This window comes from Arthrobacter sp. Soil736 (genome assembly GCF_001428005.1).
In the GTDB taxonomy this organism is placed as follows: domain Bacteria; phylum Actinomycetota; class Actinomycetes; order Actinomycetales; family Micrococcaceae; genus Arthrobacter.
Genome location: NZ_LMSB01000022.1, coordinates 1 through 50,979 on the forward strand (window position 1 = coordinate 1; position 50,979 = coordinate 50,979).

Consider the following 50,979-nt stretch of genomic DNA (forward strand, 5'->3'; position numbering starts at 1 on the left):
CTTGCGTCCACTATGTGGTTCCCAACCAACAAACCCGTTGCTTGAGAACCGACAACTGAATAACAACACCACAGTTGTAACACCAGATTTCCCACCCCCAGGGGTGCGGACACAGGGTTACGGCGGTCATAGCGTGGGGGAAACGCCCGGTCCCATTCCGAACCCGGAAGCTAAGACCCACAGCGCCGATGGTACTGCACCCGGGAGGGTGTGGGGAGAGTAGGTCACCGCCGGACAACCATTAAACGGTCGAGAGCCCCAACCACACGGTTGGGGCTCTCCCGCATTTAACCACCCACACACACGCTCTCTCACCACCCGCACCCTTTCCGCGGGACGCTCTCTCAGTTCCTGTCGCCCGGAACGGGACGCTCCACCACCTGTCGTGTAGGAAGGGACGCTCTCTCACTTCCTGTCGCGTGGGACGGGACGCTCTCTCACTTCCTGTCGCGTGGGACGGGACGCTCTCTCACTTCCCGCAGCTTTCCGGGCATCGCTCTTTCACCACACCCAATGCCGGCCGGGAACCCCAGGCCTACGACGCCGCCGTCATTCGCCCAGAAACTGAGAGAGCGTGCGTGATTGTCCGGCAGAAAGTGAGAGAGCGTGCGTGATTGTCCGGCAGAAAGTGAGAGAGCGTCGCCGTGGGAAGGGCAGGAAGTGAGAGAGCGTCGCCGTGGGAAGGGCAGGAAGTGAGAGAGCGTCCGTGACTTACCCACAGGAAGTGAGAGAGCGTCCGTTATAGTCGGTCGAGAGCACCAACCACAGGTCGGGGCTCTCCCGCATTTAAACGTTTATCCATTCTTGGCGGTTAAACGTTTATCCAAATGCAGCGTCCATTTCTTCCAGGGAAATCGGATATTCCGTGCGACGCATATGCCGTGATCAGGTGCCAGTTTGCAGTCATTTGATAACGAGCTTCCAAATCTTTTGCGACAAACTCTGGACTTTTTTTATCTGCATATTGCTAAGGTGTACAGACGCATCGATGACGCTGCGTGCATCGGCATTAGGAGTCCCCGATGAGCATCGAAACAGACTTCCCTGCGGCCAAGAAGATCCCCCGTAGGAAGCCGCTCAATATCGGGTTTCCGCGCGCCAAGTGGATCTCAGTGGCTACAACTTTCCTACTGATTTCCACAATTTCCATTATCGGAGGCCCCGCAGAGGCGGCTACCGTGACGATCTCCCCTTCTGCAGACGCAGTGGTGAAACGGGATACTCCGACCACCAACTACGGCACGGCCACCGGCTTGAAAGCCGACAATTCACCCGTGGAGATGGCGTTCCTGAAATTCACCGTAAGCGGCACCGGGAGCACTGTCACCGCGGCAAAACTCAGGTTGTTCGTTGCTGACCCGTCCAATCTCGGTGGCCAGTTCCGGCAGGTATTGGACAACTCTTGGACCGAAAGCACTGTGAACTTTAACAACGCGCCGGTGGCCGAAGCCACTGTGATCGCATCGGTGGGCGCCGCAACCCTGAATACTTTTGTGGAAGTGGATGTATTCAGCGTCGTCAAGGGTGACGGGACCTACTCGTTCCGGATCAGCAACACGTCCTCCGACGGAGTGATCTACAGCTCGAAGGAGACAGCAGACGCCACCCGCCGGCCGCAGCTGATACTGACAACGGGGGATGCGCCACCACCCCCTCCTCCGCCTCCACCGCCGCCTCCACCACCGCCGGCTCCGAACCCCTGTGGCAAGACCGCCACAAGACCCGCGACTTACGAGCATGTCATCTGGCTGATCTTTGAGAACAAGACCTACTCCCAGGTCATTGGGAGCACCAACGCTCCATATATGACCCAGACGGCCAAACAGTGTGCGTCAATTTCCACTTGGAGGGATGCGGGGCTCGGATTACCTTCGCTTCCCAGCTATCTGGCCTTGACCTCCGGCAGTACCCAAGGAGTCACCAGCGATTCGAGTCCCAGTAACCTGCCCCCCATCACCGCGGACAACATATTCCGACAGGTGAGGACCAGGGGCATGACCTACAGGAGCTACCAGGAGGACATGCCGTCCAACTGCCGGTTGAGCTCCTCTGGCCTTTACATGGTCCGGCACAACCCCGAGGTGTATTACCAGGGCCCGGGCGACCGGACCGCGTGTGCCACCAACAATATCCCGCTGGGCACGCCGACTACCGGAAACCTCGCCACCGACCTGGCCAACAACACCCTGCCCAATTTCTCTTTGATCACCCCGAATGTCTGCAACGACATGCATGACTGCAGCATCGCAACGGGTGACACGTGGCTATCCCAGTGGCTTCCGGTCATCCTGAACAGCCAGAGCTACCAGGCAGGACGAACGGCCGTAGTCGTTCTTTTCGATGAAGATACGCCCATTCCCAACTTTTTCGTGTCACCGTCGGTTGTCCCCGGCACTGTGGCGCAGGGTTCCTACAGTCACTACTCACTGCTGCGGACCACCGAAGAGATGCTCGGAATCAGCCCCTTCCTGCTCAACGCAGACAGCGCCTCTAGTATGCGTCAGGCCCTGAATCTTTAGTCATCTGGATCCAACTCAATAACGCACCAACGTCATCCGGCAGGGGAACATATCGCGGCCGGATGTCGTTGTCTGAGCGGAGCCAGTTCCGACGACACTCAAAGGACACTTCATGCCCCAGCGCACCATCGTCATCACCGGAGCCAGCGACGGCATCGGCGAAGCAGCCGCGCGGAGCCTGGCGCAGGCAGGCGAGCGGATCGTCGTCGTCGGACGTTCCCCCGAGAAAACTGAAGCGGTGGCCGCGGAACTGGGTGCCGACTACTTCGTCAGTGATTTCGCCGAGCTGGCGCAGGTGCGTGGCGTGGCCGCGGCGCTGAAGGAAAAGTATCCGCGGATTGACGTCCTGGTGAATAACGCCGGCGGCATCATGGGCCGGCACGAGCTCACCGCGGACGGCTACGAGAAGACTTTCCAGATCAACCACCTGGCACCGTTCCTGCTCACCACCGAGCTCATGGATGTCCTCACGGCCAGCCGCGCCACGATCATCAACACCGCCAGCGCGGCCAACGGGTTCTGGAGGCTGGAACTGGACGACCTCAATTCGGCCCGTAATTACTCGACCAACCGTGCCTACGGAACTGCCAAGTTGGCGAACATCCTGTTCACCTCGGAGCTGCAGAACCGCTTCGGCGGCGCGGGAATTGCGACGGCGGCCTTCCACCCTGGCGTTGTAGCCACGAACTTCGCAGCCGAGTCAACCAGCTGGATGCGGCATGCCTACAAGACGATCATCAACCGCTTCCTGCTGACCCCGGAGCAGGGCGCTGACACCCTTGTGTGGCTCGCGACGTCGACACCGGGACAGGACTGGGTGCCCGGGGCCTACTATGCGAAGCGGGCCCTGGCCAAGGCCAACAAGCAGGCCTACGACGCCGATCTCGCGCGGGAACTGTGGGACCGGAGCGTGGAGATGGTGACGGCCAGCGAGCCAGCGGAAAGGCCTGAACTGGACAACGCGTGACGCCGAGCGGGCCTGTCGAGATCCGAGGGTTTTGACAGGCTCAACCCGCGGCGCGTGTCACCGCTTCAGCCGCAGCCCCTCCAGCGCGTCCACTGCGTCTGCCGAACGCAGGATGGCCAGCTCCAGTCCGGACTCGGGTTCCGGATGGGAGAACAGGTAACCCTGCAGCGAATCGCACTCCAGATCCGTCAGATAGGCGGCTTGTTCGGCCGTCTCGACGCCCTCCGCCGTGACCCGCAGGCCCAGGCTGTGGGCCATATTGATCATGGAGCTGAGGATGGGCAGCTTCTCCGCCCCCGTGCGGACCATCGAGACAAAGGACTTGTCGATCTTCACCGCGTCCACGGGCAGGTCCTGAAGCCGGCCGAGCGAGGAATAGCCCGTGCCGAAATCGTCCAAGGCAACCCGCACCCCGGCATTGCGCAGGCTTCCGAGCTGCCGGATCACGTGCGCGTCCGGGTCGAGGAACACACTCTCGGTCACCTCGAGCACGAGCTGCCGGGGATCCATCCGGCAGGACTCCGCCAGGCACAGCACGGCGTCGGCGAAATCGGGCTCCCTCAACTGCACGCCGGACACGTTCACCGCGAGCGACCGCTCAAGGTCGCCGGCGAGCCACGGACGCAGCTGGATGAAACTCTCCCGCATCATATGCATGCCGATCGTCGAGATCAGTCCGCTGCGCTCCGCCGTCGGAATAAACTGCGACGGCGGGACCCGCTCGCCGCCGCGGTCCCACCGCGCCAGCGCCTCGAACTGCGTCACCTCACCCAGCCGCGGCGAAACGATCGGCTGGAAATTGACGGTGATCTCGCCGTCGTCCACGGCGAGCCTGAGGCCCGCTTCCATGTCCGTCCGCTGCACCAGGGCGGTCATCATTTCGGGCTGGAAACGCATGAAACGGTTCTTGCCGGCGGCCTTCGCCGCGTACATCGCCACGTCCGCCCGGCGGAGCAGTTCCGACGCCGCCACGGCATCCTCGTTCATGGAGGCGAGCCCCAGGCTCAGGCTGGGCCGCAGCATGGATCCCTCGATCCACACCGGCACGTTCAGGGATTCCACGATGCGTTCAGCCACGGTTTCCGCATCGTCGGACCCCGTCAGGAGCACCACGAACTCGTCTCCGCCGAGCCGGGCCACAGTATCGTTGGGCCGGACGCAGGCCCGGAGGCGGCGGGCCACCTCCACCAGCATCTGGTCCCCGGCATGGTGGCCCAGGATGTCGTTGACCTCCTTGAAATCGTCCAGGTCCAGGAGGAGGACGTCGACGGCGGCGCTGCGGTCGCCGCGCAGCGCTTCCGTCAGCTGGTCGTGGAACAGCTTGCGGTTGGCCAGCCCGGTGAGCGGGTCCTGGAACGCCATGGCCTTCAGTTGCGCGGCCTGCTCGGCAAGTTCAGCCAGCGCCTGTTTGGCCTGTTCCTGGGCGCGGCGCCGCGGCGTGACGTCGCGGAAGCTCCAGACCCTGCCGACCACTGTGTCGTCCACCTTCTGCGGCCTCGAGTAGCGCTCGAAGGTGCGGCCGTCGAGGAAATCCAGAACGTCATGGCTTTCCGCAGTTGGATCCGCGTAAAGTTCCTGGACCTTTTCCAGGAAGCTTTCCGGTTCCGCGAGCTGCCCCAGCACGTAGCCCATGAGGGCGGCGTCGTCGTGGGTCTCCAGGAGTTCTTGGGGGATACCCCACATGGTGGTGAACTGATCGTTGAGCCCGGCGATCTTTCCGTCGCTGCTGACCACCAGGATGCCGTCCGCCGTCGACTCCAGTGTGGCGCTGAGCAGCGACATTGCCTCGCGGAGCCCGGCGTCTGCCTCCTGCCGGTGGAACGTCGCGCGGACCGACGCGACCAGGGACGTGCCATGGTCAGTGTGCAGGAGAGAACAGGCCACCTCGCCCGGGAACTCGGTGCCGTCGCTGCGCAGGCCGTAGGATTCGAACGGAGTCGGGGCCGGGACGCCGGACTCCTGGCTGTGGCGAAGGCTGGCGAAGAGTTGCTCGAAGCCGCTGCGGTAACCCTCGGCGAGGATGATGCAGTGATCCTGACCCATCAGCTGTTGCCGGTCGTACCCGAACAGCAGTTCCGCGGCGGCGTTGACCTGAGTGATGACACCGGCGTCGCTGATCACCAGCACAGCGTCCGGCAGCGCGTCGAAGAGTGATCCGCACTCGATGCCCGATTCCAACTGCTGCCCGGAGCGTGAAGGAACGGCCATTATGCGACCACCAACTGAGACCAGTAAATATTCATTGCACGTCCCCCCTCTGGAAATCATAGAGGTTAGGTACCGCCGGATTCGACCCCTGGGTTACGACAGGCTGAATTAGGTGGAACGTGGTTTCGGCCGGCTCCGCCAGCGGGGCAGGCGCTACCGGCGGGCTGTCGTGGTTTCGACAGGCTCAACCAGCGGGGGCTCAACCCGCAGGGGCTCAGCCTGCGGATTCGTCCCGAGCCCGCGGATGGTCCAGCCTTCCGCCCGCCATGCCGAAGCGTCCAGCACGTTCCGCGCGTCCAGCACCGTCCGCCGTCGTACCAGCTGTCCGACGGCGGCCGGCGACAGATCGCGGTACTCGTCCCATTCGGTGAGCAGCAGGACCAGTTCGGCGCCTTCCAGGGCCCGCCGAGTAGAGGCCTCGAAGCGCAGCTGCGGGTAGCGCATCCACGCGTGGTTGATGGCCTTCGGATCCGTCACCGTCACGTGCGCGCCCGCAGCGGCGAGCTGCATGGCGACGTCCAGGGCGGGCGAGTCGCGGATGTCGTCCGTGTCCGGTTTGAAGGCGGCGCCCAGCACGGTCACGGTCCGGCCGGCCAGGTAACCGCCGCACAGCTCACGGGCTATCCCCACGGTGCGGGCCCGCTGGCCGAGGTTGATCCCGTCCACCACGCCCATCCAGTCCTCCACGGACCGGACGTCCAGCGCCTGCGCCTGCGTCCGGAAGCTGCGGATGTCCTTGGGCAGGCAGCCGCCGCCGAAGCCCAGCCCGGCATGCAGGTACCGGCTGCCGATGCGCGGATCCATGCCCATCGCCTCGCTCAGCACGGTGACGTCCGCGCCGGCGGCGTCGCACAGTTCCGACATCGCGTTGATGAAGCTGACCTTCGTGGCCAGGTACGCGTTCGACGCCGACTTGATCAGTTCCGCCGTGGCGAAATTGCACACCAGCCGCGGAATGCCTGCGCACAGCAGGGGCTCGTAGACCGCGTCGAGCACCGCCGTCACGCCCCGCGCCACGCCGCTCCCGCGCTCGAAGGCGGCGTCCCTGCCGCCCCGAACTCCGTACACCAGCCGGTCCGGCACCAGCGTGTCCTTCACCGCGGTGCCCTGCCGCAGGAACTCCGGGTTCCAGCCCAGCAGCACGTCCGGACGGGCGGCCAGGATCCCGCGGAGCATGTCCACCGTGCCTACCGGCACCGTTGATTTGCCGACGACGGCGGACCCCCGGCCCAGGTGCGGAAGGAGACTTTCGGTGGCGGAGACCAGATAGCTGAGGTCGGCGCAGTCGGACGTCTTGGACTGCGGCGTGCCCACGCACAGGAAATGGATCTGGGCGCCTGCGGCGTCGGCAAAGTCCGTGGAGAAGGTGAGGCGGCCGGTGGCCCGGCCATCCCGGAGGAGCTCGTCCAGGCCCGGTTCGAAGAACGGGGCGAACCCGCGGGCCAGGTGGTCAACCTTGGCGGGATCGACGTCGATCCCCGCCACCGTGTGGCCCATGGAGGCGAGCGTGGCCGCATGCACGGCGCCGAGGTAGCCGCAGCCGATCACGGAAATCTTTCATAGGGGGACTCCTTCAGGGGTTCGGGCTCGGATTGCGCGGGCGGCCTCGGTTTCGACAGGCTCAACCAGCGGGTTTGGGGTGGGGCCTTGATCTCGACAAGCACGATCAGCGGTGGTTTCGACAGGCTCAACCGGCGGGTTTGCGGTGGTTTCGACAGGCTCAACCGGCGGGTTTGCGGTGGTTCCCGCGATCACGGCCTTGTAGTGCCGGACCAGTTCCGCGCTCAGGGCCGGCCACGTCCGGCCCTGGACCGAAGCGTGGGCTGCCGCGCCGAACGCCCGGCGCTTGGCGTCGTCGCCCATCAGGTCCATGACGTGCCGGCGCAGGCCGGCCAGGTCACCGGGCTCGTACAGCCACCCGGTGCGGGAATTCTCCACGAGATCCAGCGGGCCACCGCGGCCCGTGGCCACCACCGGCACACCCGATGCCATGGCCTCCTGGATGGTTTGGCAGAAGGTCTCGAACTCGCCCGGATGCACGAAGAGGTCGAAGGTGGCCACGGCCCGGGCCAGCTCCTCGCCGCCGAGGAACCCGGCAAACACCGCATTGGGAAGGGCTTCCTCCAGCGCAGCCCGCTGCGGCCCGTCGCCCACGATCACCAGCCGCGTGCCGGGAACATCGGCGAGTACGGCCAGGTCCTCAACCTGCTTTTCGATCGCGAGCCGGCCCACATAGCCGATGATCCGCTCGCCGCCGGGCGCCACGGTAGCCCGCCAGCCGTCGTCGCGCTTTTCCGGCGCAAAACGCGCGGTGTCCACACCGCGCCGCCACATGTCCACCCGCAGAATCCCGCGGCCGCGCAACTGGTTCAGCGCGAAAGTGGACGGCACCAGCGTCCGGGAGGCCAGCAGATGGATGTTCTCCACCCGGTTCCAGGCCCAGTTCTCCAGGAACGGCACCCCGTACCGTGCCGCGTAGCTGGGAACCTCGGTCTGGTAGATGGCCACGGTGGGGATGCCCAGCTGATGCGCCGCCTGCGCCGCCCGCCAGCCGAGCACGAACGGCGACGCAAGGTGGACCACGTCCGGTGCGTAATCGGCAAGGATTCGCTTGACCCGGTACACACCGCCCAACGCCACCCGCACGTTCGTGTACCCGGCCAGCGGCACGGAGGGGAGCCGGTGCACAAAGGCCCCGTGCACGACGTCCAGAACATCGGTGTCCGACGTCGACGGCGCAATCACCAGCACCTCATCGCCCCGTTCCTGCAGATGCTCCAGCACCCGCAGGATGGAGTGCGTAACCCCGTTCATCAGCGGCAGGAATGATTCGGCAACGATTGCGATCCTCACACCTCCACGGTGTGCCCGGCGTCTGACCCTGCGGGGGAGCGGGCGTTACCGGGAGGGGAAGGTTGGGTTAACACGAAGACGGCCGGTTTCGACAGGCTCAACCGGCGGTGTCGGTTCGCGGGGTTTCGGCGGGCTCAACCGGCGATGTCGGTTCGCGGGTTCGACAGGCTCAACCAGCGGTATCGGTTCGCGGGTTCGGCGGGCTCAGTCGGCGTTGTCCGGCCGGAGGACGTCCGGCAGTTCATCCACGTAGACGGTCTGGGGCGGTTCGAAGTAGATCACCAGCACTTTCTCCCCGACCGGGAAGACGCTGACTTTGTCGAACGGGTGGGCATGGAAGGCGCTGGTTCCACCCCGGTACGGAAGCATAACCTCGCCGATGGTTCCCGGCCCGATCAATCCGGTGACCCTGCCGATTTTTCCGGTCAGGCTCCGGTCCACATTCCTATGCACCGGGAGTCTTCGGAGGCCGTTTGGCCGGATCCTGCCCGTTCTTGAGCGCGGACGATATGCGGGGCAGGAAGGTGCCGGCCTGGGAGAGGATTCCGCCGATCATGCCGTTGAGGCCCTCGGCGCCGTTCAGGACAGTTAGCTGGTCCACATGGCCGAACGGCTCCGCGGCTGCCGCCACGATGGCCGGCATGTTCTCCGCCAGCTGCTGGGCGATGACGGCATCCTGGTTGCTTTCAAGTGCTTCGCCGCGGGCCTTGATGCCATCGGCCTCCGCCAGTGCCTTGGCCTTGATCGCGGACGCGGCGGCATCACCGCGTGCCTTCGTCGCGGCTGCTTCGGCTTCACCGGTCACGCGGGTGGCGCCGGCGATGGCTGCCGCGGCAGTGGCGTTGGCCTGCGCCTCGACTTCCACCCGCCGGGCGTTGGCCTGGGCTTCGAGCTCGGTGCGCTTGGCCCTCGCCTCGGCGGCGCTGATGTCGGCGGCCTTCTGCGCCTCCGCCTCGGTCCGCTGCGCGTACGCCTTGGCGTCGGCCGGTTTGCGGATGGTGGTCTGGAGTTTTTGCTCCTCACGGTCGGCCTCCAGCTTGGCCACCTCAGTTTCCTGGACCACCACCTGCTGGCGCGCTGTTGCGTCTGCCAGGGGGCCGGCCTGTGCCGCGTTGGCCCGTGCCCGTTCGGCATTGGCCTGCGCCACGGATTGCTTGATGGCCGAGATGCTCTGCGCATCGGCAATCTGCGCCGCGGCCTCGGCTTCCTTCTCGGCCGCTTCGCGGTTCCTGGTGGCTTCGGCGATGCGGGCCTCCATCTTGACCTGCGCAATGTGCGGCTTGGCGATGTTTTGGATGTATCCGGTGGGATCCTGCAGGTCCTTGATTTGCAGTGAATCAACCACCAGGCCGAGCTTCTCCATTTCCACGCCGCTTGCGCCGCGGACCTGCGATGCCAGTTTGTCGCGCTCGCGGATAATTTCCTCAACCGTCATGCTGCCAATGATTGACCGCAGGTGGCCCTCGAAGACGTTATAGACCTGGCTTTCCATTTTTGGCTGCTGGCCGAGGAACCTTCTCGCTGCATTGGCGATAAAGGCGGGGGCATCGCCGATTTTGTAAATCACCACGCCGTCCACGATCACCTGGATCCCCTGGGACGTAACACAGGAGACTTTGAGTTCCGTTTCATTCAGTGTCAGGGAGAGGGCCCTGACCGTCTGCAGCCCGGGGACCACCAAGGCGCCCTTGCCCGTGACGATCTTGAAGTCCATCCCGTCGGTGTTCTCAAGCGTTCCCCGCGTCAGCCCCGAAATAATGAGTGCTTCGTTTGGTTCAGCCACCTTCCACATGAGCTTTACTGCCAGCCAGACAACTGCAATGCCCCCGAGCACCGCCGCAATAGTGGCAATCAGGGGGAGGAAGAGTGCCAGGTTCTCCATGGCCGTGTCCTTTCAAAGCAATCAAAAAGGCCTTACGGGAGACCCCCCAAAGACGGAAGCTGAATCCTGCTTTATAGGGTGCGGGAAGAGCTACGCTGGTGAACCTCAAGCTGCGGGGATTGCCAGCTGTAATAGACAGTTTGGGCAGGTCAGCGGGCAGAAGTCCAGCAATTCAGCCATCCTGAACCGGGGCATGTACCCGGCAGTAGCCAGCGGCCAAGCCGGCCCCAGCGGGACCACTTCCCTGTCATCGGCTGGAACCTGATACTGAGGGGGCGGCGCTGATGGCGCGGCGCAGAAGGGGCAAGCATGGCAACGGACCGGAGCGGCATAGTGGAGGACTATCTGCGCGCCTGCACCCAGCTGAGGGCCACCCTGGACCGGGCCCGGGACGAGGAACTCCGCCAAGTCAGCGCGGGGACCCGCTGGACCAACGAGGAGCTTCTCTTTCACATGGTGTTCGGCTACATGGTCGTCCTGGCGCTCTTGCCGCTGGTAAAAATCTTCGGACGCCTGCCGCCGGCGGTGGGACGAGGATTCGCCCGGTTCCTGAATGCAGGCACCCCGCCGTTCGACGTCGTGAACTACTGGGGTTCGCGCGCCGCTGCACGGTTCTTCAACCGGCGCCGCATGGCCGGCAAACTGGAACGGGTCACGGCGTCGCTCGCCCGGAGCCTCGCCCGGGAGACTGAGCAGTCCTTGGCGCGGAAGATGGCCTTCCCCACGCGCTGGGATCCGTTCTTTGCCCCGGTGATGACACTTGCGGACGTTTACGCCTATCCGACCCTGCACTTCGACTTTCACGCGAAGCAGCTCAGCCTGCCTCCCGGTGAGGACGCAAGCGCCGGGGATTGGTAGGCAGGCCCGTGGCGCGGGCGCGAAAACGGCCGCCCTGCCCGGAGGCGAGGCGGCCGTCGTCGTCAATGACTCAGGTGTTCTGGACGTGGTCCCTGGCGTCCGTGGCGCTGTCCTTGACGTCGGAGACGGCCGACTGGCCTTCTCCCTTGACGTGCTCGGCAGCGTCGGTGGCCGTGGCTTTGACGTTTTCCATGGCGTCCTGAGCAGGTTCCTTGAGGCCCTGGGCGACGTCCTTGGCGGCCTCGGTCAGTTGCGTGGTGACCGGTTCGGCCGCGGTCTTCAGGGCGTCGGCGGCCTCCCGCTCCTTCTGGCTCGGCGGAATCAGCGACGACACGAGAAGCCCGGCGCCGAAGGCGATCAGTCCGGCGGCGAGCGGGTTGCCCTGCGTTTTCACAGCTGCCTTGTGCGGCGCATCGCCGATCGCTGAGCCGGCGTCGCTAAAGGTTGATCCGGCAGAACCTGTGGCCGAGTGGACGTTGCCTGAAGCGTGGTCCGCTGCTCCCATGACTTTCTCCTTCACTCCGAAGACGGCGTCCTTAACCTTGTCAGTTTGCCGGTGGACGATGTTGGACGGCGTCACTTTGTCAGCGACGGCGTCCACATTGGTGCCAAGGCGTACACGGGTTGCTTCGATGTCGGCGCGGATGGCGTCCGGGTTTTCACTCATCGGTGGTCTCCATTGGGTTTCAGGGTGGGCGGGATTTCCTGGACGGTCTCAACGGTCTGGGGCATGCCCTTGATGGCCTTGAGTTCCTTGCGTCCGATCGATGCCAGTACCGCGGCAATGATGCCCCAGAGACCTGCCACAACGACGGCGGACCAGCCAAGGCCCATCAGCTCGCCCAGCGCGTACCAGAGTGCGACGGACAGGAACAGGAGCACGAAGTGCCCGGCCACGCCGGCGCCGGCGAGCATGCCGCCGCCCTTGCCGGCCTTGGTTGCGGACTCCTTCGCTTCGGCTTTGGCGAGTTCCACTTCCTGGCGCATCAGGGTGGAGATGTCCCGGGAAACCTCGGAGAGGAGATCACCCAAGGAAGTGGCGTCCGCCCTGGCGTGCGCGGGTGTGGAAGGAATTTCGCTGCTCACAGGTGGCGTCCTTCACCCTCGGCATAGGGGTCATCGTCTCGCAGCGGAACTCCGGAGGCGGAGCTCCCTGGCAGGGTCTGGCCTGAGGCCGGACCGGTGCTGCTGGTCCGCCGCGGCTCGCCGTAAGCCGGTTCGCCATAACCCGGCTTGCCCGGTGCGGGTTCGCCGAAGGGCGGCTCAGCGTAGGCTGGTTCCGCGCTGGCGGGCTCGCCGTAAGCGGGGACGGTGTAGGCAGGCTCTCCGAGTTCAGCGTGGTCATAGAACGGCTCTCCGGCGCCCGCGCCGAGAGTGCCTTCGGCGACCGGCGGCTGGATCGGCTGAGGCGGCACGGAAGTGCCCGTTGCCGAACTGGTGGCCGGGGCTCCGGCCTGCAGGCTCCTGCCCAACCGGCCGGCCAGGACGCCCGCGCCGGCAGCGATGAGCAGGAATGCACCGGGACGCTGGCGCGCAAAGGACTTAACCTCGTCCAGCAGTGATCCCGGGTCCCGGTTGTCCAGCCAGGATGCAATTGCCTGTGAGCGCTCGGCAGCCTGGCGAACCAGGTCCGATGCGACACCGGGCTGGTCCGAGGCGCTGGCCATGCTGCTCAGTTCGCCGGAGATGTTCCGGAGTCCCTCGGCGACTTTCTGCTGTTGCGTGCCTGCCTGGCTGGTGAGGTCCGATTTCGCCTGGTGCAGAAGATCCCGGGCGTTCGTCTTCACTTCGGAAGCAACGTTCGCTGCCTCCGCCTTGGCCGTCCCTGCCACGTTCTGAGCGGCCCCTGCAGCTTGTCCGGCCACGTTCGCGGCTTCTTCTTTGGCTGTGTCGGTCTTCGAGGCTGACGCCGGGCTCCCGGAGACGCCCGAACCGTAAGCCGTTGAGTTCTGCGTAGCCGGGGGAACCGTGAGGCTCCCGTCCTGCGGCCATTGGTTCTCTGTCATCTTCGCTCTCTTTCCGAAAAGGTCAGCTGCTGTTTCAGGAACCAGCGTTGCTGGCATGCAATAGTAAGCATGATTACTATTAAATAGTAAGCACCCTTTGCATTCTTAGCGAAAAACTGAATGAGGCTTGCCCGGAGGATGGTAAGCATGCTTATGGTGGAGTGAATCGATACCGACGGCGTTGACGGTACCTGTCGCTGACATCGCAGAACTCCGGCGGTCAGGCCGTTCCGGCTTCCGTTTCCTCTGGTGACCCGGGTGCTTCCCGGCGACCAGGGCCGGACTCCCGACCGACTCAGACCTGAGAAAGAAGGATGACACCGATGGTCCCGAACGCCGACACTGAGCCTTGGGGCCCCCATCAGTTGCTGTCCATGGCCGCCCGACTCATCCAGCGCCGCCAGGATCAGGCGCTCGCGGACCTCGGGCTCACCCACGCTGCCGTAATTGCCCTTCAGGGGCTCACCGCGGGGCCGCTCAATCAGGAGCATCTGGCCGCCGACATCAAAGTCCGGAGCCAATCGCTCGGCAGGGTGCTGGCGCGGCTTGAAGGAGCGGGTCTTGTTACCCGCACCTCGAGTTCCCGCGACAGGCGCAGCAATGATGTGGCCATCACGCACGCAGGGCTTGACGCCTTGGCCGCAGCCCGCGAGGTGGAAAAAGATGCCCTGCCCCCAAACCTGGCCGAAGGGGCAGTCCTGAGCCGCGAGTTAGCACGGGTGATTAGCTGTTTTCCCGGTCCGCACAAGGCCCGCGCGGCAGGCAGGGAGAGAGCGGAGACCGCGGCGCCAGCGGGCGCGGCAGAAGCGTCCGCTGACCGGATACCAGGCACGACGGACTTCGACGAGGCCTCAAACGACGGCCACTCAAACGACGAGGCCTCAAACAACGAGGTGGGGGCCGAGAGCCCAGGGCGCCCGGACGGCAGGCGGCCGGAGAGCGGCCGGGAAGTCTAGGTCGACGGATTTCTACGCTGGGCCCGCTCCGCCGCGAGGCAGTGCGGGCACAACGTCTTCGTGTTTCTGTTCTGAATATTCCTGTCTGGGTGTACTTGCGCCGTTGCCTGGTCGCCTAGGACCCGTCGGCCAGGCTGCGCCGGGCCATCGGGTCCGGCCAGTTGCCGATGATTCCTGACATAGGGTCCGGCCAGTTGCCGATGCGGCCGCGCATGGGATCCGGCCAGTTGCCGATGCCCGACCGGGCCGGGGCTGAGTGGCCGCGAACGGCTCCGGATGATTGCAAGGCAGGACGCGGGGCAGCGGGCAGTTGGGTGTGTGTAGACATGACATTTTCTCCTGACTGAACTTTTGAGCCGTACGCCGATGGCGCAGGTGGTCTTTTCTGCTGTGATGAGGGCAGAGTTGACCTGTTCAGTCGGGGGAAGACCCCGGATCGAAGGCGGGGCCGGCAGGAACGGATTGGTTGGCGTCGTGTGTCCGTGCACCGGCGCCGAGGTGCATGCCGCTCCAAGATCCCGCAACGTCGGCGGCCTGGACGCCGGAGCCTACCGAGCCTGAGGACCCCGATCCGGAGTGGCCCTCTGCAAGGGACGCGAGGGGTTCCTGATGCTGCGGGGCATCCGGCAGGCCCATGGGCGCCTGGACAGCCCCGGCAGACTCGGGGCGATGGGGTGTGGTCATGAGAAGCTGCGCCAGCGACCGTCCGGCCGCAACCAGTGGCTGCGCTGCCGTGGCTGGAGCGAGTGAGCTGCCTTCTGATTTGGTGCCTAGGGATGGCGCGGCTTGCGCCTTGTCCGCTGCGGCGGCTTCAGGGGCATTGCCCGGCGCGGTCCCGACGGTGCCCGGCACGCTCGGCACTGATATCACCGGGGGCACCGAGTGGACGGCGCCTTCTACGACGTCGATGACTTTGTCCACTTCGGTCAGCACCGGGGCTGCCGTCTTGGTCACGGTTGTTACGACGACGGCGGCCGCCTCGCCGATGACCGCGTCCGCGGTGTCGGCCTCCGTGCCCACGGCGGCATTGGCCGTGCCCGTCACGGAGTCCGCAGTGACAGGCACGGTCGAGACTGTGGTTGCGACGGGAGCCTTGAGGTTCGGGATGCCCGGGACGACCGGTGCGGCCCGCAGCGGCTTTGCGGCCGGCGACGTGATGAGATCTGAAGCGGCACCGGATGCAATCCCGGCCGGGCCGGCGTCCAACGTCGATGCCTCCGCGGCGGCTGCCCCCCAAATGAACCATGCCAAGGCAAGGATGGCCGGGACCAGAACGGAGCGCACGGCAGCGAGGCAAACGACACGCATGCTGCTGCCCATCCGATACACCCCCCAGAGGCAATGGGAGACCAGAATATGCCTGGCCGCCGGTTCCGTCTAGACAAAAAATGTTCGAACGGCGTTTCGCTTCCTGAATATTGGGCTGGCGACAGCGATCCGCGGGTTCCTCCGCCGTAAAATTAATGCAAGAGGTGTTGGAGGAATGTCCGGTTCGATCGTTGTCGTCCTGATGATTCTGGTAGTGATTGCCGTTGTGGCAATTGCCGCCACGGTGAGGGCAGTCCTGCGCGAGGGACGCGGCCACGTGCCTGCCGAACCGTCGCAGCGCCCATGGACGGCGGGCAATCTGCCAAGCCAGCCGTACTCCTTGATCCGCTTCTAGAACCCTGTTTAGGTGCCGCCTCCACATCCACGCAGGGCTGCGTGATCGCATACGTCACGGCCCTACACGCCGGTGTAGACGGTCTTGCCCCAGGTGAAGAAGTCCAGTGCGGACTTGCCCTGTTCGGTGAGCACGGCGGCCGGGAAGAACAGCGGACGGTCCGTGCCGCCGTCGTGCATTTCGTCCAGAATGGAGGCGCCAGCCAGCAGCGTGGCGCCGCGTTCGACGGCGCAAGGCACCGCTGCCTGGTTCTGCGCGAACTGCTGGCCGCTCACCACCGCCCCCATGCAGCTGCGGGCGTCGAGCCCGTCACCTGCGGAGTAAGCGGCGGCCTCGTCGGTCAGCGCGGCGAGGAATGCCTCGCGGACGCCGGGGGTGACATAGACGCGGGACGTGGCCGTGCAGGCCTGGCCCGTCAGGCGGAACGCTCCGGCGGCCACCACCTGGGCGGCCTTGCGGGGACCGGCGTCGTCGAGGACCAGGACGCCGTTCTTGCCGCCCATCTCCAGCTGGACGCGGGGTCAATGATTTTTCGACATTAAAGTGAAATTCTTTGGCGAATTGCGGATTGGGGTGGTGCCGGGTGGGGCAGTGCGTCCGTGCGTCCCCGGACACAGAGCTGGTGCAGCTGCCCACGAACTTGCGCGGGTCACCTGCACCAACCGGTAGTACGAATATTCAGATTAGATATCTACTCATTCGCGGCTCCTAGATCCCGGCGTTCGCGTTCCGGGTTTATTTCCTGTCCTCGGCCAGATGCCGCGAGAACATCCAGCCGGCGGCAATCATCAGTACACCCACCACCAACAGGGTCCAGCTGTCCGTCATGTTCAGCGACAGGAAATTGGCCGCCGAATCCACTCCGACACTGAGCCCGTAGATGCTGAGGATGATGTACAGCGCACCAGCGCCCATGAGGAACCTGCGCGCACCCATTTCATTGCGGGACATCGCCCAGCCGGTTCCGCCGATAACCAGCTGCACAATGTTGAGCAGGATGGATACCTGGAACAGGCCAAACAACATGGCGTGCGAATCAGGCCCAAGGAACATCAGTTCGCCATACCGTGCGGTGATGCCCGGGATAAACGCCAGTACACCAACCACCAACGCGACAATACCAACACCCATGCCAGCGTTCTGGACATCTGCCCGACCAAAGTGAACGCCGTGCGCATGTGGGGATGCGGTAGTCATTTTCTGCCTCCAACCACTGATTGCGGACAACCTAATTTTACGTCGGTACTCTCGAAAAAGCGCTGGGAGTGGCCGTGATGAGATGTCTTCCCGATTCCCTTACCGTGCCGTCTTTTCAGGGGATTGAGCCTGTCGAAAACGGCCGGGCGAGGCCGCCCATGGCACGATGGAGCACGATGAAACTGCGCGCTGATCAGACCGGAGACCGAGGCCTTCCCATGCCCCTGTGGCTGCAGGGCGGGCTGGAGTCAGCCCAGGCGGCAATCATTTCCGCTCTGGCGGTCATCGCGCCCATCGCGGCGGTGTGGGCAACGTCCGGTTTCCGGGACGCGCACTTCGACGTCTTGGCGCGCCTGGCCGGCCAGACGTGGCTGGTCATCCACGGTGTGCCCCTGTACCTGACCACCGTTGCCGAAGGCGCCGCGGTCCGGCCGGAAACGGGCACCCTCTCACTCATCCCGCTGGGCTTGACACTAATACCGTTCCTGCTGGCCTGGCGTGCCGGCCGGCGCCTCGCCCGTGCCTCTTATACGGACCAGCTGTGGCAGGCGCTGCTGGGTTCCTGGCTCGTCTATGCAGCCTTCGGCATCGCCACCGGCTTCGTCTGCAGGACTGACGAGGTGGATGTGTTCCTGTGGTGGGCAGCCCTGTTGCCCCTGGTCCCGTTTGCCCTGGGCATGGTGATCGGCGCACGGCGCGAGGCCGGATCCTGGAGCCGGCTGATCGGCGTCGACGCCGTGGACTGGATTGCCCGCACCAGCCAGCATTCCCGCTGGGCCGGATCCTACCTGGCCTCCGCCGCGAAGGCGGGGTTCGTGGCCGTCATGGCGGCGCTGGCGATTTCCTCGGCGCTGCTGGCGGTGGACCTCTTCATCCACTGGAACCTCGTGGTGGCGGTTTATGAAGGGCTCGACGCCGGAGCCATGGGAGGCGCCGTCCTCACCATTGCCCAGCTCGGCTTCATCCCCAACCTGGCCGTGTTCGCGCTCGCGTGGGTATCGGGCTCTGGCTTTGCGCTCGGTGCGGGCTCGCAGGTGGGTCCGCTCGGCACGGCCGTTGGGCCGCTGCCCTCCGTTCCGGTGTTTGCCGCCATCCCCGCCGGGCCGCTTGACTTCGGGTTCGTGGCCCTCGTGGTGCCCGTGCTCGCCGGTGTCCTGGCCGGCTGGTGGTTCCTGCGCGAAGGCGAAAACCACTTCGACGAATGGCTGTCCATCAAGGTCCGCACGCGCTGGTTCACGGCCGCCGTATCCACCCTGGTCCTCGGCATCATCATCGGCGCGGCCGCCGGCGTGCTGGCGGGCGTCCTGGCCTGGATCGCGCGGGGGTCGGCCGGAATCGGCCGCCTCACGGACATCGGCCCCGACCCGTTGTGGACGGCAGCCTGGCTGGCGGCGGAAGTGGGCGTCGGCGTCGTCGTCGGATACGCGGCGGGGCCGTGGCTGGAACGCCGGCAGCAGCAGCGGGAAGCTGACCTCGGGGCCGTTCAGGTCAAGTAGCCCGGCGGCCGGGTTGGAGTGCTACCCGGCAGATGGGGGCTTACGGGCGGAACTGGCCGGGCAGCGAGTTCTCCAACTGGACCCGGCAATCGGTGCTGGCCTTGCTGGTCAGGGCATGCCGGGCGCACTGCTGGTAGTCACGGACTTGGCTATAGAACAGTGCCGAGGTCAGCACGATGAGGACCATTATGGCGGACACCATCAGGCCGGAGATTGTGCCGAAGAGCACCAGCCTGGACTCCTTGAGCTTGATGGCGCGGACGAGCACGATGATCCCCAGCACGATCCCTGCCGTTGTCAGGATGGCCGTGAGCCACAAGTAGGCGATGTCGAGCTGGAAGACAAAGAACGAGCCAAGCACCGCCACGATGAACATGCGGAACAGTGAGTGCGTCTTCAGCAGCGACGATTTTACGGCCTCGCTGAGCGGATGCCTGGTCCGCTGGGACCCGTTCGGGCCCGGGGTGGGGTTCATGTTTTCCAGCCTACGCGAGCAGCCGCCTAAGCTGGACCAATGCGCATAGTAGTCCTCGTTTCCGGAACCGGCTCCAACCTCCAGGCGGTCATCGACGCCGTGCAAGCCGGGGAACTGGACGTGGAGATCGCCGCGGTGGGCGCGGACCGGCCGGGAACGTTCGGCGTGGACCGTTCCGCCGCCGCCGGAATCCCCACGTTCGTTGTGGACTTCAAGGCCTATGCAGACCGCGCGCAGTGGAACGCGGCGCTGACCGAAGCGGTGGAGGCGTACCAGCCGGACGTGGTGGTGTCCTCCGGTTTTATGCGGATCGTGAGCCCGGAATTCATTGACGCGTTCGACGGCAAATACCTCAACACCCACCCCGCACTCCTGCCCTCCTTCCCCGGAGCCCACGGCGTCCGCGATGCCATGGCCTACGGCGTGAAGGTCACCGGCTGCACCGTGCACTGGGCCGACGCCGGAGTGGACACCGGGCCCATCATCGCCCAGGAGGCGGTGGCCATCGAGGACGGCGATACCGAGGAGACGCTGCACGAACGGATCAAGGTGGTGGAGCGCCGGCTGCTGGTGTCCACGCTCGCGTCCCTGGCCGCCGCGCACTCTCCGAAGTAGCTCGCATTTAACGTCGTTTTGAGCCCTCAAAACGACCACAACTGCCAGCCAGTTGGGCTCGCTGCGGATTGCCCTGTGGATAACTGCTGAGTCGGGCTCCAGGTTTGCAACGATGGTGCGGTGAAGACCCCTCGACCGCTGCCGGAGCCGTTGGCGTTGGTGCCGTTTACTTGTCAGCAGGCTGTCGACGTCGGAGTCAGCCGACGGCGGCTGCGGCACCGGGCGCTGTACTCGCCCAGCCGGGGCATACGGGCGCCCGGAGCCCTCTCGCCGCGCCCATTCGGCACCAACCTTCCAGACGCGGTCCGGCCCTTCACCCTTGTCACAGAATTTTCAGCCGCTTCACACGCCACGGCCTTCACCTTCTGGTCCTTCCCGGGGTTCCTGCCCGGACAGGGCGATGCCCGGATTCACATATCGCGTCCGGACACTATGGCCATCCCGCGCCGTACCGGGGTGGTGGGCCATGTGGGGCAGTTCTTCGAAGACGAGATAGTCTGCGTCGACGGACTGCTGGTCACCAGCCGTACGCGGACGTGGCTGGAGCGGGCGGGCCTGCCGGAAGCGCAACTCAATGTGCGCACGCAACTGCGGGACGGCGTCGAACGCCAACCTGATCTGGCCTACCCCATATACCGCGTGGCCGTGGAATATGACGGCGAAGGCCACTCTGAGGCCGGGCAGATCGTCAGGGACATCGCCCGCGAAGAGGATTTCAGCCGCGCAGGCTGGCTGCTGGTCAGGATCTCGAAAAGACACATGGAGAACGACGCACGGTTGGCAGTGCCAAAGGTCCGTTCCGCGCTCCGCGACCGCGGCTGGACACCCAACTAGCTCGCAATAGGTGTCGTTTTGAGGCCTCAAAACGACATTAAATGCGAGCTAGTTGGGGAGGGCAGGGGTGGCGCTACTCGAGGCGGCGCTGACGGGTCTCGGGGGAGAAGAACATCATCCACAGCACGGCCAGCACCACCAGGCCGCCGGCCAGCGCAAAGGACGTTGCCAGGCCGAGCTGGGGCCAGAAGTAGTTCGCGAAGATCAGCGGGCCGAAGCCTGCCCCCAGCCGCGAGAACGTGGACGCCCAGCCGAAGCCCGATCCGCGCAGCTCGGTGGGGTAGAGCTCGGACACGTACGTGTACAGGACGGGAATGGCCACCTGCACCACGAACCCGAACACAAGCAGCCAGAACACGGCCGCCGTCGGAATGTCCACCACGAACGCCACGATCACCAGGATCAGGGCGGACAGCGGTCCGGTAATGGCCAGCAGCCACTTGCGGCCCACGCGCTCCACCAGCAGCGCCGCCGCCACCACGCCAAGAAGCCCGACGGCGGCCATTCCCGCCGTCGTCAGGAACGCCTTGTACTCGGCGAACCCGGCGCCGATCAGGATCCGGGGCATCCACGTGAGTGACAGGTAGTAGACCAGCAGGATGCTCAGGAACAGCGCCCAGGACGCCGCCGTGATTTTCCAGTTGAACTGCCAGACGCCGCGCAGCTGCTGCCACGCGCTGCCGGGCGAAAGGCGCGGGACGGCCTGCGGATCGGGCAGGCTGTAGGCGCGCGGCTCGGCACCGGTGGCCAGAACCAGATCGTCGATCACCTTGGCCGCGTCCTCGCGGCGGCCCTTGCGGATCAGGAACAGCGGGGACTCGGGCACGCTGCGGCGCACCCAGAACACGAGCAGGGCCGGCAGCACCATCACCAGCATGGTGAGGCGCCAGTCAGCGAAGGCCGCCACGAGCCCGGCGGACACGAAGCCGCACAGCGCGGCGCCCACCGGCCACCAGCCGTCCATCGCAGTGAGGACCTTGCCGCGCTGCTTCCGGGGCGTGAATTCACCCACCAGTGCGTAGTCCACCGGGATGCATCCGCCCAGGCCGAAGCCGGCCATGAACCGGAACACGCAGAACCAGATGAAATCGGGGGAGAAGGCGCCGAGCACCGTGAAGAGCGAGAAGATCAGCAGCGTGGCGGTGAAGGCCTTCTTCCGGCCGATCGTGTCCGCGATGGTGCCCCAGACGAACGCGCCGAGGGCCATGCCGATCAGGTTGGCCGTGCCGATCCAGCCGGCCTCACCGGGCGTGAGCTGCCAGTGGTTCGACAACAGGGGAATCAGGATGCCGTTGAGGGTCACGTCCCACGCATCGAACATGAACCCCAGGCCGCCGATCACGAAGATCTTGCCCTGTACCTTCCAGCGCCACGGCAATTCCTGGACCACCTGTTCGCCGCTGGGCACAGTGGTGTAAATGTTCATCTCGGCCTCCTGTTTAAACCTTACGTTGCGGTAGGCCCGGGGTGCGCCGCCTTCACACTCCGGCCCGCTGGGAGAGCACGTCCGGCGACGCGATAAACTGGCGGGTATCCCCACCAGCCGCGGCCCCAACCGTGTACAACGACGGAGACTTTTGTGAGCTTGACTCAGCTTGACCGTGTTCCCATCCGCCGAGCCCTGATCTCGGTCTACGACAAAACCGGTCTGGAGGAGCTCGCCAAGGGCCTGCACGCAGCAGGCGTCAGGATCGTTTCCACCGGCTCCACGGCCAAGAAGATCGCCGCCGCCGGCATCCCGGTCCAGGAAGTCGAGGAAGTCACCGGCTCCCCGGAAATGCTGGACGGCCGCGTCAAGACCCTCCACCCGCGGGTCCACGGCGGCATCCTCGCGGACCGCCGCGTGCCGGCCCACATGGAAACCCTCGCCAGCATGGACATCGAGCCGTTCGACCTCGTCGTGGTGAACCTGTACCCGTTCGTGGAGACCGTGAAATCCGGTGCCGCGCAGGATGACGTGGTGGAACAGATCGACATCGGAGGCCCCGCCATGGTGCGGTCCGCCGCGAAGAACCACGCCGCCGTCGCGATTGTGGTTGACCCGAACTTCTACGGCGAGGTTGTCCGCGCCGCCGCGGAAGGCGGCTTCGACCTGAAGACCCGCCGCCGTCTCGCCGCCCGTGCCTTCGCGCACACCGCCACCTACGACAACGCCGTGGCCACCTGGACCGCAAGCCAGTTCCTCGACGAAGACGGCGACGGCGTGATCGACTGGCCTGCCTACGCCGGCCTCGCCCTGGAACGCTCCGAGGTGCTCCGCTACGGCGAGAACCCGCACCAGCAGGCTGCCCTTTACGTGGACAAGGCCGCCCCCGCGGGCATCGCCCAGGCCGATCAGCTGCACGGCAAGGCCATGAGCTACAACAACTTCGTGGACGCCGACGCCGCCCTCCGCGCGGCCTATGACTTCGCCGAGCCGGCCGTCGCGATCATTAAGCACGCCAACCCGTGCGGCGTGGCCGTGGGATCCGCGGACGCGGCAGATCCGATCGCGGACGCCCATGCCAAGGCGCACGCCTGCGACCCCGTCTCCGCGTTCGGCGGCGTCATCGCAGCCAACCGCACGGTGACCGCCGGCATGGCACGCACCGTGGCCGGCATCTTCACCGAAGTGGTCATCGCCCCGGGCTTCGAACCGGAAGCCGTGGAAATCCTCTCCAAGAAGAAGAACATCCGCCTCCTGGCCCTGCCCGAGGGCTACGACCGCTACCCGGCTGAAATCCGCCAGGTCTCGGGCGGCGTGCTGGTCCAGATCACCGACAAGGTGGACGCCGACGGCGACTACCCTGCCAACTGGACCCTCGCCGCCGGGGAAGCCGCTGACGACGCCACGCTGGCCGACCTCGCCTTCGCCTGGACCGCCTGCCGCGCAGCCAAGTCCAACGCCATCCTGCTCGCCGAGAACGGCGCCGCCGTGGGCATCGGCATGGGCCAGGTCAACCGCCTTGACTCCTGCAAGCTGGCCGTCGAGCGGGCCAACACGCTTGGCGTCACCGTGACGTCCGACGTCGATGCCGCCGGCGGCGCGGCCGGCACCGACGCGAGCGGGGCACCGGAGCGCGCCCGCGGCGCTGTTGCGGCCTCCGACGCGTTCTTCCCGTTCGCCGACGGCCTGCAGATCCTGATCGACGCCGGCGTCCGCGCCGTGGTGCAGCCCGGCGGTTCCGTCCGGGACGAGGAAGTCATCGCCGCCGCCAACGCAGCAGGCATCACCATGTACTTCACCGGTGCCCGCCACTTCTTCCACTAGGGCGAACAGACGCCGACGGCGGTCGTCCCTCAAGGGGACGGCCGCCGTCGGGCGTTAACTTGGATTCAGTTGTCCTGGGGCTGGCCGTCCGCCTCGGGGTCAGCGTCTGCCTCGGGGAACCGGATCTCCCGGGGCTTTGCCTGGGCCATCCGCTCCGGCGTCCAGTACGCCAGAACCTCCTCCGGCGTCTGGCTGACGTCGGAGTGGCTCACTGTTTCATCCTGTTCGTCTGCTTCATCCCGGGGCAGCGATTCAGCCGGCCCCACGCCGTCATCGGGCGGACGAGGCATTCCTGTAAACCTTCTCTATGGTCTGTCCCCAGTACGGCCCGAACATCGTGGTGGACCGCGTGCCGTAGCCGTAGCTGTTGATGGAATTCTGGTAGCCGTTGGAGTCGCGCTCGGCGTCCGTGCCGCCCTGGATGAACCATGGACCGCCTGAGGAACCGCCGGTCATGTCGCACGGAATGCCCTGGGTTTTGAACTGGGGATTGATGGCGTCAGGACCGGCCTTGCCCGTGCAGCTGACCAGAGTCTGGCCCGTGAACGGGACCGCAGCCGGGTAGCCGTACGACGTATAGGTCATCTCGCGCGGCTGGCTGAACTGGACGCCGGATGCGCCCACTACGTCGGCCAGACTCTGGCCGTTGAGCTGGGAGACCACGGCGAATCCCGTGTCGTACTGAATGTTCCCCAACTTGCTCCACTGTGACGGGGCGTAGAGCTTCCTGGCAGGCCATTTTCCGTAGGGCGCCGTACCGTCGACGTAACCCGGAACGAAGACGAAGTTCTTGGCGAAGGCGCCAGGGCCCTCGTTAACGCAGTGGCCGGCGGTGGAGACGGTGCTCTTGTTCTCGGAGATCACCGAATTGCCGGAGCACACATAATTGGCGCCGGCCATGGTGAAGAAGACCTTGCCGATGTGGTTAATCGCGGCAACGTCGGTATGCAACGCCTGCTGCGTGACCGTCGGTGAGGTGCCCGCAATCTTGGTGCTGGGGCCTCTTTCCACGATGTCGGGAGTGACAGAAGGGCCTGTGTTGTTCTGCCGGGTAACTGCCTTGTCAGCCAGGACATCGCCGGGAACGGCGGCCCGCATGCGCTCGGGCGTCCAGTACTGGTCAGTCGGTGAATTGGAAACTGCGGTGCTGGTGACCTGCGGCTGGCTGGAATCCTGCGACGTTGCAGGAGCAGCCGTTGCGCCGCCGGCCGCGAACAGCGCCAGCATCAAACCAGTGGAAAGGCTCGCGAGGCTGGTCGCCAGAGTCTTCTTACTCGTCATTGCGGTCCTACCTATCGGGGTGGAGGGCGGGCGATGGTGGTGCCTGCCGAGTGTAGGGGTGTTGTCGATATTTCCCCGCCGCAAGGGGTTCACTGGTACGTTCAGCCGCCGAAGCGGTTTTCCTTCATGAGCTAAAGATAGGGCTCAGCCGGGTTTCGGACAATGGATTGCGGCCGCAGACGGCCCCGAAGGGTGGTCACGGAACCGCGTCCGGGCGACCCGGTAGGGTTCAAAACGGTCTCCTCGGGTAAGTTAAAGGTTGGTGAAATAGCCGGATTTCCATATACAAGCCGACCTTCAGGGAGACGCCCGAGCATGGCCAAAATTATCTATACCCACACCGACGAAGCGCCGATGCTGGCCACATATTCGTTCCTGCCGATCGTCGAGGCGTTCGCCTCGACCGCAGGTGTGCAGGTAGAAACCCGCGACATCTCCCTGGCCGGCCGCATCATCGCCGTCTTCGGCGACTACCTCACCGAAGAGCAGCGGATCAGCGACGCCCTGGCTGAACTCGGCGAACTGGCGAAGAAGCCGGAATCCAACATCATCAAGCTGCCGAACATCAGCGCCTCCGTGCCGCAGCTGAAGGCAGCCATTACCGAGCTTCAGGCCCAGGGATACAAGCTGCCGGACTACCCGGACAACCCGTCGTCGGACGAAGAAACCGTCATCCGCTCCCGCTACGACAAGATCAAGGGCTCCGCCGTGAACCCCGTCCTGCGCGAGGGCAACTCGGACCGGCGCGCGCCGCTGTCCGTGAAAAACTACGCCCGCCAGAACCCGCATTCCATGGGTGCATGGTCGTCAGACTCCAAGACCAACGTGGCGCACATGGACGCCGATGACTTCCGTTCCAACGAAAAGTCTGTGGTGGTCCCGACTGACGGCACCATCGAAATCCAGCTGGTCCGCGAAGACGGCACCGTCAAGGTCCTGAAGAAGGCCTTCCCGGTTCTTGCCGGCGAAGTGATCGACGGCACCGTGATGCGCGCTGCTGCGCTGGACGAGTTCCTCGCCGCCCAGGTTGCCCGGGCTAAGGACGAGGGCGTGCTCTTCTCCGCGCACCTGAAGGCCACCATGATGAAGGTCTCCGACCCCATCATCTTCGGCCACGTGGTCAAGGCGTACTTCTCCGAACTGTTCGACACCTACGGCAAGCAGCTTGCCGCTGCCGGCATCAGCCCCAACAACGGCCTCGCCGCTATCCTGAGCGGGCTGGACGACCTTCCGGAGGATGTCCGCGAAGGCGTCAAGGCCGCCATCAAGAAGGGCCTGGAAGAAGGCCCCGCGCTTGCCATGGTCGATTCGGACAAGGGCATCACCAGCCTGAACGTCCCCAGTGATATCATCGTGGACGCCTCCATGCCTGCCATGATCCGCACCTCCGGCCACATGTGGGGCCCGGACGGCAAGGAAGCCGACACCCTGGCGGTTCTTCCGGACAGGTCCTATGCCGGCATCTACCAGGTGGTCATCGATGACTGCCGCGCCAACGGCGCCTTCGATCCCACCACCATGGGCACCGTGCCGAACGTCGGCCTCATGGCTCAGGCCGCGGAGGAGTACGGCAGCCACGACAAGACCTTCGAAATCCAGGCTCCCGGCAAGGTGCAGATCGTGGACGGCTCCGGTGCTGTCCTGATCGAACACGAAGTGGCGCCCGGCGACATCTGGCGTGCCTGCCAGACCAAGGACCTGCCGATCCGCGACTGGGTCAAGCTGGCCGTCACCCGCGCCCGCGCCTCGAGGACACCCGCTGTGTTCTGGCTTGACGAGTCCCGCGCGCACGACGCCCAGCTGATCGAAAAGGTCCGCGAGTACCTCAAGGAACACGACACCGAGGGCCTGCAGATCGAAATCATGTCCCCGGAGAAGGCCACGGCATTCACCCTGGAGCGCATCCGCAAGGGCGAGGACACCATCTCCGTCACTGGCAACGTGCTCCGCGACTACCTGACGGACCTGTTCCCGATCCTGGAACTCGGCACCAGCGCCAAGATGCTGTCCATCGTTCCGCTGATCAACGGCGGCGGGCTCTTCGAGACCGGCGCCGGCGGATCCGCCCCCAAGCACGTCCAGCAGCTGCTGCAGGAAAACCACCTCCGCTGGGACAGCCTGGGCGAATTCCTGGCCCTCGCCGTCAGCTTCGAGCACCTCGCCAACACCACGGACAACGCCCGGGCCCAGGTCCTGGCCGACACCCTGGACCGCGCCACCGGCACCTTCCTGCTGGAAAACAAGTCCCCCAAGCGCAAGGTCGGCGAGCTCGACAACCGCGGCAGCCACTACTACCTGGCGCTCTACTGGGCCCAGGAGCTGGCCAAGCAGACCGAGGACGCCGAGCTGGCATCATCCTTCGCCGAGGTGGCCGAGGCTCTGGCATCCAACGAAGAGGCCATCGTTTCCGAGCTGCTCGAGGTCCAGGGCTCGCCCGTGGACGTCGGGGGCTACTACCGGCCCGACGCCGCGAAGGCCGCCGCTGTCATGCGGCCGTCGGCAACGCTCAACAAGGTTGTTTCCAGCCTGAACTGATCTCCAGGCAGTCTGCCCTGGGCTGACCACCGAAGCGCCCCGCCACTCGAACGAGTGGCGGGGCGCTTCGGTTTTTCGCCGTCGGCCCGGCCGGGAGGCTGGCTGCCCGGCCCGGACGCTGTTCCTAGCGGTCGGGGATCTCGTCGCGGCGGGTATCGGTATGCCTGCTGTCGGTCCGCGGGTCGCCTGTTTCCGTGTCCCCGTAGGGCGCGTCGACGGCGAGATCCGGGTCGGCGTCGACCGGCCGTTCGGTGGCGGCGGCGTCGTAGGCGTCGCCCGACTCGTAGGAGCGGCCGGGGACGGCATCCATGCCGGAGCCGTACGCGTAGCCGGTGCCGTCGTCGGCAGATCCGTAGCCGGCTTCCGTGCCGGCGGCACCCAGGCCCGCTCCCGCAGTGCCGGCGGACCCGGCTTGGCCCTCCACTTCGCCCTCGTGGATGCTTTCACGCCAGGCGCCGGTTTCGGAGCCGCGGCCCTCAATGAATTCCTTGAACTTCTTCAGGTCCGAGGCAACCTGGCGCGAGTCGAGGCCAACGGCGGCGCCGATTTTCTCCACCGCTGATTCCGGCTCCCACGTGAGCTCGACATTCACCTTGGTTTCGTCCGGCCCCAGGGACTCGAACCAAACGGTGCCGGCGTTGCGGGGCTCGTTCAGGCTTTCCCACGTCACGCGCTGGTCGGGTTCCTGAATGGTGATCTGGGCATCGTACTCACGCTTGACGCCGGCGATGCTGGTCTCGAAATGAACCGTGGTGTCATCGAGCTGGCGCACGGCGTCGACGCCGCTCATGAAACGTGGGAAGTCCTCGAACTGGGTCCATTGGTTGTAGGCCTGGCGAACCGGGACATTGACGTCGATGGATTCCTGAACAGTTGCCATGCGTAGTTCACTCCTTCAGCGTGCGGGCGGTTAGCCCGTGGTTCTGATAGCTGCGTGTTCGGGTGGAACACCTCCAACGTAGCGGGATCCAGGCAGCAATTGAAGAGAGAAAGTAAGGTTGCTGACTAAAAATCGGTGATGCCCGTGTAGCGAACTCCCTGCACCTCTGAAACTAGTCCTTGCCCTTGCCTGAACCCTTGCCGGAGCCGGCCCCGGACTCGTTCTCCCCGGAGCTACCCTGTCCTGATTTCCCGGGCGCCGGTGCGACAGCCTGCTGTGTGGTCGGAGGAGGCGTTGGTGTTGCCTGCTGCGCGGCGGCTGCCCTCTTGGCCGCGGCCGCGGCCGTGAGGTCGGCGCGCACGGCGGTGATGGCCACCGTGATGCTCTGGTGCCGCCGGAAGGAAACCTGGCCGGCGGCAGCGGCGGCGTCGAGCTCCGACGCCAGTCCGTCCAGCGACTTGAGGGCCAGGGCAGGGTCGCTGCCGGCGGCAGCACTCGTGACGGCGAGAACGCGCTGCTGGAGCTGGGCCGCAGCCTTGCCCTCCAGCTCCGGGGCTGGCCCCGCGCAGCCGGCGAGCCCCGCGGCGAGGAGGCAGCCCGCCAGCGCGGCCGACGCGCGGATCCCACGGGCGGGCCGCCGCCGTAGGCCGGCGCTCCGGCTCACGGCTCCACGCTCTTTTGCAGCTCCACGAGGTGGTCGCCCAGGGGTCCGGTCACGGTGGGGTAAGTGACGACGTCGGGCATTGTAGGTGATGTGACGGAGGCCGTCACCGCGGCCACTCCGCCAAGCAGCGCTGCTGCAACGAGGGCCGAAGCAAGCAGGATGCGCCGGCTGCGCCACTGCACGCCGGCCGGGCGCGGGCGGCTGGGCAGGTGAACCGCGGCGGGGTCATCGGCGGGCAGTTGCGCCGCGGCATAGCCGGCCGGAAGAAGGGACGACGGCGGCCGCGACGGCTGGGCGGGGAGGACCCTCGTATGTTCCTCGGCCAGTTCTGCCGGGGCTGATTCCGGTGAGACCAAAGCTTGGCGGAGGGCAATCTCCAGGTCGGCGGCTGTTGGCCTGTCCGCCGGATCGATGGCCGTCATGGCGGCAAGGAGATGCGCCCACTTCGCAGGGAGGTCCTCGGGAATTTCCGGCGCGCGGTGCAGGCGGGCCACTGCCGATTCCACAGCGCCGCCGGGATATTCGACCGTGCCCTTGATGCATTCCAGCAGCACGAGGCCCAGTGAGTAGATGTCCGTGGCCGGGGAGAGCGGCGAGCCCATGGCCTGTTCGGGGCTAAGGTACGCCGCGGTCCCCACCATGGTTCCGGTTGCGGTAAGCCGGGTGGCATCGACGATGCGGGCGATTCCGAAGTCGGTCAGCTTGGGGCGGAGGGGTTCCCCCGGCCGGACCTGAACGAGAAGGATGTTGGCCGGTTTGATGTCGCGGTGGATGATCCCCAGCCCGTGGACATAGGCGAGGGCGTCGGCGATTCCGGCGCCAATCACCGCCAGCTCTTCAAGGGGGACGCGGCTGTGCCGCAGGCGGCAGCGCAGGTCCTGCCCCTCCACGAGTTCCATGGTGAGGAACGGCCTCGGCTGGTCCGGGATGCGCGTGTCCACGCCGGCGTCGAACAGCGTCACCAGGCTTGGGTGGTTCAGCGTGGCCAGCAGCTGGATCTCGGCTTCCTGCCGCTTGAGTTCATCGGCCTCCGCCGCCTGGGGTGCGAACAGCTTCAGGGCCACATCCCTGCCGAGGTTCTCGTCCCGGGCCGTGTAGACCGAGGACATGCCTCCGCGGCCAATGACGTCTCCGAGCATGTAGCGCCCGCCCAGTACTTCAACTGTCACCCCGCCGGGCGAATCTTCCAACACTATGCCGTCCTTATCCGCAGTGGCTCCGGTTAAGGGTAATACGCGCATGCAAGTGCCCAGACCGCCGGACGATTCGCGGTGAACATGGCTGTGCCGGCGGCCCGGCTCCGGAGCGTCCAAAGACCAGTCGGAGCCGGACCGCCGATCACGGTCGGCGGGGATAGCCCGGACCTAAGGTCCGGGCTATCCCCGTGTGGCTAGGCCGTCTTCCTCCGGAGGACCATCAGCATGCCGACGGCGAGGAGGCCCAGTGCGAGAGGCAGCAGATCAGGGTTCGCACCGGTGTTGGCGAGCGACTGCTTGCCACCGGCCGTCTGGGCGGAGGTGGCAGCCTGTGCCGAGACGCCAGTTGTCACCGAACCTGCGAGCAGAATGGCGATTCCCGAGGCTGCCCCGGAAGCTGCGCCGGTGCCGGCATCCGTTCCGTCGGTGGTTTCGGTTCCATCAGTGCCGGTACCCGTTCCGTCCGTGGTTCCGGTTCCGTCGGTGGTTCCGTCACCGTCGGTCGTGCCGGTTCCGTCGGTGGTTCCGTCACCGTCGGTCGTGCCGGTTCCGTCGGTGGTTCCGTCACCGTCGGTCGTGCCGGTTCCGCCGGTGGTTCCGTCACCGTCGGTCGTGCCGGTTCCGCCGGTGGTTCCGTCACCGTCGGTCGTGCCGGTTCCGTCACCGGGGTCGGTGGCAGGAGGGGTGACTACGGACCCTACGCCGAGGCCGCCAACAAGATCGATACCGAGATTGACGGAAGAATCCGTACCGGTGCCGAGCCCCAGGTCGATTACACCTTCAGCAGCCGCACCCGCATCATCCGAGAGGCCCGAGCTCCCGAGGCTGACGTCCACAACGGCGGCCGCATCGGTTACCGGTGCCGTGGTGGTGCCCGCCCCCGTGGTGTTGCCGAGGTTGACGTCGACCAGTGCGTCCGCTGTGGTGCCGGTGCCTGTACCCGTGGTGTTGCCGAGGTTGACGTCGACGAGGGCGTCGGCGGTGGTGCCGGTGCCGGCCCCTGTGGTGTTGCCGAGGTTGACGTCCACGACGGCGGCCGCATCGGTTACCGGTGCTGTGGTGGTGCCGGTTCCTGTGGTGTTGCCGAGGTTTACGTCCACGACAGCGGCCGCATCGGTTACCGGTGCTGTGGTGGTGCCGGCGCCGGCCCCTGTGGTGTTGCCGAGGTTGGCGTCCACGACGGCGGCCGCATCGGTTACCGGTGCTGTGGTGGTGCCGGTTCCTGTGGTGTTGCCGAGGTTGGCGTCCACCACCGCGTTGGCCGTCGTGCCGGCCGTTCCTGTGGTGTTGCCGAGGTTGACGTCCACCACCGCGTTGGCCGTCGTGCCGGTCGTTCCGGTGGTGTTGCCGAGGTTGACGTCGACAAGTGCTGTCGCATCAGCACCAGCCTGGGAAGTATTCGACGGCGTTGAGCCACCCAGCAGGCCCAACGACGCCGAAGCAGTGAGGTCCGCCGTGGCGGATTCAGACGCTACTGTGACCGCGCCGGTGATGGATGTGTCCGCGTTTGCCGCGGTTGCGCCTAGGGCCAAGAGCCCGCCCGCAAACAGGGTGCCCAGAAGGCCCCTGCGAAGATTCTGATGCACTTTGATGTCTCCTGAAGAGTTGTTGTCAGGCGCTCAAGGCAGCCCGATTGGCCATATTTCTGCACAACGAAAGGCAGAAAAGGCCCAACTAGTCAGGAGAAGAGCCGGGGTCAATGGCCACCGGCGAAGGGACGTGCTGGAGGGTTCCGCTCACGGGAACAATGCCCGTAAGAGGGAGGTACTGATAAGGGCCGGACAGCCAGGCTGCCGAGGCGGCAGGGCCGCCCGATGACTGTCCGCTGCCAGAACCTGACGGCGAAGCCGGAAGCAGGGCTTCGGGAGACTGCGTGCCTCCGCCTGCTGGCGACCCTCCGCCGGCACGGAAAGCAGGGGCGAACCCCGGACTTCCGCCGGAGCCTGAAGAACCCGAAAACTCGGAATGAGTCGACGGCGATCCGATGGCACCCGTGGTGGCCAGAAGGGAAGCTGCCGGGGAGTGCGCCGTGCCAACACCTGTGGCGCCAGGCCCGGCCACTGGAGCGTTGCCGGGAGAGGGCAGCGCCGGTGCCGGCACGGCAAGTGCCACTACGTCATCGACGGCGTCCAGGACGTCGGTAATTGGCGTGACAACGGGAGTTATCAGGGGCGGCGCGCCTGTCAGGAGGTCTGAAACTGGCTCGACAGGCAGCTCAGCGGGCAGAGTGTCCGTCACAGGCTGAACAACGGTGTCGGCGATGTCCGCAACCGCTGTGTCAGCCAAAGCAACTACCGGGTCAGCTACGACAGCCACGGGGTCCGGAGGAAGGGTGTCAGGTACGGGCAGTTCGCCGAGGACTGCGTCCACCGGCCCGGTGATCCCGCCAACGACCGGTGCCAGCACGGTCTCAGACGGAGCCGTGACCGGCGCCGCCACGGGCTCGGATGCAACGGCGGCGGGTGCATCGGTGATGGGCTGGGACACAGGAACGCGTGCCGGTTGCTGAGCGGCGGGGGAGTGATCCGGAGCAAGGAACGCGGACGCTCCGCCGGCCGCGTTGCCCACGGAAGACACCGTCGAAGCAATGCCGCCAAGAAGGGAAGACTGATCATGCGGATTGTTCGCGTCGGCAGCCGGCGCGGAAAAAGCCAGCCAAGCCAAGGCAGCGGCTCCGGCGAGAAAGACCGGGCGCAGGGGACGGAGCACAGACCAGGACAAACCAGCATTGGCCATGCTCAACACCCCCCAGTCACCGAATAATCGACGATCCTTTACAGCCTAAGCCCGCCGCAAAGTGAGAGTCCAGACCCGGGGAACTAAATCGTTCGATTCGATAAAGTGCTTTCGAAGCCGGCGAAGAGATTCAGTGGGCATCATTCGGATAGCTGACGCCCAGCTGCGCGCGGACGCCGTCGAACAGCCGCATGGCGTTCAAGGAGTCTTCCAGCGGCATGACCGGGCTCTCTGTCAGGCCCTGCTGGATGCACCTCGTTACCTCACGAAGTTCGTAGGTGTAGCCCTGGCCGCCAACCTCAAAGTGCTCGGTTCGGAGAGGCTCCCGGCCAATGCCGATCACGAGCTGTTTGGGATTGTTGATGGAGCCGAGCGACTGGAGATAGCCCAGGCTGCCGGCCACGGTGGCGGCCCGGGGGCCGTACGCCAGCAGCGACGACGTGAGCTGCGCCTGTGCGCCGTCGTGGTAGCCGAGCGTCAGCGCGTTCTGGGCGTCGACGCCGTCGTCATTGAGCGTGCCCATGGCACTGACCGCCTGCGGGAACCCCAAGGTGCCCAGCGCCCACAGCAGCGGGTAGACGGTCAGGTCGAGGAGTGCCCCGCCGCCGTCCTTGACTGCCCACAGCCTGGCGGTCGGGGAGTACGGTGCGGGGAACCCCAGATCGGCGGTGACCCACTGCACGGTCCCGAGTTCGCCGGAACCGGCGATCTCGAAGGCCCGCTGCATGCTGGGGAGGAAGCGGCTCCATACGGCTTCCATCAGGAAAAGATTCTTCTCGCGGGCCACGGCAACCAGCTCGGCCGCCTCGCGGGCATTGATGGTGAAGGTCTTCTCGCAGAGGACGTGCTTCCCGGCGTGGAGGGCCGCCAGCACCATCTGGTGGTGCTGGGCATGAGGCGTGGCAACGTACACGACGTCCACCGAATCGTCGGCGAGGAGCCGCTCGTAACCTTCCTGCCCGCCGTCGTCCCCGTACGCCGTGGTGAAGCCGAACTCGGCGGCGAAAGCGTCCGCCGTGTGCTGCCCGCGGGAGCTGACGGCGTAGAGCTCAGCGTCCTCAAGCAGCGCCAGATCCCGGGCAACCAACGAGGCGATGCGCCCCGTGGCGATGACGCCCCACCGCAGCGGGGCCCCGGTGGCGGCGCTGGGATCCTGATTCGGCTGGCTGGACAGCCACGGCGTGGCAATGGGAGAGGTCATGACGCCATCCTCTCACCCGGGTGACAGAGCGTTGGGGAATTAGCTGCAGGAAGTGAGAGAGCGTTGGGGGAATTACCTGCGGGAAGTGAGAGAGCGTTGGGGGAATTACCTGCGGGAAGTGAGAGAGCGTTGGGGGAATTACCTGCGGGAAGTGAGAGAGCGTTGGGGGGGGAATTACCTGTGGGAAGTGAGAGAGCGTCCGAACTTCCGCCTGTTAGGTGAGAGTACCGGGGAAATCGCGGCGGGAGGTGCGGGAAGGGTGAAACCTCCCGCACCGCCCGCCGCGTGAACCTACACCGCCGCGTGAACCTACACCGCCGCCGGCACCGCAGGGCGGTTGCGGGCAGGCTCTTCGGTCAGTTTGCCCTGCTGCAGCCTGAACCGGCGGTCCGTCTTATTGGCGAGCGAACGGTCATGCGTGACCACAAGGATGGTGGTGTTGTGGTCCCGGCTGAGCGAACTGAGCAGCTCGATGATGTGCTCGCCGGTCTGCTCGTCCAGGTTGCCCGTGGGCTCATCGGCCAGGATCAGCTTGGGCTCATTGGCCAGAGCCCGGGCAATGGCGACCCGCTGCTGCTCGCCGCCCGAGAGCCGGTTGATGCGCCGCACGTGCTTGTCCGGGTCGAGCTGCACCTGCTCGAGCAATTCGCGCGCCCGCTGGGACCGTGCGGACTTCCGGATCCCGGCGAACTCCATCGGCAGCATCACGTTATCCAGCGCGGACAGGTTGGGGATCAGGTTGAACTGCTGGAACACGAAGCCGATGTCCCGGCGCCGGTATTCGGTCAGTTTGCCGTCCGGCATGCCGGCCAGGCTGACGCCGTTGACGACGACGTCTCCGCTGGTGGGTTTGTCCAGCGCGCCCAGGAGGGACAACAGCGTGCTTTTGCCGCTGCCGCTCTTCCCCACGATGGATGCCAGCGTGCCCTGTTCCAGCTCAAAGCTGACGTCATTGACGGGCTTGATGGTGCGGTCGCCGGACTTGAAGGCGCGGACGAGGTTCTTGACTTCAATCATGGCTATTCTCCTCGGAGGACTTCGATGGGACGGATGCGGGCGGTCAGCAGCGCCGGAACCAGCGCACCGATGATGGCGACGCCGAACACCGCCGCGATGCCCGCGGCAATGACGCCGGGGGACGCACTCGCCGTGACGGAGGTGAGCAGCTGCGAGGCGCCGCCGAAGGGTCCGCCCTGCCCTGGCACGCCGCCCGGGAAGCCGCCGGCAGCGCCCGCGAGTCCGGGGCCGCGCTGGCCGGCGGTCGCCGTCGTCGTGCCGGTGCTGGAACTGACCAGCGCGGAGGCGATGCTGCCGCTGGCGAAGGACGCGATCGCCGCGCCGACGACGCTGCCGAGCGCCACCAGAACCAGCGCCTCGAGCACGAACTGCAGGCCAATGGTCCGGTTCGGTGCTCCGATGGCCTTCAGCACGCCGATCTCGCGGCGGCGCTCGCGGACCAGCATGACCATGATCAGCAGGATGATCAGTCCGGCCGTGCCCAGCGCCGCAATGAAGGCAACCAGGGAGATGTTCTTGACGCTGTCCAGCGAGCTGACGGCGGTTTCGAGGTTGCGCTGGCCCTGGGTGACATCAGCCTTGTCGGTGCCGAGCGCGGACTGGAGCGCGGTCTTCGTGGAGTCGACGTTCTCCATGCTGTTGACCGTGACAATCATGGTGGAGAGCTCCCCGGGCAGCTCGGCCAGGGTTTGGGCCGCCGGGAGCGTGACGTACAGGGCGTTGTTGCCGAACGTCGTGCCGGCGTCAAACAGGCCGGCCACGGTGAAGGTCTTGCTGTTGATGGTGAACGTGGAGCCGACCTTGAGGTTGTTCTTTTCGGCGAGCGTGGTGCCGAGCAGGGCCTTGGCGGAGTCCGCGGCGTAGTCGCCGAGGCCGGTGCCCTCCATCAGTTCGAGGGCCTTTCCGGTGCTGTCCACTTCGGCGCCGATACCGGTGGCCGTGATCGGCAGGGTCCGCGCCGGCTGCGTGGCGCCGGTTGAACCGGTGGTTCCGTCGCCGGCCTGGTTGCGGTTGCCCAGGGATCCGGCGTCGACGGCGGCCGTGAGGCTGGTGGTGAGCGTCGTGGTGGACTGCCCGCCGGGACCGCCCTGGCCGCCGCCCGGGCCGCCGGTCTGGCCGGCTGCCGCCTGCGCGGCCGCTTCGGCGGCGTTGCGGAGGCGCAGGGCCTTTGTTCCGACGACGGCGGTCACGTTGGGTACGCCCGCTGCCGTCGCCGCCTGCTCGGACGTCAGCGGTTCGCCGCCGCCTTCGAATCCCTGGCCGCCGGCCGGGTTGACCGTCAGGACGGTCCCCACCGAAGCGTTCAGCTCCTGGACTTTGGCGCCCACGGCCTGGTTGGCCACCAGCATGGCCAGGGCCAGTCCGATCGCTACGGCCAGCACGGCCACAACGGCAGCCGTTCTGACCTTGTTTCTAAAGGCATTGCCTACACTTCGGGCGAGGACGCTCACTGCACTCCTTGGGATCACGTGCCGGCGGAATGGCCGGCTTCGGATCCCACATTGGTGCCTGCTGCTGTGTAGGAAACCGGCCAAAGCTATGTTTGCGCTGTGAAGGGCCCGGCCCCGGAGAACGGGGCCGGGGAACCGGACCGTGGGGATATGGACCGCAGACGCCAAAAACCCCGGCCCTCCCTCGTGGGGGAGCCGGGGCTCTTGGATGCAGCGTCTGGGACGTTACTTGGTGATCGGGCCGAGTACCGGATCGTCCACGTAGGCCGTCTTGACGTTTTCCTTGGTCACAATGACCGGCTCCAGCAGGTAGGCCGGAACGGTCTTGACCTTGTTGTTGTAGGACTTGTCGTCGTTGATCTCGGGCTTCTTGCCGGCCTGGATGTCCTTGACCATGACGATCGAGTGCTCAACGAGCTTGCGGGTGTCCTTGTTGATGGTGGAGTACTGCTCGCCGGCCATGATGGACTTGACGGACTCAACCTCGGAGTCCTGGCCGGTGACAACCGGAAGCGGCTTGCCGGCGGCCTTGACCGAGGTCAGGACTGCGCGGGCCAGGGTGTCGTTCGGGGACAGCACGCCGTCCAGCGAAGCGGAGGAGTAGCTGCCGGTCAGCAGCGTGTCAGCACGACGCTGGGCGTTTTCTGCCTTCCAGCCCTGCGTGACAGCCTGTTCAAAGGACTTCTGGCCGGAGAGCACCTTGAGCGTACCGTCGTCGATCTTCGGCTGGAGCACCTTCATGGCGCCGTCGAAGAAGACCTTTGCGTTGGCGTCATCCGGGGAACCGGCGAAGAGCTCGATGTTGTACGGACCCTCCGGCTTCTTGGCCTTCATGCCCTCAAGCAGTGCCTGGCCCTGAAGCTCGCCCACCTTGAAGTTGTCGTAGGCCACGTAGTAGTCCACGTTCTCGGTGTTCAGCAGGAGGCGGTCATACGCGATGATGGTCGCGCCGGCGTCCTTGGCCTGCTTGAGCTGGGTGCCGAGCTGGGCGCCGTCGATGGCACCCACGATGATCACCTTGGCACCCTTGGTGATCATGGCGCTGATCTGGTTCTGCTGCTCCGAGACGCCGCCGTTGGCGAATTGTACGTCCGCTTTGAAGCCGGCGCTGGTGAGTCCGTCGTTGAACAGCTTTTCCGCAAGGACCCAGTTCTCACTGGTCTTCTGCGGGAGCGCGACGCCGATCGAGGAGCCCTTGGGGAAAGCCTCGCCGCCCGCTGTGCCGCCGCCCGTTGTACCGGAGTCGGAACGGCCGCAGGCTGTCAGCGCCAGTGCCGCAATGGCAGCGATTGCTGCCGCCTTTCCTGCTTTACCAATCATTCGCATTGCTTGGTTCACTTTCTATAGGGGTGGGAAATGCATCCGGGAGCGGTGCGTGCTCAGGCTTCCCGGGAGATGGTTTCTTTGGTCGAGGTGACCTCGTCCGGCTGGAGCGGTGTGCCGCCGGTGGGGCGGTTGAAGCTCTGGGTCAGCATGCCGATGATGGACCTCTTGCCCTGGGACTTGTTGTAGACGTCGAAGGCCACGGCGATCAGCAGGACCAGGCCCTTGATGATCTGGGTGAGGTCGGCGCCGACGCCGAGCAGCTGCAGGCCGTTGTTCAGGACTGCCATCACCAGGCCGCCGACGATCGAGCCGATCACGGTGCCAACGCCGCCGGTCACTGCCGCGCCGCCGATGAACACGGCTGCGATCGCGTCCAGTTCCCAGCCGACGCCGTCGAACGGGCCGGAGGCAGTGGAGCGGCCAACGAAGATCATGCCCGCCAGGCCGGCCAGGATGGCCATGTTCATCATCACCAGGAAGTTGACCTTCTTGGACTGGACGCCGGAGAGCTCGGCTGCGTGGCGGTTGCCGCCCACGGCGTAGACGTGGCGGCCGACGACGGTCTTGGAGGAGATGAAGCCGTAGATCAGGACCAGTACGGCGAGGATCAGGCCGGGGATCGGGAAGGACGTGCCCGGGCGGCCCGTCGCGAACAGGTACGTGGCGTACAGGATGGCGCCGCAGACCAGCACCAGCTTGGTGACGACCACCCAGCCTTCGGGGACCTCGGCGCCGAGCGCCTTGGCGGTGCGGCGTGCGCGGAGTTCGCTGAAGACCACGAACGCGACACCGAGCAGGCCGAGCAGCAGGGTGAGGTTATTGAAGCCGGTGTTAGGGCCCACCTCGGGGAGGTAACCGGAGCCGATGTACTGGAAGTCCGCGGGGACCGGGATGGTGTTGGACTTGCCGACGAACTGGTTGAAACCGCGGAACAGCAGCATGCCGGCCAGGGTCACGATGAACGCGGGGATCCCCACGTAGGCGGTCCAGAACCCTTGCCAGGCGCCGATCAGGGCTCCCAGCGCGAGTCCGAGCAGGATGCCCAGGTACCAGGGGATGCCCCAGTCCCTGATGGCCAGCGCCACCGTGACGCCGACGAACGCCGCAACGGAGCCGACCGAGAGGTCGATGTGGCCGGCGATGATGACCAGCACCATGCCGATGGCCAGGATCAGGATGTAGGAGTTGCCGTTGAAGAGGTTGATGACGTTGCCGGGGGTGAGGGTGCGGCCCTCGGTGGCGAATTGGAAGAAAACGATCAGTGCAACCAGGGCGAAGATCATGCCGAATTGGCGGGTGTTGCCGCCAAAGAGCTTCTTGAGCGCGTTCATTGTGTCAGTCCTTGTTCTGGAAGGTTCTGGAGGATTCCAGAGGGTCAGGCGGTTTTCCGGGCGGAAGTCATAAGTTTCATGAGGCTTTCCTGGCTGGCGTCGTCTTTGTCCACGACGCCGGTGATGGCGCCTTCGAAGATGGTGTAGATACGGTCGGACAGGCCGAGAAGCTCAGGGAGTTCGGAGGAGATGACGATGACGGCCTTGCCCTGGTTGGCCAGTTGCTGGATGATGCCGTAGATCTCGTACTTGGCGCCGACGTCGATGCCGCGGGTGGGTTCGTCCAGGATCAACAGGTCGGGGTCGGTGAACATCCATTTGGCCAGGACCACCTTCTGCTGGTTGCCGCCGGAGAGCTTGGCCACGCCTTCCTCCACGGATGGCGTCTTGGTGCGCAGCGATTTGCGGTACTGCTCGGCCACGGTGAATTCCTTGTTGGTATCCACCACGAAGTGCTTGCTGATCTTGTGCAGGGCCGCCGAGACGGTGGTGGTCTTGATGTCATCCAGGAGGTTCAGGCCCAGGGACTTCCGGTCTTCTGTGACGTAGCCGAGGCCGGCGTCAATGGCCTGTTTGACGTTCTTGAGGTGGAGTTCCTTGCCGTTCTTGTAGATGCTGCCGGTGATGAAGCGGCCGTAGGAACGGCCGAACACCGACCGTGCCAGTTCGGTGCGGCCGGCTCCCATGAGGCCGGCGAAGCCCACGATCTCGCCGCGGCGGACGAAGAAGTTGGAGCCTTTGCAGACCATGCGGTCCTGGACCTGCGGGTGCCCGACGGTCCAGTTCTTGACCTCGAACAGGACCTCGCCGATCTTGGGCTCGTGGTCCGGGAAGCGGGATTCCAGCGTGCGGCCGACCATGCCCTTGATGATCCGGTCCTCGTCGACGCCGTCGGCCTTCACGTCCAGGGTCTCGATGGACTTCCCGTCGCGGATGATGGTGATGGAATCCGCGATCTGCTCGATCTCGTTGAGCTTGTGGGAAATGATGATCGACGTGATGCCGCGGCCCTTCAGGCCCAGGATCAGGTCCAGCAGGTGCTGGGAGTCGGATTCATTCAGCGCGGCGGTGGGTTCGTCGAGGATGAGCAGCTTCACGGACTTGTTCAGCGCCTTGGCGATCTCCACGAGCTGCTGCTTGCCGACGCCGATTTCCTTCACGGGGGTTTCCGGGTCCTCCCGCAACCCCACCCGGGCGAGCAGCTCGCGGGTCCGGGTCCGGGCCTCGGCCCAGTCGATCACGCCCCGCTTGACGGGCTCGTTGCCCAGGAAGATGTTCTCGGTGATGGACAGTTCCGGGATCAGCGCCAGTTCCTGGTGGATGATCACGATGCCCGCATGCTCGCTGGCGCGGATGTCCTTGAACTGCTGGACCTCGGCCTGGTACACGATGTCGCCCGTGTAGCTGCCGTACGGGTAGACACCGGAGAGCACCTTCATCAAGGTGGACTTTCCCGCGCCGTTCTCGCCGCAGATCGCGTGGATCTCGCCGGCCTTCACCCTGAGGTTCACATCGGCCAATGCTTTAACGCCGGGGAATTCCTTGGTGATGGTGCGCATCTCGAGGATTACCGGATCGCTATGCGTGTCGAGGGACGTCATTTGCCCTTACGCCTCCAATGCGTGACTTCGTTGTCTGCCCTGCAATCCGCAGGGCCGTCTGATGAAAAAGTAAACTGGATCACAACCCTTGTCGTCAAGTCTTTAACGCAACGGGCACATAACGAAACGCTTACGAGCGCCGGATTCCGGCATGTTGGAAGACCAGGGCTGCGGCGCCCAAGGCCTCGGCACGGTCGCCCAGGGAGGACATTGTCAGGGTTGTGGTTTCCCCGATGACGGGCACTGCGTGCCGCACAAGACCCCGGCGGACGGGGTCCAGCAGAAGCTCGCCCAGCCCGGCAAGCGGACCTCCCACCACAATCACTTCCGGGTTGATCAGGTTGGCCACATTGCCCAGCGCCCGGCCCACCGCCAGCCCGGCGTCATCCACGACGCGCAGGGTCGCGGAGTCCTTTGCCAGCGCCTTGCGGACAATGTCCGCGGGCGTCAGCGGCCGTTCCTCGCCCCGGCTCAGCAGTTCGATCATGGTGGTGGTTGACGCGATGGTCTCGAGGCAGCCCCTGTTGCCGCAGCGGCAGATCAGGCCGTGTTCATGGATGGTGGCGTGGCCGATTTCGCCCGTGATCCCCACGTTGCCGTAGTAGGGGCTGCCGTTGAGGATCAGGCCGGCGCCGATGCCCGAACCGATCTTGAGGAACATCAGGTTGCTGACGCCGCTGTGCGGGCCCCAGGTGACCTCGGAGAGCGCCCCCAGATTGGCGTCATTGTCAATGAATACCGGGAACTTCAGGGTGTTTTCGAGGTGCTCCAGGATGTTGATGCCCACCCACTCGGGGAGGATGGCGCCCTGCGCCACGGTGCCCGTCCGGCGGTCGATGGGCCCGGGGATTCCGACGCCGGCACCCACCACCGCGCTGCGCTCCACGCCGCTGTCGGAGAGCAGTTTGGCCAGCAGCGTGAGGGCTGCCTCGATGCCCTGGTCGGCATGGTGCCCGAGGGGAAGCAGGACGGATTCCTCGGCGATGACGTGGTAGCTGAGCGAGGCGAGCACCACGCGCAGGTGCCTGCGGCCGAAGTCGATTCCGACGGCCACGGCGCCGTTGCTGTTCAGGCGGACGTTGAGCGCCCGCCGCCCGGAACTGGTGATCGGCTCGGTGGACGCCAGGCCGGAGTCCTGCATGATTTTGACGATGTTGGACACCGTTGCAGTGGACAATCCGGTTTGGCGGGCGAGCTCCGCCTGGGTGGAGGGGCCGTTCAGGAGGCATTCGATGATCCGCTGCTGGTTAAGGTGTCTCAGAGCGGACTGCGATCCGGGGTTTTTGGTTCGGCTCCTCGTTGAGCGCGATGTTGAGGGCATGCTATGAAGATTGCACCATCGGCTCCTTGTAGTCAAGAAGTTAACGCAATGCCGGCATGCCTGCGGTTTTGGGCTCCCCGGACGATCCGTCCCGAGGGCCGGTCTGGCAGGTGCAAATACACCGGCGCGCCCGGCGGGCACCGCGGATACGCTGAGGAGAAAGACGGCCCGGTGTGGGGCGGGCGTTCACGAAGACTTGAGGTGATCATGGTGCTGCTGGCGCTGTTGCAGGCAAATGCCGTTGTTTTGGACATCGAACGGAACTGCCGGGCCGTTGACGAGGCTGCCCGGAAGGCAGCGGAAGCCGGAGCCGGCGTACTGCTGACTCCCGAACTCTTCCCCGTGGGGTATGCGCCGCTGCGGATCCGCGCCGAGCTGGATCCGGCGGTCATTCCGGATATCCGCAGCACTTTGGCGGAAATCGCCGCCCGCCACCGGATCGCGCTGGTCTACAGCCTGCCGGGGCTCACGCCCGACGGGCAGTGGCAGATCACCGCGACGCTTCTCGGCGATCGGGGGGAGGAACTCCTCACCTACGCCAAGGTCCACCTGTTCGGGCCGGAGGAGCGCAAGGCGTTCAGCGCCGCACAAGCAGCCCCCGCCGTCGTCGATCTGGCCGGCATCAGGGCATCGCTGGCCATCTGCTATGACGTGGAATTTCCCGAGATCGTGCGTGCGGCCGCGGCCCGCGGCGCGGAACTGCTCCTGGTTCCCACCGCGCTGGCGCACGGATTCGACGCCGTTCCCCAGGTCCTGCTCCGCGCCCGGGCGCTGGAGAGCCAGCTGACGGTGGCCTACGCCAACCATTCGGGCGCGGAGGACGGCTGCGAGTTCCTGGGCGGAAGCGTCATCGCCGCTCCGGACGGGTCGCTGCTGGCGGCGGGCACCGGCCCGGAGCTGCTGTTCGCCGAGGTCAGCGCGGACGCTGCCCGGAACGCGAGGGCGGTTGTGCCGTACCTCAACGACCGGCGTCCCGCTGTTTACCGGTCCTGGGAAGACGGCCTGGCCGGTGACGGCTCCATCGGGGGCTGAGGCGTCGCCGGCAGCTCATCCACGTACTGCAGCGCAATCCACAGCTCGGCCCGCACCTGTGCCTCGTTGAGGTCCATGTCCAGCAGCTCCGCCACCGCGTTGATCTGGCGCCGGACACTGTTGCGGTGCAGCCCGAGCACCTTCGCAGTGGCGTCCCAGTTGCCGTTTTCACCCAGCCAGGATCTGAGCACGGCGAGCTGGGCGCGGCGGCGGTCGGCGTCCTGGCTGAGCAGCGGCTCCAGGAGCCGGCCCGCCAGCATGGTGCCGGCCTCGCGTCCCAGCAGCCCTGTCACGGTCCAGCTGACTTCGCCCACCCGCGCACTCTTGCCGGTGCTCTGGACGCGGGAGCGGAGCGACGTCACGCGTTGGTAGGCGCCGCTCAGGCCCGCCAATTCGGTGGCATCGCCGATCACCAGGCGCCAGCCGAGCTTTTCGACTTCGGCCAGCAACGCATCATCCACTTTCAGGCGGGTGATGGCCGCGAAACCGTAGTCGGTGATCTCCACGAGCTTGGTATCGAACAGCCGCCGCCACTGCAGCAGCTCGCGCACCGGGCTGTCGCCGGCGGGCCACGTTGCCTGGTCCGCCTTGATGCCCTGGACCACGCGAAGCGGGGCCGAGCGGGTGGACGAGGTGCTCTGGGCCAGCAGGTCCCGGAGCCCGTTGATGTGCCGCGTTCCACCGCTGGCCAGACTGTCCGGGTGCAGCAGCAGTGCCGTGGCCAGCTGGCTCGGCGCCAGGGAACCGCTGGTCCGCTGCCGGACCAGGAGTTCCAGGAGGCCGACGGCGGATGACACCACGCTGTTCTGCGACGGAGTTAGCGGGGCGTCAGTACCCAGGACCAGGGCCCCAAGGTTGGCGTCGCGGGTGCTGCGCAGAGGATGCCCGAAAACCAGCGCCGACCCTGCGACGTCGAAGGAGTCCATTTCCACCCGGGGCCCGCTCCCGCCCAGAAGGCGGTCCAGGATCGGCTGCAGCGCGGGAAGTTCGACGCCGGAGCCCGCCCGGGCGCGGACCCGTCCGTCCGCGCCCACCAGCACGGCCCACACAGGGACCCGCTGGGTCAGAGCTGCCAGGAGTTCGTGCTCGGGCCGGGCGGAAAGGACGGCACGCATCAGCTGCCTGTTGGTGTCCGCCAGGTGCCGGAACAGTTTGGCGTTGTCCGACTCCAGGAGCTGGGAGAACTCGAGCCCGATCGCCGCGAACGGAACGGTGCTGGGCACCTCCACGAGGGTCAGGTTGTGCCGGACACAGGCTTCCACCACGGTGTCCGGGACGGCGTCGAAGTACGGTTCCAGCCCGAATCCCAGGGCCCCGACCCGGGCGTGCACGAGGCGCCGCACATAGGCGTCGACCCGGGCCGCGTCGCCCGCCTCGCCCACGAAGGGCAGGCCGGCCGTCAGGAGGAACTCGCCGTCGAGCAGGTAGGGGGTGGGGTCCTCCAGCTCACTGGGCTCCACCCACCGCAGCAGGCCGGAACCGTTGCCGCCGTCGTGAAGCACCTTCAACTCCGGCGGCAACTTCGCCAGGAACTGTTCCAGCGTGACGACGCTCAGCCGCTCGGCGCCGGAAGTGGCCTCAGGCGACATGCGGCACACCGTCCCGGGGGTCCTCGTAATCCGGGCACTCGTAGGTCCGGGGGAGTCGCGGGGCAATCCTGTTGATGATCTCGTCACCGTGGCTTCCGATCGCCGCGCCCCATTCGTCCGCGCTGGCCGCACCGGTGCCCGGATCACCAAACAGGACGGCCGTGTCGCCAACGCAGACGCCGCCGGATTCCGGGCCAAGGTCCACCATGAACTGGTCCATGCACACCTTGCCGATCACGGGAACCCGCCTGCCCCCGAGCCGGACGATGCTGCGGCCGGAAATGCCCTTCGGGATGCCGTCCGCATAGCCGAGCGGGATCAGCCCCAGGAACCGCGCCTCGTGGGTGATGGCCTGGTGCTCATAGCTCACCCCGGTGCCCGCCGGGACCTTCTTCACCAGCACCACGGGAGCCGTCACGGTCAGGGCCGGGCGAAGCCCGTAATCCGCCGGATCAAGGTGGTCGGCCGGGGCCAGGCCGTAGATGGCCAGGCCGGCCCGGACCATGTCGAACGCAAATTCGGGGCGGTCCAGGATGTTGGCGGAACTGGAAACATGCCTCAGCTGCGGGTCCAGTCCGGCCTCCCTGGCCTGGCGGACGGCTTCCTCGAAGGCGGCCACGGCCGCGGCGTTGCCCGGATGGGCCGGAACGTCGGCCCAGGCCAGGTGGGTCCAGACGCCCCTTACCGTCAGGGTTCCGGCAACCTCGGCCGCGCGTGCGGCGGCCACCAGGTCCGGCCAGTCCTCGGCCCGTGCGCCGCCCCGGCTCAGGCCGCTGTCCAGCTCGAGGTGGACAGCGGCCGGCCGTCCCAGCGACCGGGCAATGCCCGCCACCACGTCCAGCTGGGCGGTGCTGCCGAGCGACATGTCGACGTCGTTGTCCACCGCTTCGCGAATCATGTCGCTGGACGCCGTGGCGAGGTACAGCCAGGAAAGGACCGGGGCGGTGATGCCGGCGCGGCGCAGCGCGAGGGCCTCGGTGAGCTGGGCAGTCCCGAGCCAGTCGGCGCCGGCCGCAAGGGCTGCCTGCGCCACGTCAACGAGCCCGTGGCCGTAGGCGTTGCCCTTCACCACCGCCATGAAATGCGCTGCGGAGGTGAGGGCCCGGAGGGCCCGGACATTGTCGGAAATCGCGGACAGATCAACGCTGACCTGGCCGGAAAGCACCGCGTTCTGGGTGCCTGTCTGTTGTGCATTACGTCTCATGCCAGAACACTATAGGTCATTTTGCACACCGGTGAGAGTTGTCTCACACACCTACGCTGAGGTGAGGGGAATCGACAACTACTCACGAACGGACGTCAACGATGACTGTGCCCACTTACACAGAACAGCGGCCGGCAGCGCCGGCCGGCCGCCCCGGCCTGGCAGCCCAGCTGCTGCGCCGCAAGCCGATCGGACAGATGGTCAATGAAGCCGAAACAGGCCATGGCGGAACCCGACTGGTCCGCAGCTTCGGCGTCCTGCAGCTGACGATGATCAGCGTGGGCGCAACCCTGGGGACCGGCATCCTGGTGATCCTGGGCGAATCGGTTCCGCTGGCCGGGCCCGCCATCTGGATCTCCTTCGCCATCGCCGGCGTGGCCGCCCTGCTGTCCGCCGTGTCGTACGCCGAAATGGCCGGCCTGGTGCCGGTGGCCGGCTCCAGCTATTCCTACAGCTACGCCACCCTGGGTGAGGGCATGGCCTGGATCTGCGGCTGGTGCCTCGTGCTGGAATACGCCGTCTCGGTGGCCGCCGTTGCAGTGGGCGCCGGCCAGTACGTGAACGAGACCCTGGCGGTCTTCGGCCAGGTCCTGCCGGACGCCATCTCCCAGCCGCCCGGTGACGGCGGCATCATGAACATCCCGGCCATGGTCATTGTTCTCCTGGCCATGATCCTGCTGGTCCGGGGCGCCAAGGAAAGCGCCTGGATCAACACGGCCATCGTGGTTATCAAGGTGGCCATCCTGCTCTTCTTCTGCGCCGTGGCCTTCACAGCCTTCAACGCCGGCAACTTCGAGCCCCTCATGCCCATGGGTGCCGCCGGTGTGTCCGCCGCGGCTTCCAGCGTTTTCTTCTCCTACATCGGCTTCGACGCCGCATCCACTGCCGGCGAGGAAGCCCGCAACCCCAAGCGCGACCTGCCCCGCGCCATCATGCTCTCCATGCTGATCGTCACCACCATCTACGTCCTGGTCGCCGTGGCCGCCGTCGGCGCCCGGCCCTGGGGCTGGTTCGACGGCAATGAAGCCGCGCTGGTCAAGATCCTCGAGGAGACCACCGGGCAGCCGTGGATCGCCCTGGTCTTCGCCGTGGGTGCCGTCCTTGCCATCGCCAGCATCGTGCTGACCGTCCTCTACGGACAGACCCGCATTCTGCTCTCCATGGCCCGCGACGGACTCATGCCCAAGGTCTTCGGCAGGGTCTCCCCGAAGACCGGCACTCCGGTTGCCGGCACCCTGATCGTAGGCACCCTGGTGGCCCTCACCGCCGGGCTGGTTCCGCTCGGTGCCCTGGCCGACGCCACGAGCATCGGTACCCTCTTCGCCTTCGCCCTGGTGAACGTGGCCGTCATCTACCTGCGCCGCACCCGGCCAGAGCTCAAGCGCACCTTCCGGGTTCCGCTGTTCCCGCTCACCCCGATCCTCGGTGCGCTCATGTGCGCCTACCTGATGGCCAACCTGGGCGTCGATACCTGGGTGACCTTCGGGATCTGGATGCTGGTAGGACTGGCTGCCTACTTCGGCTACGGCCGCCGCAATTCAAGGGTGGCTTCCTTGAGTCACGAGGAATACCGTGAACTATCCAGCCGTGAACTTTCGAGCACTGAACTTTCCAGCACTCCGTCAATCCACGAACCGTCAAAGGCAGACCTTTCATGACCATCGCTACCGAACTGCCGGCCTTCGATCCGTCCAGCACCTCCACCGGGCCTTCACCGGCGGCGGCCGACAGGGCGGACCGTGCCCCCGTCACCATGCTGAATCCGGACTTCCCGTTCAGCTATGACCATTACCTCTCCCACCCGGACGGACTAGGTTCCCTTCCGCCGGAACTGTGTGGAACGGAAGTCGCTGTAGTCGGCGCGGGGCTGTCCGGCCTGGTCACGGCCTACGAGCTCATGAAGCTCGGGCTGCGGCCTGTGGTCTACGAGGCTGACCAGATCGGCGGCCGCCTGCGCACGGCCAGCTTCCCGTCGGCCCCGGGCGTGGTGGCAGACCTGGGCGGGATGCGTTTCCCGGTATCCGGGAAGGCCTTCTACCACTACGTGGACCTGCTGGGCCTCGACACCCAGGAGTTCCCCAACCCGCTGGCGCCCGCAACGTCCAGCACGGTGATCGAGCTGGCCGGGCAGAAGCATTACGCGACCACACCGGCCGACCTTCCCCCGTTCTTCCGCGAAGTGGCGGACGCCTGGAAAGCTGCCGTGAACGACGGCGCCCGGTTCAGCGAGATGCAGGACGCCATCCGGGCACGCGACACCGCCCGGATCAAGGAACTCTGGAATGAGCTCCTGCCGCTGCTGGACGAGCAGACGTTCTACGGCTTCATCGCCGGCAGCGAGTCGTTCAAGGAGGCGGGCTTTGCCCACCGCGAGGCGTTCGGCCAGGTGGGGTTCGGCACCGGCGGCTGGGACACGGACTTCCCCAACTCCATCCTCGAGATCCTGCGCGTCGTATATACCGATGCCGATGACCAGCACCGACTCATCGCCGGGGGAGCGCAGCGCCTCCCGGAGGCACTGTGGCACCACGCGCCGTCGGGCATGGCCCACTGGCCGGAAGGGACGTCGCTGGCGTCCCTGCACTCCGGCTCCCCGCGGGGAGCCGTGGACCGGATCAGCCGGGACGCCAACGGCGACCTCCGTCTCCGGGAGCGGTGGGGCCGCGAATCGTCCTACCCAGCCGTGGTCACCACCTGCCAGTCATGGCTGCTGTCCACGCGAATCCACACCGAGGAGGCGCTGTTCCCCGCGGAGCTCTGGACGGCGATCGAACGCTCCCACTACATGCAGTCCTCCAAGACGTTCGTCATGGTGGACCGTCCGTTCTGGAAGGACATCGACCCGGAAACCGGCCGCGAGGTGCTGTCCATGACCCTGACCGACCGGCTCAACCGCGCCACCTACCTCCTGGACAACGGCCCCGACCAGCCCGCGGTGATCCTGCTGTCCTACACGTGGAACGATGACGCGCTGAAGTGGCTCGCCCTCGACGCCGACCAGCGGGTGGAGCTCATGCTGCACTCGCTCGAGCAGATCTATCCTGGCGTGGACATCGCCAGCCACATCGTGGGCCAGCCCATCACGGTTTCATGGGAAGCGGATCCCAATTTCATGGGCGCCTTCAAGGCAAACCTGCCCGGGCACTACCGCTACCAGCAGCGCCTCTTCACGCACTTCAAGCAGGACGGCCTGCCGGAAAGCCAGCGCGGGATCTTCCTCGCCGGCGACGACGTCTCCTTCACCGCCGGCTGGGCCGAGGGCGCCGTGACCACCGGGCTGAACGCGGTGTGGGGCGTCGTGAACCACCTCGGCGGATCGTCCGCCGCCGGGAACCCCGGTCCTGGTGACCTGCTCGACGCGCTGGGACCCATCAGCCTGGACTAGGGTCCGGTGGTTGGGCTTGTCGGAACCTTGATCTCGACAAGCTTGGTCAGCGGTTCGGCTCGATCAGCTGTTCCCTGCGTGGATTTCGCGGTGAGCCTGCGCGAGCTCGCGGTAGTGTGCCGCGTTGCGCTTCACGCCGTCGAACTCCTCATCCGTGAGTTCGCGGCGCACCTTGGCGGGAACCCCGGCCACGAGGGAGCGCGGCGGGACCACCGTGCCCTCCAGGACGACGGCGCCGGCCGCCACGAGCGAGCCGGCGCCGATCACCGCGCCGTTGAGGATGGTGGCGCTCATGCCGATGAGGCAGTCATCCTCGACGGTGCAGCCGTGCACGACGGCGCTGTGCCCGACGCTGACCCGCGCCCCGACGCTGCACGGGAAGCCCGGATCGGCATGCAGCACCACGTTGTCCTGCAGGTTGCTGCCGGCGCCGACGCTGATCGCTGCCGTGTCCGCCCGCACCGAGACGCCGTAAAAGGCGCTCGCGTCCTCGGCGAGCGTGGCACGGCCGATGACGGACGCCGTCGGCGCCACGAAAACTGAGGGATGGATGTCCGGGGTGTCGCCGGCGAAGGAGTAGATGGGAGCCATGTCCCCAAGCCTAGGACACCGGCGCGCCCGGAACCCGCAGCGGGCGCCTCGGGCGGACTTTGTGCCTAGTGACTCCGCCGGCCGGGCAAATTAGCATGGGGCAATGGAACGTCGGAGCCGGGACCTTTTGGAATTGGAACTTCGCGCACCCCGCGTGCGGAGGAACGGCGGAGGCGGCCTGTTCCGCCGACTAATGGGTAAGCTTGAGCGGGCAGAGTCCCTCGACGGTGCCGTCCGCGCCATAAGTCCGCTGGCGCAGCGGCTCGTTGCCAACGGCCGGCTGCGTAGCGTCCTCCACGGTGATGCCACTGGACTACCCCTTCACGTCATCCTGACCGACGTGCCGTTCGGCGCCTGGTTCATGGCCCAGTACCTCGACCTGTTCCCGGACGAAGGATCACAACGGGCCGCCACGCGCCTGGTGGGATTGGGGGTAGTGGCAGCCGCGCCGACGGCGCTCTCGGGCTGGGCCGAGTGGGCGCTGGCGGATCGTGCCACGCGGCGGGTGGGGATAGTCCACGCCGGGGCCAACGGCGTGGCCGTCCTGATCTTCCTTGGCTCGTGGACCGCACGCCGGCGCGGCAGGCGCCGGCTGGGTGTCAGACTGGCGCGAGTGGGTGGACTGGTACTGATTGTTGGCGGGTTCCTGGGCGGCTACATGGGCAGCAGCCGCAGGGGTCCCAGGTGGATTGACCACGGACGTTAGGACACCTCCACCCCCAAATATGTAGCAGCTCGCGTCGTTTTCAACGCTCGGAACAGCGCGAGCTGCTACCTAGTGGTGTGTCTCCAAAATAGTTTTAGATTTGCTTGTTAAGCTTGTGGTATGGCGAATGTTGCTCCTGCTTTGGTGGTATCT

44 protein-coding genes, 1 rRNA gene and 1 pseudogene are annotated in these 50,979 nt (G+C 66.0%); 15 read left to right on the forward strand and 31 right to left on the reverse strand.

The features are described 5' to 3' along the window. Window positions 1-118 precede the first annotated feature (118 nt). From rrf to ASG92_RS13205, 3 genes are all read left to right on the forward strand, one after another. A 5S ribosomal RNA gene (rrf, locus tag ASG92_RS13195) occupies window positions 119-236 on the forward strand. 786 nt (window positions 237-1,022) lie between these two features. Beyond that, entirely contained in the window at window positions 1,023-2,519 is a 1,497-nt protein-coding gene (locus ASG92_RS13200; protein ID WP_056629044.1) for an alkaline phosphatase family protein, read from the forward strand. Window positions 2,520-2,631: 112 nt separating this feature from the next. Beyond that, window positions 2,632-3,486: an SDR family NAD(P)-dependent oxidoreductase gene (locus ASG92_RS13205; protein WP_056629049.1), complete on the forward strand. Its 855-nt coding sequence runs from the start codon at window positions 2,632-2,634 to the stop codon at window positions 3,484-3,486. A gap of 57 nt (window positions 3,487-3,543) precedes the next feature. Here ASG92_RS13205 and ASG92_RS13210 read toward each other — a convergent pair whose 3' ends face one another. The 5 genes from ASG92_RS13210 to ASG92_RS13230 all read right to left on the reverse strand — a co-directional run bounded on the left by ASG92_RS13210 (window position 3,544) and on the right by ASG92_RS13230 (window position 10,429). Then, window positions 3,544-5,694, reverse strand: a complete 2,151-nt coding sequence (locus ASG92_RS13210) for an EAL domain-containing protein (protein ID WP_056629052.1) — start codon at window positions 5,692-5,694, stop codon at window positions 3,544-3,546. Window positions 5,695-5,847: 153 nt separating this feature from the next. Beyond that, window positions 5,848-7,191: a UDP-glucose/GDP-mannose dehydrogenase family protein gene (locus tag ASG92_RS13215; protein ID WP_240987130.1), complete on the reverse strand. Its 1,344-nt coding sequence runs from the start codon at window positions 7,189-7,191 to the stop codon at window positions 5,848-5,850. Between the two features lie 60 nt (window positions 7,192-7,251). After that, the gene (locus ASG92_RS13220) at window positions 7,252-8,547 is read right to left on the reverse strand and encodes a glycosyltransferase family 1 protein (RefSeq protein ID WP_240987128.1); all 1,296 of its coding nucleotides are present in this window, start codon (window positions 8,545-8,547) and stop codon (window positions 7,252-7,254) included. A gap of 204 nt (window positions 8,548-8,751) precedes the next feature. Then, a complete protein-coding gene (locus ASG92_RS13225) occupies window positions 8,752-9,000 on the reverse strand; it encodes a hypothetical protein (RefSeq protein ID WP_157372217.1) in 249 nt (82 codons plus the stop codon). Beyond that, window positions 8,993-10,429, reverse strand: coding sequence for a flotillin family protein (locus tag ASG92_RS13230; protein ID WP_056629055.1), 1,437 nt, complete (start codon window positions 10,427-10,429; stop codon window positions 8,993-8,995). Before ASG92_RS13230 ends, ASG92_RS13225 begins: the two co-directional genes overlap by 8 nt. A gap of 309 nt (window positions 10,430-10,738) precedes the next feature. On the opposite strand from ASG92_RS13230, the gene ASG92_RS13235 reads away from it, so the two are divergent. Beyond that, window positions 10,739-11,287, forward strand: coding sequence for a DinB family protein (locus tag ASG92_RS13235; protein WP_056629057.1), 549 nt, complete (start codon window positions 10,739-10,741; stop codon window positions 11,285-11,287). Window positions 11,288-11,357: 70 nt separating this feature from the next. On the opposite strand, the gene ASG92_RS13240 is transcribed toward ASG92_RS13235, so the two are convergent. From ASG92_RS13240 to ASG92_RS13250, 3 genes are read right to left on the reverse strand one after another with little or no spacing between them, the layout of a single operon-like run. Next, window positions 11,358-11,954, reverse strand: coding sequence for a DUF3618 domain-containing protein (locus ASG92_RS13240; protein WP_056629060.1), 597 nt, complete (start codon window positions 11,952-11,954; stop codon window positions 11,358-11,360). After that, the gene (locus tag ASG92_RS13245; protein ID WP_056629063.1) at window positions 11,951-12,373 is read right to left on the reverse strand and encodes a phage holin family protein; all 423 of its coding nucleotides are present in this window, start codon (window positions 12,371-12,373) and stop codon (window positions 11,951-11,953) included. The genes ASG92_RS13240 and ASG92_RS13245 overlap by 4 nt, the downstream gene beginning before the upstream one ends. Further along, window positions 12,370-13,293, reverse strand: a complete 924-nt coding sequence (locus tag ASG92_RS13250) for a hypothetical protein (RefSeq protein WP_056629066.1) — start codon at window positions 13,291-13,293, stop codon at window positions 12,370-12,372. Before ASG92_RS13250 ends, ASG92_RS13245 begins: the two co-directional genes overlap by 4 nt. A gap of 323 nt (window positions 13,294-13,616) precedes the next feature. Here ASG92_RS13250 and ASG92_RS13255 point away from each other — a divergent pair, with 323 nt between their 5' ends. Continuing rightward, the gene (locus ASG92_RS13255) at window positions 13,617-14,249 is read left to right on the forward strand and encodes a MarR family transcriptional regulator (RefSeq protein ID WP_056629068.1); all 633 of its coding nucleotides are present in this window, start codon (window positions 13,617-13,619) and stop codon (window positions 14,247-14,249) included. 115 nt (window positions 14,250-14,364) lie between these two features. On the opposite strand, the gene ASG92_RS13260 is transcribed toward ASG92_RS13255, so the two are convergent. After that, a complete protein-coding gene (locus ASG92_RS13260; protein WP_056629071.1) occupies window positions 14,365-14,577 on the reverse strand; it encodes a hypothetical protein in 213 nt (70 codons plus the stop codon). A gap of 86 nt (window positions 14,578-14,663) precedes the next feature. Beyond that, entirely contained in the window at window positions 14,664-15,557 is an 894-nt protein-coding gene (locus ASG92_RS13265) for a hypothetical protein (protein ID WP_056629073.1), read from the reverse strand. A gap of 175 nt (window positions 15,558-15,732) precedes the next feature. On the opposite strand from ASG92_RS13265, the gene ASG92_RS13270 reads away from it, so the two are divergent. Next, window positions 15,733-15,912: a hypothetical protein gene (locus ASG92_RS13270; RefSeq protein ID WP_056629077.1), complete on the forward strand. Its 180-nt coding sequence runs from the start codon at window positions 15,733-15,735 to the stop codon at window positions 15,910-15,912. Between the two features lie 62 nt (window positions 15,913-15,974). Here ASG92_RS13270 and ASG92_RS13275 read toward each other — a convergent pair. Both ASG92_RS13275 and ASG92_RS13280 read right to left on the reverse strand, forming a co-directional pair. Then, window positions 15,975-16,430, reverse strand: a pseudogene (locus ASG92_RS13275) (aldehyde dehydrogenase family protein); the annotation flags it as partial. A 217-nt stretch (window positions 16,431-16,647) separates the two neighbouring features. Continuing rightward, window positions 16,648-17,109 carry a DUF4383 domain-containing protein gene (locus tag ASG92_RS13280; protein ID WP_056629082.1) on the reverse strand — a complete coding sequence of 154 codons (462 nt, stop codon included), beginning with the start codon at window positions 17,107-17,109 and terminating at the stop codon, window positions 16,648-16,650. 176 nt (window positions 17,110-17,285) lie between these two features. On the opposite strand from ASG92_RS13280, the gene ASG92_RS13285 reads away from it, so the two are divergent. Next, entirely contained in the window at window positions 17,286-18,605 is a 1,320-nt protein-coding gene (locus ASG92_RS13285) for a DUF6350 family protein (protein WP_056629085.1), read from the forward strand. A 40-nt stretch (window positions 18,606-18,645) separates the two neighbouring features. Here the strand turns inward: ASG92_RS13285 and ASG92_RS13290 are convergent, their stop codons facing one another. Then, window positions 18,646-19,080 carry a hypothetical protein gene (locus ASG92_RS13290; protein ID WP_056629103.1) on the reverse strand — a complete coding sequence of 145 codons (435 nt, stop codon included), beginning with the start codon at window positions 19,078-19,080 and terminating at the stop codon, window positions 18,646-18,648. Window positions 19,081-19,119: 39 nt separating this feature from the next. Between ASG92_RS13290 and purN the strand changes: the two genes are divergently transcribed. Both purN and ASG92_RS13300 read left to right on the forward strand, forming a co-directional pair. Next, window positions 19,120-19,695: a phosphoribosylglycinamide formyltransferase gene (gene purN / locus ASG92_RS13295; protein WP_056629106.1), complete on the forward strand. Its 576-nt coding sequence runs from the start codon at window positions 19,120-19,122 to the stop codon at window positions 19,693-19,695. A 120-nt stretch (window positions 19,696-19,815) separates the two neighbouring features. Beyond that, entirely contained in the window at window positions 19,816-20,529 is a 714-nt protein-coding gene (locus tag ASG92_RS13300) for a hypothetical protein (RefSeq protein ID WP_056629109.1), read from the forward strand. Between the two features lie 73 nt (window positions 20,530-20,602). Here ASG92_RS13300 and ASG92_RS13305 read toward each other — a convergent pair whose 3' ends face one another. Next, on the reverse strand, window positions 20,603-21,955 hold the full coding sequence (locus ASG92_RS13305) for an MFS transporter (RefSeq protein ID WP_056629111.1): 1,353 nt from the start codon (window positions 21,953-21,955) through the stop codon (window positions 20,603-20,605). Window positions 21,956-22,108: 153 nt separating this feature from the next. Here ASG92_RS13305 and purH point away from each other — a divergent pair, with 153 nt between their 5' ends. Further along, window positions 22,109-23,779: a bifunctional phosphoribosylaminoimidazolecarboxamide formyltransferase/IMP cyclohydrolase gene (gene purH / locus ASG92_RS13310; RefSeq protein WP_056629113.1), complete on the forward strand. Its 1,671-nt coding sequence runs from the start codon at window positions 22,109-22,111 to the stop codon at window positions 23,777-23,779. A 65-nt stretch (window positions 23,780-23,844) separates the two neighbouring features. On the opposite strand, the gene ASG92_RS13315 is transcribed toward purH, so the two are convergent. Both ASG92_RS13315 and ASG92_RS13320 read right to left on the reverse strand, forming a co-directional pair. Then, window positions 23,845-24,069, reverse strand: coding sequence for a hypothetical protein (locus tag ASG92_RS13315; protein WP_082579496.1), 225 nt, complete (start codon window positions 24,067-24,069; stop codon window positions 23,845-23,847). Then, on the reverse strand, window positions 24,050-25,060 hold the full coding sequence (locus ASG92_RS13320; RefSeq protein ID WP_056629117.1) for a hypothetical protein: 1,011 nt from the start codon (window positions 25,058-25,060) through the stop codon (window positions 24,050-24,052). Before ASG92_RS13320 ends, ASG92_RS13315 begins: the two co-directional genes overlap by 20 nt. Before the next feature lie 315 nt (window positions 25,061-25,375). Here ASG92_RS13320 and ASG92_RS13325 point away from each other — a divergent pair, with 315 nt between their 5' ends. Then, window positions 25,376-27,595: an NADP-dependent isocitrate dehydrogenase gene (locus ASG92_RS13325; RefSeq protein WP_056629121.1), complete on the forward strand. Its 2,220-nt coding sequence runs from the start codon at window positions 25,376-25,378 to the stop codon at window positions 27,593-27,595. 124 nt (window positions 27,596-27,719) lie between these two features. Here ASG92_RS13325 and ASG92_RS13330 read toward each other — a convergent pair whose 3' ends face one another. The 12 genes from ASG92_RS13330 to ASG92_RS13385 all read right to left on the reverse strand — a co-directional run bounded on the left by ASG92_RS13330 (window position 27,720) and on the right by ASG92_RS13385 (window position 42,319). Next, complete coding sequence (locus ASG92_RS13330) at window positions 27,720-28,475, reverse strand: SRPBCC family protein (protein ID WP_056629123.1); 756 nt, start codon at window positions 28,473-28,475, stop codon at window positions 27,720-27,722. Between the two features lie 172 nt (window positions 28,476-28,647). Continuing rightward, the gene (locus ASG92_RS13335; RefSeq protein ID WP_240987129.1) at window positions 28,648-29,139 is read right to left on the reverse strand and encodes a mucin-associated surface protein; all 492 of its coding nucleotides are present in this window, start codon (window positions 29,137-29,139) and stop codon (window positions 28,648-28,650) included. Continuing rightward, the gene (locus ASG92_RS13340; RefSeq protein WP_056629127.1) at window positions 29,136-30,332 is read right to left on the reverse strand and encodes a serine/threonine-protein kinase; all 1,197 of its coding nucleotides are present in this window, start codon (window positions 30,330-30,332) and stop codon (window positions 29,136-29,138) included. Before ASG92_RS13340 ends, ASG92_RS13335 begins: the two co-directional genes overlap by 4 nt. Window positions 30,333-30,529: 197 nt before the next feature. Continuing rightward, window positions 30,530-31,921 (reverse strand): hypothetical protein, encoded by a 1,392-nt coding sequence (locus ASG92_RS29000; protein ID WP_056629130.1) that lies wholly within the window; start codon window positions 31,919-31,921, stop codon window positions 30,530-30,532. Between the two features lie 88 nt (window positions 31,922-32,009). Further along, complete coding sequence (locus ASG92_RS13350) at window positions 32,010-33,071, reverse strand: hypothetical protein (RefSeq protein ID WP_056629132.1); 1,062 nt, start codon at window positions 33,069-33,071, stop codon at window positions 32,010-32,012. A 130-nt stretch (window positions 33,072-33,201) separates the two neighbouring features. After that, window positions 33,202-34,272 carry a Gfo/Idh/MocA family oxidoreductase gene (locus tag ASG92_RS13355; protein WP_056629134.1) on the reverse strand — a complete coding sequence of 357 codons (1,071 nt, stop codon included), beginning with the start codon at window positions 34,270-34,272 and terminating at the stop codon, window positions 33,202-33,204. A gap of 309 nt (window positions 34,273-34,581) precedes the next feature. Continuing rightward, on the reverse strand, window positions 34,582-35,289 hold the full coding sequence (locus ASG92_RS13360; protein WP_056629136.1) for an ABC transporter ATP-binding protein: 708 nt from the start codon (window positions 35,287-35,289) through the stop codon (window positions 34,582-34,584). A 2-nt stretch (window positions 35,290-35,291) separates the two neighbouring features. After that, window positions 35,292-36,740, reverse strand: coding sequence for an FtsX-like permease family protein (locus ASG92_RS13365; protein ID WP_056629137.1), 1,449 nt, complete (start codon window positions 36,738-36,740; stop codon window positions 35,292-35,294). 225 nt (window positions 36,741-36,965) lie between these two features. After that, complete coding sequence (locus ASG92_RS13370) at window positions 36,966-38,066, reverse strand: sugar-binding protein (RefSeq protein WP_056629138.1); 1,101 nt, start codon at window positions 38,064-38,066, stop codon at window positions 36,966-36,968. Window positions 38,067-38,119: 53 nt separating this feature from the next. Next, window positions 38,120-39,397 carry a multiple monosaccharide ABC transporter permease gene (mmsB, locus tag ASG92_RS13375; protein ID WP_056629140.1) on the reverse strand — a complete coding sequence of 426 codons (1,278 nt, stop codon included), beginning with the start codon at window positions 39,395-39,397 and terminating at the stop codon, window positions 38,120-38,122. Window positions 39,398-39,441: 44 nt separating this feature from the next. Further along, window positions 39,442-40,998 carry a multiple monosaccharide ABC transporter ATP-binding protein gene (gene mmsA, locus ASG92_RS13380; RefSeq protein ID WP_056629142.1) on the reverse strand — a complete coding sequence of 519 codons (1,557 nt, stop codon included), beginning with the start codon at window positions 40,996-40,998 and terminating at the stop codon, window positions 39,442-39,444. A gap of 130 nt (window positions 40,999-41,128) precedes the next feature. Continuing rightward, entirely contained in the window at window positions 41,129-42,319 is a 1,191-nt protein-coding gene (locus tag ASG92_RS13385) for an ROK family transcriptional regulator (protein WP_056629144.1), read from the reverse strand. A 207-nt stretch (window positions 42,320-42,526) separates the two neighbouring features. Between ASG92_RS13385 and ASG92_RS13390 the strand changes: the two genes are divergently transcribed. Beyond that, window positions 42,527-43,351 carry a nitrilase-related carbon-nitrogen hydrolase gene (locus ASG92_RS13390; RefSeq protein ID WP_056629163.1) on the forward strand — a complete coding sequence of 275 codons (825 nt, stop codon included), beginning with the start codon at window positions 42,527-42,529 and terminating at the stop codon, window positions 43,349-43,351. Here ASG92_RS13390 and ASG92_RS13395 read toward each other — a convergent pair. Beyond that, window positions 43,300-44,940: a PucR family transcriptional regulator gene (locus ASG92_RS13395; protein WP_056629147.1), complete on the reverse strand. Its 1,641-nt coding sequence runs from the start codon at window positions 44,938-44,940 to the stop codon at window positions 43,300-43,302. The two genes, ASG92_RS13390 and ASG92_RS13395, sit on opposite strands and share 52 nt — an antisense overlap. Continuing rightward, a complete protein-coding gene (gene alr / locus ASG92_RS13400) occupies window positions 44,930-46,144 on the reverse strand; it encodes an alanine racemase (RefSeq protein WP_056629151.1) in 1,215 nt (404 codons plus the stop codon). The genes ASG92_RS13395 and alr overlap by 11 nt, the downstream gene beginning before the upstream one ends. A gap of 101 nt (window positions 46,145-46,245) precedes the next feature. On the opposite strand from alr, the gene ASG92_RS13405 reads away from it, so the two are divergent. Together ASG92_RS13405 and ASG92_RS13410 are read left to right on the forward strand one after the other, a co-directional pair. Next, window positions 46,246-47,802: an amino acid permease gene (locus tag ASG92_RS13405; protein ID WP_056629153.1), complete on the forward strand. Its 1,557-nt coding sequence runs from the start codon at window positions 46,246-46,248 to the stop codon at window positions 47,800-47,802. Then, complete coding sequence (locus tag ASG92_RS13410) at window positions 47,799-49,529, forward strand: NAD(P)/FAD-dependent oxidoreductase (protein WP_200951965.1); 1,731 nt, start codon at window positions 47,799-47,801, stop codon at window positions 49,527-49,529. The genes ASG92_RS13405 and ASG92_RS13410 overlap by 4 nt, the downstream gene beginning before the upstream one ends. A gap of 63 nt (window positions 49,530-49,592) precedes the next feature. Here the strand turns inward: ASG92_RS13410 and ASG92_RS13415 are convergent, their stop codons facing one another. Beyond that, entirely contained in the window at window positions 49,593-50,120 is a 528-nt protein-coding gene (locus ASG92_RS13415) for a gamma carbonic anhydrase family protein (RefSeq protein WP_056629154.1), read from the reverse strand. 103 nt (window positions 50,121-50,223) lie between these two features. Here ASG92_RS13415 and ASG92_RS13420 point away from each other — a divergent pair, with 103 nt between their 5' ends. Beyond that, on the forward strand, window positions 50,224-50,826 hold the full coding sequence (locus tag ASG92_RS13420; RefSeq protein ID WP_056629156.1) for a DUF2231 domain-containing protein: 603 nt from the start codon (window positions 50,224-50,226) through the stop codon (window positions 50,824-50,826). Window positions 50,827-50,979 lie beyond the last annotated feature (153 nt).

Coding starts and splice junctions, on each gene's coding strand:
- ASG92_RS13320 (WP_056629117.1), bottom strand. CDS start 25,060: ATGACGAGTAAGAAGACTCTGGCGACCAGCCTCGCGAGCCTTTCCACT.
- ASG92_RS13255 (WP_056629068.1), top strand. CDS start 13,617: ATGGTCCCGAACGCCGACACTGAGCCTTGGGGCCCCCATCAGTTGCTG.
- ASG92_RS13265 (WP_056629073.1), bottom strand. CDS start 15,557: ATGCGTGTCGTTTGCCTCGCTGCCGTGCGCTCCGTTCTGGTCCCGGCC.
- ASG92_RS13390 (WP_056629163.1), top strand. CDS start 42,527: ATGGTGCTGCTGGCGCTGTTGCAGGCAAATGCCGTTGTTTTGGACATC.
- mmsA (WP_056629142.1), bottom strand. CDS start 40,998: ATGACGTCCCTCGACACGCATAGCGATCCGGTAATCCTCGAGATGCGC.
- ASG92_RS13395 (WP_056629147.1), bottom strand. CDS start 44,940: ATGTCGCCTGAGGCCACTTCCGGCGCCGAGCGGCTGAGCGTCGTCACG.
- ASG92_RS13315 (WP_082579496.1), bottom strand. CDS start 24,069: ATGCCTCGTCCGCCCGATGACGGCGTGGGGCCGGCTGAATCGCTGCCC.
- ASG92_RS13240 (WP_056629060.1), bottom strand. CDS start 11,954: ATGAGTGAAAACCCGGACGCCATCCGCGCCGACATCGAAGCAACCCGT.
- ASG92_RS13230 (WP_056629055.1), bottom strand. CDS start 10,429: ATGGAGAACCTGGCACTCTTCCTCCCCCTGATTGCCACTATTGCGGCG.
- ASG92_RS13270 (WP_056629077.1), top strand. CDS start 15,733: ATGTCCGGTTCGATCGTTGTCGTCCTGATGATTCTGGTAGTGATTGCC.
- ASG92_RS13385 (WP_056629144.1), bottom strand. CDS start 42,319: ATGCCCTCAACATCGCGCTCAACGAGGAGCCGAACCAAAAACCCCGGA.
- ASG92_RS13420 (WP_056629156.1), top strand. CDS start 50,224: ATGGAACGTCGGAGCCGGGACCTTTTGGAATTGGAACTTCGCGCACCC.
- mmsB (WP_056629140.1), bottom strand. CDS start 39,397: ATGAACGCGCTCAAGAAGCTCTTTGGCGGCAACACCCGCCAATTCGGC.
- ASG92_RS13235 (WP_056629057.1), top strand. CDS start 10,739: ATGGCAACGGACCGGAGCGGCATAGTGGAGGACTATCTGCGCGCCTGC.
- ASG92_RS13415 (WP_056629154.1), bottom strand. CDS start 50,120: ATGGCTCCCATCTACTCCTTCGCCGGCGACACCCCGGACATCCATCCC.
- ASG92_RS13280 (WP_056629082.1), bottom strand. CDS start 17,109: ATGACTACCGCATCCCCACATGCGCACGGCGTTCACTTTGGTCGGGCA.
- ASG92_RS13285 (WP_056629085.1), top strand. CDS start 17,286: ATGAAACTGCGCGCTGATCAGACCGGAGACCGAGGCCTTCCCATGCCC.
- ASG92_RS13330 (WP_056629123.1), bottom strand. CDS start 28,475: ATGGCAACTGTTCAGGAATCCATCGACGTCAATGTCCCGGTTCGCCAG.
- ASG92_RS13205 (WP_056629049.1), top strand. CDS start 2,632: ATGCCCCAGCGCACCATCGTCATCACCGGAGCCAGCGACGGCATCGGC.
- ASG92_RS13370 (WP_056629138.1), bottom strand. CDS start 38,066: ATGCGAATGATTGGTAAAGCAGGAAAGGCGGCAGCAATCGCTGCCATT.
- ASG92_RS13290 (WP_056629103.1), bottom strand. CDS start 19,080: ATGAACCCCACCCCGGGCCCGAACGGGTCCCAGCGGACCAGGCATCCG.
- ASG92_RS13405 (WP_056629153.1), top strand. CDS start 46,246: ATGACTGTGCCCACTTACACAGAACAGCGGCCGGCAGCGCCGGCCGGC.
- ASG92_RS13350 (WP_056629132.1), bottom strand. CDS start 33,071: ATGGCCAATGCTGGTTTGTCCTGGTCTGTGCTCCGTCCCCTGCGCCCG.
- ASG92_RS13215 (WP_240987130.1), bottom strand. CDS start 7,191: ATGGGCCACACGGTGGCGGGGATCGACGTCGATCCCGCCAAGGTTGAC.
- purN (WP_056629106.1), top strand. CDS start 19,120: ATGCGCATAGTAGTCCTCGTTTCCGGAACCGGCTCCAACCTCCAGGCG.
- ASG92_RS13355 (WP_056629134.1), bottom strand. CDS start 34,272: ATGACCTCTCCCATTGCCACGCCGTGGCTGTCCAGCCAGCCGAATCAG.
- ASG92_RS13360 (WP_056629136.1), bottom strand. CDS start 35,289: ATGATTGAAGTCAAGAACCTCGTCCGCGCCTTCAAGTCCGGCGACCGC.
- ASG92_RS13260 (WP_056629071.1), bottom strand. CDS start 14,577: ATGTCTACACACACCCAACTGCCCGCTGCCCCGCGTCCTGCCTTGCAA.
- ASG92_RS13250 (WP_056629066.1), bottom strand. CDS start 13,293: ATGACAGAGAACCAATGGCCGCAGGACGGGAGCCTCACGGTTCCCCCG.
- alr (WP_056629151.1), bottom strand. CDS start 46,144: ATGAGACGTAATGCACAACAGACAGGCACCCAGAACGCGGTGCTTTCC.
- ASG92_RS13200 (WP_056629044.1), top strand. CDS start 1,023: ATGAGCATCGAAACAGACTTCCCTGCGGCCAAGAAGATCCCCCGTAGG.
- ASG92_RS13305 (WP_056629111.1), bottom strand. CDS start 21,955: ATGAACATTTACACCACTGTGCCCAGCGGCGAACAGGTGGTCCAGGAA.
- ASG92_RS13410 (WP_200951965.1), top strand. CDS start 47,799: ATGACCATCGCTACCGAACTGCCGGCCTTCGATCCGTCCAGCACCTCC.
- ASG92_RS13325 (WP_056629121.1), top strand. CDS start 25,376: ATGGCCAAAATTATCTATACCCACACCGACGAAGCGCCGATGCTGGCC.
- ASG92_RS13210 (WP_056629052.1), bottom strand. CDS start 5,694: ATGGCCGTTCCTTCACGCTCCGGGCAGCAGTTGGAATCGGGCATCGAG.